Raw genomic sequence first — 57,671 nt, forward strand, 5'->3', positions numbered from 1 at the left:
TGTGTTTCAGTACCGAAAAACCCCAACTTTTCTAATGTACGGATGTCGGGACGTTCCAGCGGTGGTATATACCCCTGTTTCAAACCTAAATCTAACATGGTTTGCATTTTGTCTAATCCCTGTAATGCTGCGCGTTTAGGGTTAGCTTTTGAATTAGCATTTACTTGTGATGCTAAGTTGCCATATGCAAGCCCGGCATAGTTGTGAGTGGGACCAACGAGCCCATCGAAATTTACTTCATAATACTTCATAACTTGTCCTGTCAATGGGAAAGAAAAGCTAAAAAAGCGTAGAAAAAACGAAAATGTTAACTAAATTATATGTTTAATTTGTGGTATCGCGAATTGCATTAAAAATTAATTTGCCAATAATTTGCTTGCTAGCGACTAGTTTTGCAGATATACCTAATAAATAAGAACGGCCACTACGGCTAGATTGAATAAGCGAAATAAGATTACAGATGGGAAAATCTCTTGTTATTGTCGAGTCGCCAGCCAAAGCGAAAACGATAAACAAATACTTGGGAAGCGACTTTATTGTTAAGTCGAGTGTTGGTCACGTGCGTGATTTACCAACGTCGAGTAAAGGAAAATCCGGCTCTACTGCTAGTGAAACTAAAGGTATGACGCCCGAACAAAAAGCTGCTTATAAAAAAGAAAAAGACAAAAAAGCCTTGTTTGCCCGCATGGGAATTAATCCTGAAAAAGATTGGCAAGCAGAATATGACGTCTTACCCGGTAAAGAAAAGGTAGTATCTGAGCTGCAAAAGCTTGCTAAAGACGCTGACACTGTCTATCTCGCAACGGATTTGGATAGGGAAGGGGAAGCTATAGCTTGGCATTTAAAAGAGCTTATAGGTGGTGAAGACGAGCAATTTAAGCGTGTCGTATTTAATGAAATTACAAAAAATGCGATCCAAAATGCCTTTGCCGAGCCAACTGACTTGAATATGCACCGAGTTAACGCTCAGCAAGCCCGTCGCTTTTTAGACCGCGTAGTTGGTTTTATGGTATCGCCGTTATTGTGGAAAAAAGTCGCGCGCGGATTATCTGCGGGTCGAGTTCAATCGGTAGCGGTGCGTTTAGTTGTTGAAAAAGAACGTTCAATTAAAGCCTTTGTTCCCGAAGAGTTTTGGGAAGTCGCGGCAGATACATCGACAGCCAATGGCACAGAATTAGCGTTAAATGTCGTTAAACAATCGGGTAATAACTTTCGTCCGAGTAATCAAGCGCAAACCGATGCGGCATTAAGTGTTTTGCGTCAAGCAGAATATAAGGTTGAAAACCGAGAAGATAGACCGACGCAAAGTCGTCCTTCAGCGCCATTTATTACGTCAACATTACAGCAAGCTGCCAGTACCCGTTTAGGTTTTGGGGTGAAAAAGACCATGATGTTGGCTCAGCGCTTATACGAAGCTGGCCATATTACCTACATGCGTACAGACTCGACTAACCTAAGTGCTGAAGCTGTCGCTTCTGTTCGCGGTTACATTGACGAGCAGTTTGGTGATGGTTACTTACCTGAAAAACCGAATTTTTATGGCAGTAAAGAAGGGGCTCAAGAAGCGCATGAAGCTATTCGCCCTTCAAATGTCAATATTGCGCCAGGTCATTTAGGTGATATGGAGCAAGATGCCAAACGTTTGTACGACTTAATTTGGCGTCAGTTTGTGGCTTGTCAAATGACACCGGCTAAATATACCAGTTCAACTATTGTTGTTAATGCTGCAGAGTTTGAATTACGTGCTAAAGGCCGTGTGTTAGTATTTGATGGCTGGACTAAAGCACAACCGCCAGTTACCAAAAAAGGCGCTGAAGATCAGTTATTACCTGATGTTGCGGCTGGGGAAATACTTAAACTTAACCAGTTAAACCCTAAACAGAACTTTACTAAACCGCCTGCGCGTTTTAGTGAAGCTGCTTTGGTAAAAGAATTAGAAAAACAAGGTATTGGTCGTCCTTCTACTTACGCTTCTATCATATCGACGATCCAGGATCGCGGATATGTCCGTTTAGAAAATAAACGTTTCTATGCTGAAAAAATGGGTGAAATCGTCACAGACAGATTAATGGAAAACTTCATTGATTTAATGAACTATGATTTTACCGCCAACATGGAAAAGCAACTCGATGACGTCGCCGATGGTGATTTAGTCTGGAAACAATTGCTCAATAATTTCTACTCTGACTTTACTGGCAAATTAGCCAAAGCTGAACAGCCTCCAGAAGAAGGGGGTATGCGTACTAATCAGGCTATTCCTACTGATATTAGTTGTGATAAGTGTGAGCGTCCAATGACGGTGCGTACTGCATCTACTGGCGTATTTTTAGGTTGTAGCGGCTATCAGTTACCGCCAAAAGAGCGTTGTACTAATACAATGAACTTAACTCCAGGCGAAGAAGCCGTTGCTGCTGGAGATGATGATGAAGTCGCTGAAACCAATGCATTAATGGCGAAAAAACGTTGCCAGATCTGTGGTACAGCGATGGACAGTTACTTAATAGACGAAACACGTAAGTTACATGTTTGTGGTAACTCACCGATTTGTGAAGGCATTCAAGTCGAAAAAGGCACGTTTAAAATAAAAGGTTATGATGGACCTGTTTTAGAATGTGACAAATGCGGCGCGGATATGCAGTTAAAAAATGGTCGATTTGGTAAATATTTTGATTGTACCAGTGAAACCTGTAAAAACACGCGTAAGTTGTTAAAGAGTGGTCAGCCGGCTCCACCTAAAGAAGATCCTGTTCATATACCAGAGTTAGAGTGCGAAAAGTCTGAAGCTTATTTTGTACTTCGCGATGGCGCTGCAGGTATATTCTTAGCTGCGCATACATTCCCTAAATCGCGCGAAACCCGTGCGCCTTTAGTCAGTGAGTTGAAACGATTTAGAGATCGTATCTCTAGTAAGTTTTATTACTTAGCTGATGGCCCAGAAACGGATCCAGAAGGTAACCCTGCCGTTGTTAAATTTAGCCGTAAGACTAAATCACAGTACCTTGCGAGTGAAGTCGATGGTAAAGCGTCTGGATGGTCAGCTTTCTACCGAGAAGGCCAATGGCAAGAAGAAGGCAAAGTGAAGAAACCAAGAGCTAAGAAAAAATAAGCTTTTTCACTTAACATATAAAAATAAAAACACCGCGTTAACGCGGTGTTTTTATTTGTTCATTTTTATGAATTCTTTGAATTTAATAGTGAGCTTAAAATAATTCTATTTCATTATTATCCGCTTTATTGCTAATTCGATCGTCAGTATTGTTAGCGCTATTTTTTACTTTTACCGCTTTTAGCGCAGTGGTGATATCGAGTTTAAGCGCTTGTAGATCACTCTCGCTTATCATTTGAACTTGCTCGTCATTCATGGCATTGTCATTCAGCTTTTTCATTTCTGACGCCGCATTATTGGCTTCATCTGCGGTATGCTCTTGCTCTTGCATTGACGCAATAACTTGGCTAGCCAATTCTAATACGTCTTCCATCGCTTGGTTACACTCATTCATTTTATCTAGGTTTTGCGTGGTAGATGAAGCTGCATCTTGCATCGGTTCGCAGATTTCACGCATAAGATCGGTTACATCTTGTACTTCAGCTATGGTATTGGCAGCGACTTTTTGAATATTAATGGCAGATTCATTCGCGTGTTTAGCTAGGTTTCGCACTTCTTCTGCGACTACAGCAAAGCCTCGGCCATATTCGCCAGCCCTTGCGGCTTCAATAGCGGCATTAAGTGCCAATAGGTCAGTTTGCGAGGCTATTTGGGTTATTGCTGATACAGACGAGTCTATTTGTTGAATTTCATGACTAAGTGATTCAATACGCTCAGCCGTTGATAAAATGGATTCACTGACTTCGTTAATGGTTTTGCACGAAGTCGCGGACTGATCTCGCGTTTCAGAAACCACCCCTGTCGACGCCACAACTTTATCAAAAATCTCGACGATATTGGCTGTGGTTGTGTGAGTTGCCGAAGCCATACCATTTAATGATTCATGTAAAAAGTCACCGTGCATTTTAAGCATAGAGGCTTTTTGCTCTAAATTTGAAAAGGATTCTCGTAATTGTTGCGACATGACATCGCACTGGTATAGCTCAGCATGGACATTGGAAACCGTATTTCGAGTTTGCTCTGTTAACCTAAAGATACTGGTGCCAATAAAAGGCAGTGAATTTAAACTGTTGATCGCTTGTTGATCGGTAAGATCTAAGCTATCTGGTTTTACAATCGGATTTAAGGTCTGTTGGGCATCCGCTAAGGGAAGCGCTATTTGCTGATAATATAAGTAGAAAGTGATGGCAATAATAATTGCAGTTATCACACAAAGTGAAGTACCCAAAATGCCCGTTGCGAAAAAACTACTAGCTAATGCTAATATCACAGCGAGACTAAACAAAACAGGGATGTGTTTAGCCATATTTTACCTTAAATGTATTTATTTTTATTAACGGGTCATTTTTTTCACAAACACCACGACAAACAAGGCTATTGTAAAGCTACCCACAAAGGCTTCAAAAGCGGCAACTAACCTCGCTAAACCTAGTGGTGTTATATCACCATAGCCGAGAGTTGTAAAAGTTACCACACTAAAATACAGGGTACTAAAAAACGCGTTAATGTTTTCTGATGTACTATTGGCTGAACTAAATTGAATCACTTCACCTGCAAAATTAACACCTAGGGAAAAATATAGGAATGCACAAGCCAGTATAAGCCCAAGAGAAAATAAAATCACATTAAGCGGTCGCTCGCCATACCCACAAAATAAATCGACTATTTTGGAGAATATTCGACGGCCGGAAAATAAAGGCATTCGTTTGCGGCGCATTGTTAATTCTTTATGAATACAATGGCCTGCTAGTTCAAATAAGCCTTGGTTTTCTGCCGCTTTGCGAACGTCGCGATAAATTTCTTCAGCTTGTTCAAAGTTATCTAGTGCGGCGGTTCTATCTTTCTTCGACTCAGCTTTGTGGGCGAGCACTTCTTGTTGAAGTTCTTTACCCAATTCAATATTGTCTATTTTAGCGTTGTGTAATTTCACGCCCAGTAAATTGGTACCTAATAACTTAGCGCAATGCAAATTGGCATCTGATAAGTTGGCCTTCATTAAAGAGCCATTGTTAAGTTTGATATTAAATAGATGAGAACCACTTAAATTAGCGCGATAAAAGTCACTACCAGAAAAGTCGAAACCAGCCGTACTACCACGGTTAACTAAATTTATGCCAGATAAGTTAGCTTTTTTAAGTTGTAAACCTTGAGTGATTCCGCCGGATTTAGCATAACGCTCGAGTTTATCAGCGAGCTCCATACCGGTTTTATCAAAGTTAGGGTCGTGCCAAAAACAGTAACCGTTACCCATATCAACTTCATTGCAGTAAGTACCATCAGAAGCGTGGAACTGACAGCGGCCAAATTTATCAGTTTGATTCATGTAATTTTGTTTTGTATGTCGGCTTATTAATACTAACTTTAATGTAAAAAAAGCAAATTGCGAGTATTAAGAGACTGATTTTGGAGAATATTTTTTTATTTGAGGTAACAAAACCTGATATCTGTCCTGGTGTTCAGTTGGCAACGATAGTCCATGCACAATTCGTGTGGTTTTGTGTAGTAATTGACATAACTCATAGTCGTACTCTTTCGCTTTTTCATCTTCTAGGCTATCTAACTGTTTTATAATAGATTGAATTAAATTTATAGAAGCGCCTGTATGCATGGGAGCTTGTTGAATGGCCTCTGAGAACGCTTCAATAGATTGGCTGTATTCCCCAGCTTTATAGGCTTTAACACCAAGGCTATGATAGTGGCTAAATAGATCTCTGTTGTCACGAGTCATTTCAAGCCGTTGGCTAATACAGCCTGCTATATATGGGTCTTTTTCGGTGATTTCTTTTAATGGTTCCACTAATTGGCTAGCTTGTTCATAATCGCCAATTTGCGTTAATAATATATAAGCATCCGGTACTAGCTGAAGTGTAAGGTCTTCAATTTTTCCCGCTTTTTCAATTTGTTCATATAGCTGCTTTTTAGCCAAATAATATTGACCAGCTATTGCATCTATTCGCGCATTACATAAGCTTGCGAAGTTTTCATAGTTAAACTTACTATCTAATGCATCGTCGCTGCGCCCTCTTTGAATGGCGAGCGAAGCTTCTTGTTGGAATTTATGCGAGCTTTTTTTATCTTTCGCAAATTCTGCAGCTTCTACAGATGCGCGTATGTAATTGAGTAAATATTCAGGTTTTTGTTTATACGAGCGACGACTTAAGTCGAGGATCATTTTAGTACAATTTTTAACAGTCTCATATTCGGCACAGCTTCTGGCAATATCCGCTAAAAAGAATTGTCGGTCTATTGAGTATGGTGACAGCTCAGAACCTTTTACCGCTGTATCATATGCGAGTTTGGGTTGCCCCATCTTAAAATAAGCTTTTGCTAATGTATCATAAGCGTCAATGAGCAAGGGAGATGCGATCAGCACTTCATTAATACTGAAGACCGTTTTTTTGTACTTTTCTTGAAAATAATAGACTTGAGCGAGTTGTAATACCGCCCAAGTTTGTCGTTTAACCTCTAGGACTTGATTTAAAAGTTGTTCCGCTTCGTCATAGTTTTGGTTTTTACATAACAATTCGATTAGTAGGTGCGTGCAATAGTTTTTATACCTAAATCTAGGGTGGATCAGTTTTCGGCAAATTTTAATCGCTTCAGGAATTTGATCATTGAGAATGGCTGTGAATACTGCAGTAAATGCGATTTTTTTCGCGTAGGTTTTTTCTAAACGTTTTTTTAAAACCACCTGAGAAAACGGTTTCATTAGATAATCGTCAGGCTGATTTTCCAATGCGCCTAGCACCATAGGCCGATGGCTTTCTCCTGTAACGATTAAAAATAGGCTTTCAGGCTTCATTAACCTACGGCCTTGGATTTCTTCTAATAGTTGCCGGCCATTTTTGCCAACGGTACCTAAGTTGTAATCAATAAAAAATATATCGAATTTAACTTCTTTACAGGCACTCACTGCCGCTTCGCCAGAAGATACTAAAACAACCGAACGTGCACCTAAACTGAGTAATATGCCTTTTAGCATGAGTTGAAAAGGGCGTTGGTCATCTACAACTAGGATCTTTTTATCTGCGAGATCTAGAGCCAAATCATATCCTTAATGCTAGTTCGTAGCGTTAGCTTAATATTAAGATAAAATGCTTGGTTGGCAAGGTTATTTAAATGATTTAGGTGTAAAAGAGATAACAAGAAAGGAGTGGTGGAGGGGGCTGGATTCGAACCAGCGAAGGCGGAGCCGTCAGATTTACAGTCTGATCCCTTTGGCCACTCGGGAACCCCTCCACAAGTGCGGCGGCATATTACCAAATTAATCGCGCCTGTAAACACTTTGATGCAAAAAAAATAAAGTTTTTGGTTTGATGGGCGATAAATTGTTCAGAAACCATAAAAAATGAACACATAGTATAAAAATGCAGCAACAACCTCTGGTCCATGAATTACAACTGGGCAATAAACTAAATCATGCTATCGGTCAGCCGAGCCGAGCCGACTTTGGTTTGTTGGTGGCTATGCTGTCTGAGCAAGCGCAAGAGTTTGCGCAGTTTCAATTAGAAAAGCAGCAAATTCCTCAAGACAATCATCAAGAAGAAAAATTAAAAGCTGAATTGGGTATTGTTGAACCATTGCGTTTATCAGCAGACGAAAACTATTTTAAACATGCTCACAATATCAATAAAGGTTTACATCAAGCGGGTATGGCGTCTATGTGTTTAAACCGTTATTTAATTAGGGATGCGTTATCACAATATAATGATCCAAATAAATTGGATGATAACGTGTTAGCCAATTGCTCGTTGCATGCTGCTCGTCGTATAAAAGCCCAAGAAGAAGGTAAAGATCCCGCGTTAGAAATAGAACAAGACCTCACTCAACTTAAAGAAGTGATTGAACAAGCCAATCAATATGCTGCTTAGCGGGCTGTATGTTTAGCCGCAGCAGCGTTTAAACTTTTTAGTCGACCCACATAAACAACTTTCGTTTCTGCCAAGGAAGATGGGTTTATTATTGCTAGTGACTAGCCCATCTACATAAAACCATTGTTCATTCGTATATTGGAAGCGCGACTTTTCTTGCATCCAATGAAAAGCCTTGTCAGGCGTTTGATAAACCACTTTAAAGGTAACAAATCCAAACTGCTGAGTTAATTCAGATTGATGAGTATCGAGTATGGTTAAATTTTTAAATGAAACACTTTGTGCAAACTCTTCGATTTGGCTAAGTTCATTGTTTTGTCTTTGCTCGGCTACGAGTGTATCGACTATATATTGGCATTTGTTTAACGCATAGGCACAGTAACGAGAACGCATTAATTTTTCAGGCGTAGGTGCATGACAATCATTATCATGAAAAGGTTGGCAACAAGCTTGATAGCTTTCACCTGAGTGGCAAGGGCATTTCATATTTTTTGATAAAGACACTAACATCTTGTCTTTATACACGAGTTTAAAGTTAGGAAAAAGGGGCCGAAGCCCCAGGCTCACAGAGAAAAGTTACTGGCTAGAGTCATTAAGCGACTAGCTTTTGCGGAAAACTCGATTTAATTAATAAGCTCGTACTGTTACCTAAATTGGCCGCAACTTGCATTTGCTGTTTTTGAGCTTCAGATAAGCAGCCTAACCAAGTTACAACTGCTGCGCACTTTCCTAGCTTCAAAGCTTGGCACGCAGACTGAAAAGCTTGTTTATCGGTTTGAGTATGAACCACTAACATACGTTCAACATTGATACCCGCAGAGATTAATTCTGATTTACTTGGCATATCACTAGGCGCAATTAAGCACAACCAACGGTTGTGTTCTTGAGTTTTCGCAATGGATTGCCAAAAACGTAGACTAAAATCGCTTGATTTATTATTGGTCGCAAAATAACGAGTTTGTTGTGCTGGACGCATCGCAATATAAGTATTCATATTCTCTTCTCGATAACTGAGTGTTTAACCAGTGTTGTTATATACAGTATACTGGATCCTTATACAGTTCAAGTATTCAGAGCAAAAAAAATCCTCATTTAAGAGGATTTTTATACAGTCACTTAAATTTTATACTTTCAGTTAAATCGAGTTAACCTAATCAATCTCATTAAAAATTAATTCTTGTTTATCTGCAGCTATTCGGTTTGCTGTTTTGATTTCTTGCACAGTTAGATATTTTTCAAGTTCTTGTAAAGGTTGAAGGGCTTCATTGCATTGCCAGAGTGTGGATAGTTTTAGCCAAGTGTAAGCATGTAATGGACTTTGAGGTAATCCTTGGCCTTTACTGTACATTAAACCTAAATAGAGCATGGCTTTGCTATGGCCAACTAAACTGGCTTTACGAAATGCTTTTGCTGATTTTAAATAGTTTTTATTTTTAGCGCTCAAGACACCCTCTTTAAAATAGTCTTCAGCGCTTGGAGTGTTAGCGGTGTCTTGCTCAGTATCTTTTTTTTCAGCTTCAGGAGGGTCAGTGAGTGCTTGGGTTAATTCGGTTATTGATTGACGTAACTGACTTAAACAACTCGCCAATTCAGTTTGATTATCTAGGTTAGCTTGATGGTGATTAACATCAGTATTAGCCTCTGCTGAAAGTACAGCTTCAGACGCTGGATCATCACTCAGAGCGTTGTCTGGCTCAACGTCTAGAATTTCGTCCAGTTGAAATTCAAAATCATCGGGAACGGCAACTAACTCTTCATCTTCTTCTGTATTGAGAATAAGCTCTTCGTCTTCTAACTCTAATTCAAAGTCATCGAACTCTTCTAGATCAAGATTGCTTTCCGTATCAGATAATTCGACTTCGAAAGAGGGAAGATCTTCCCAATCCGTTTGATTGTTTGCCAGTTGTTGATCAATATCTGTCATCTAACCTAGTTGGCCTTACAATTTGAGGTTTCATTAAAATAAAGTATGAAGGTATTTATCTGTTATTTAAATAAAAACTTTAATTATAGTCTTCTCGCTCAGGCCTTATGGTTCATTGTCTGCACTTATTCGCCCCAATCACATAGTAGAGCATATGCTCATGGGGGCTCAAAGCTTGACGGCTTCCCCTAAAACCTGATCGCTTTGACTATATTATAGCTTGCCGGTAATTTTACTGGTTCTATATTAAAAAATGGTCTAATAAACTTGATCTTTATTGCTGGTTAGTATTTAATTCGCGCGCTTTTAAAAGCTGAATTAACTTTGGCTTTTAAATTACCGGAAGAGGTGCAGCATCTAGGTACTGTATAAGAGAAGGCAAAGCTTTTTTGACGATACAGAAGGGAGATGACTGCCGAGAAGTGACTGTACTTTGCAGTCAGTCACTTCGGTTGTTATGGCTGAATCCTGACAACTGTCACCGCGTTGGGTGGAGCGCTTTCGGGATTTGGTATGAAGCTTGTTATTTTTCTCTTCACTGCTAAACCCTGCGTTCTCTTGAAAATTTTCCCTGAGCTCTTTAAAGGGCGTAAAAAAGGTATTCAAGTGAATAATCTTACTGTTGCTAAATTTGGTGGTACAAGTGTTGCGGATCACGCAGCCATGTCTCGTTGTGCCGATATTATCTGTGAAAATCAAGATATCCGTGTTGTTGCTGTGTCGGCTCAATCGGGTGTGACTAATATATTGGTGCGCCTGACTCAATCGGATGTTACCGCTGACGAAAGACAAACCTTAATTGATCAGATCCGTGATAAAGAATATGCGATCTTAAATGATCTTAATCAGCCTGAAAGTATCAAAGTTGCGTTAGAAAATTTATTAGCTGAGTTGACCTCTTTAGCTGAAAACCCTGAATTACCCACTTCTTTAAAATTAAAAGATGCTTTGTTGTCGTTTGGTGAGCAAATGTCTTCTTTAATGTTTGCTGAGCTATTACGTCAACGCGGTGTACATGCTGTTAATTTTGATATCCGTCAGGTAATGAAAACGGATGACAATTTTGCGCAAGCTGAACCTCAATTAGCGTTAATTAAACAGCAAGCCGAGACTTTATTGAAGCCAGAACTTAGTGGTTCAGTTGTTGTAACACAAGGCTTTATTGGCTCTAATGCTCAAGGGGAAACGACGACTTTAGGCCGCGGTGGTAGTGACTATAGTGCAGCATTAATCGCTGAAGCGCTAGAAGCTAGCGTATTACAAATTTGGACTGATGTAACAGGTATCTTCACTACGGATCCTCGTTTAACCAAAGCTGCTCGTCCAATCCCTGAAGTTACGTTTGATGAAGCCGCTGAAATGGCGACTTTTGGTGCTAAAATATTACATCCAGCCACGCTTATTCCAGCTATGCGTCGCGATATTCGTGTTTTTGTCGGTTCGAGTCGTGCACCTAAAGAAGGTGGTACTTGGGTTGTTAATAAAGCCGAAACCAAACCACCTTATCGTGCGATTGCCTTACGTAAAGACCAAATATTATTAACGGTTAAAAGCCCGCAAATGTTACATGCGACAGGCTTTTTAGCTAAGGTTTTCGGTATCCTTGCTGAACATAAAATCAGTGTGGACTTAGTCACTACATCAGAGATTTCAATTGCCTTAACCCTAGATAACCCGACAAACACCACAACGAGCGTATTAAGCGATACAGTATTAAGTGCATTAAAATCGTTTTGTGATGTTAAAGTTGAAGAAAATTTGTCGCTTGTTGCGGTTATTGGTAACCACCTTGAGTCTAGTCACAAATATGACAAAAAACCGACTGAAAACAAACTATGGAAAGCGTTAGACTCAGTTGACGTTCGTATGATTTGCCAAGGCGCCAGCCCACACAACTTATGCTTTTTGACGCCGACTGATAGTGCGCCAGCGGTAGTTGAAAGCTTACATGATGTGTTGTTTGATTAATTCAAACCATACCGTAAATAAGAACGCCGCTAAATAGCGGCGTTTTTGATCATCTTCTAGTATTTTCAAAACAAACTTAAATCAGTGTTAGCTTTGTTTTAAATAATCTAATACCACTTCATGGTGGTCTTTGGTTTTGAACTTATTAAAAACATGTTCAATTTTTCCATCTAGGCCAATTAAAAAGCTAATGCGATGGATACCGTCGTATTCCCTGCCCATAAACTTTTTAAGACCCCAAACGCCATAAGCGTCAGCAGTCGCGTGGTCTTCATCCGCTAATAAATCGAAGTTGAGTTCTTGTTTAGTGACAAAGTTACTAATTCGTTTAACTGGATCTGGGCTTAAGCCAAATACTTTAACATTAAGAGCATCTAGCTCGGTTTTACTGTCGCGCAAACCACAAGCTTGAACGGTGCACCCTGGCGTTGACGCTTTAGGATAGAAATAGACAACAACTTTATTCTTGCCAATATAATCAGCAAGATTGATGGTTTCATCGTTTTGATTTTTTAACGAGAACAAAGGCGCAACAGTGCCTGGTTGAATAGGATTCATGGTAACCTCTAAATAACTATAGTTCTATTTGACCTTCAATTTTCAGTTCATCTAACAAGGCCTGTAAGTCACTAGTGAATGCGTTGACGTCCCAATCTGATTTTGGTTTTCTGAATGTAATTTCAGTAACCGCTTGGCCGTCTTCGCCAGCATCTTCTGGTACGCCCTCACAGCGTAGATTGGCTAAGCTTAACCCTTGCGCTGCAAAAAATTGGGTGAATTTAGATAGAAGGCCTGTTTGGTCTTTGGTTTGATAAATTAACTTTCCACACTCTTGCTCTATTTGTTGTTTGCGGTGCCCACTGGTACGTTTAACAACACTCATAAGATCAATTCGAGCACATAAATTAATAAATGCACTTTCAAAGCGATTAATTTTTAAGTTAGAGCCTTCAACTAACATGACATAGGTAAATTCATTGCCCATGATTGCCATGCGACTGTATAAAATATTGAGGTCATTAGCAGCAGCTAATGAAGTAATTTCATTGACCATACCGCGACGGTTAGTGCCAATAGAGGTGACGACAAGTTGTTCAGACATGGGTGTTAAAGGTATCAAATTGCGTTTTTATATTAAGAGGGCGGCATTGTAACATAAAAATTATTAATTATGGCTTTGAATTCTTTGTTGATTCTTGTCTTTAATCATAATGGCAAGTACCATAGCGCGCTTGATTTAAAGAGGGTTTTTTACATGATTCGTGGAAGTATAGTTGCTTTAGTTACACCAATGACGTCAACAGGAGAAGTTGACTACTCGGCGTTAGAAGCCTTGGTGGAACATCATATTGCGGCTGGTACGCATGGCATAGTTGCTGTGGGTACAACAGGTGAGTCGGCTACGCTGCCTACTAATGAACATGTTGAAGTGGTTAAAGCGGTTGTTAAAACAGTCGCAGGGCGTGTAAAAGTCATTGCGGGTAATGGTGCTAATTCAACTGCAGAAGCCATTGAACTAACTAAAGCAATTGCCCCTTTGGGTGTTGACGCGTTTTTAAATGTGACACCTTATTATAATAAACCGTCACAAAAAGGTTTAATTGCCCATTTCGAAGCAATAGCAGATGCTAGCGACATACCACAAATTTTATATAATGTACCGGGTCGTACAGCAGTGGATATGTTGCCTGAAACCGTTGCGCATTTAGCAAAACACGACAAAATTATTGGTATAAAGGAAGCAACTGGTAGTATCCAGCGCTTAAAAGATATTCAAGCACTGGTTGACGGTGAATTTATTTTGTTGAGCGGTGACGATGAAACTGGCCTAGCGTTTTTAAAACAAGGCGGACATGGTGTGATTTCTGTAACCAATAATGTTGCTGCCAAACGCATGGCTGATATGTGTAATGCAGTGGCTGAAGGTGATGTTGAGACAGCAGAGCAAATTGATAGTGGATTGCGCGATGTGCACTCTGCGATGTTTGTTGAGTCTAACCCTGTACCGGTTAAATGGGCATTAAGCCGCATGGGATTAATTCCTGAATGTGTTTATCGTCTTCCTTTAGTTCAACCGGAACTAAATACGCAAAAAATAATCGAACAAGCATTATCAAAAGCAGAGCTTATATAATCTGGAGTTACTTTGAATAAAGTTATCGGCCTTTTTGCCGTTGCCACTATTATCGGTCTTTCCGCTTGTTCCACGGCTCCTCGTGTAGCAGAAGGCGATTTTGAATACACGAAAGTTAAGACTAATAAAGCACTACAAATTCCACAAGGTTTAGATAAACCTGAATTAGTCAACGATTACCCTTTACCTAAAACCGACGGCCTTGCCGGTACGGTGGGTAGCAAAGTTTCGGTATTTCCGCCTAGGCTACTAATGGCGTTAGCTGAGGGCAGCCGAGTTGACGAGGCTGATCCACACACCACAGTGTGGTTTGAACAAACTGAAGAAATCTCCCAGCTTGAAAAAAGCATTTGGTCGGCTCTGACTGGCTATTTTGACAAAATAGATGTTTCGCTACGCAAAGTAGATAAAGCCACAGGTTACGTTGAAACGGATTGGGTACCACATCAAATCGAAACAGGTTGGTGGTTATGGTCTGGTAAAATAACAGATGAAAGTCGTCGCTACTCTTTTACCGTGAATATGAAGCCACACGGTCGAACCGGTTCGGTCACTGTTAATTTATTAGAACGTCGTGCTGAAGGCTTTACGAGTAAAAAGTCATTACGCCAAGAGGACAATCGTGGCTTGGCAACCGATATGCTTAACAGCGTGATTGGTCATTATGATTATCAGTTCCGTTTAGCGGCTGAACAGCGTCGCACTCAATACGCACAAGGGGTTGAAGTCACTCAACGTACGTTACGTAATGGTGACGAGGTAATGGTTGTTAAAGCTAATTTCCCTCACACTTGGTTACGCGTGTTAGACGCAATGAACCAATTAGGCTTTGTTATTACAGACATCAATAAAATAGAGGGCCGTATTTATGGCCGTATTAATGAGCGTAGTGAAGGGTTTTGGAGCTCATTATTTGGTGATGAAAAGCAATCAGGCTTAGCGTTTGAATCAGGTGATTATGTTGTTGAATTATTACGCCGTGAAGATGAAACCGAGGTTTCGTTTAGCAATAATAATTTAGAGCCTGTTAGTAAAGATATTATTGACAAAGTTATCCCTGAGTTTGCCGCTATACTTGCAGAACCATTGGAATAATTTAATTAATGCGAGGCGTTAACACGCCTCGTTTGTGTTTATTTATTTGCTTGAAAATTTATCAAGTAAATGCTGATTTTTTTAAGGTAGATTGCAGTAGGCAGCCGTAGTGAAAACTTATACAATACGCGCCCAAACAAGTTACCCCAAGTTCAAATCTACTTTGCTATTCTATAGGAGAGCACATGTTAACTCGCAGCATGAATATCGCTGATTTCGATCCGGAATTATATCAATCAATTCAAGATGAAACTCGCCGTCAGGAAGAGCATATCGAATTGATTGCTTCTGAAAACTATTGTAGCCCACGCGTTTTAGAAGCACAGGGTTCACAATTAACAAACAAGTACGCAGAAGGTTATCCGGGTAAGCGTTACTATGGTGGCTGTGAGCATGTTGATGTAGCTGAAAGCTTAGCAATCGAGCGTGCCAAACAATTATTTGGTGCAACTTATGCAAACGTTCAGCCGCATTCTGGTTCGCAAGCTAACGCTGCTGTATTCCAAGCGTTACTTCAGCCGCACGATACTGTATTAGGTATGAGCTTGGCTCATGGTGGTCACTTAACTCACGGTGCGCATGTTAACTTTTCAGGTAAAACTTATAATGCAGTTCAGTATGGTTTAAACGAAGAAACTGGCGAGATTGATTACGAGCAAGTGGCTGCGTTAGCTAAAGAGCATAAGCCTGCTATGATTATCGCTGGTTTTTCAGCGTATTCAGGCATTGTTGACTGGGCTAAGTTCCGTGAAATTGCGGATGAAGTGGGTGCTTATTTAATGGTTGATATGGCGCACGTTGCTGGTCTTATCGCCGCTGGTGTTTACCCATCACCTATGCAATATGCTGATGTTGTAACTACAACTACTCATAAAACATTAGCCGGACCACGTGGTGGCTTAATTTTATCAGCTAAGTCTGATGAAACGATCGAGAAGAAATTAAACAGTGCGGTTTTCCCAGGTGGTCAAGGTGGTCCTTTATGTCATGTAATTGCCGCTAAAGCAGTTGCTTTTAAAGAAGCTTTGCAACCTGAGTTTAAAGCTTACCAAGAGCAAGTGGTGAAAAACTCAAAAGCTATGGTTGCTGTATTACAAGAGCGTGGCTATAAAGTTGTTTCTGGTAAAACAGATAATCACTTATTCTTAGTTGATTTAATCGACAAAGATATTACGGGTAAAGATGCTGACGCAGCACTTGGCAACGCTAACATTACTGTTAACAAAAACTCTGTACCTAATGATCCGCGTTCACCTTTCGTTACTTCTGGTTTACGTATCGGTACTCCTTCTATTACACGTCGTGGCTTTAAAGAAGCTGAAGCTAAAGAATTAGCTGGCTGGATCTGTGATGTTTTAGATGACATTGAAAACCAAGATGTTATTGAAACAGTAAAAGCTAAAGTATTAGACGTGTGTAGTCGTTTACCAGTTTATGCTTAATATTGCTTAGCTAGCTTTTTGAGTTAGTGATAAAGGTCGCATTTGCGGCCTTTTTTGATTTAAAAAACGATTGAGTAAGTCATGCATTGTCCGTTTTGTAACCAACAAGAAACCAAGGTCATAGATTCTCGCTTAGTGGCTGAAGGCCATCAAATTCGCCGTCGCCGTGCTTGTTTACAATGTAATGAGCGTTTTACAACGTTTGAAATGGCTGAATTAGTCATGCCGCGAGTGGTAAAAACGGATGACACGCATGAACCATTTAATGAAGACAAATTGCGCAGTGGTTTAATCAGGGCATTGGAAAAACGCCCAGTTAGCGTCGAGGAAACTGAGCAACTGATTAATCGGGTTAAATCTGAATTGCGAGCGACAGGCGAGCGACAGATTTCAAGCCAATTAATTGGTAATTTAGTCATGGAGCATTTACGTAAGCTGGATCAAGTGGCCTATGTTCGCTTTGCTTCTGTTTATCGCTCATTTGAAGATGTGGCTGAATTTGGCAAAACAATTGCGGGATTAAAAAGCTAACTATGTTGACTAAGGATGATTTTTATTGGATGGCTAAAGCCATTCAATTAGCCAAAAAAGGCTTGTATACCACGTCTCCCAATCCAAGAGTGGGTTGTGTCTTAGTCAAATCTGGGCAAGTGATAGGTGAGGGCTTTCATCTTAAAGCGGGTGAATTACATGCCGAGCGCAATGCAATAGCCGATGCAAATAATAAAGGCCATATCACTAAAGGTGCAACCGCTTATGTTACGTTGGAACCTTGCTCTCATCATGGTCGTACACCACCTTGTGCTGATGGTTTAATAGAAGCGGGAATACAAAGAGTGGTTGTCGGTATGGTTGATCCTAATCCGCAAGTCGATTCTAAAGGGGTCGCTAAATTACAAGCTGCTGGTATAGAAATCGACACTCTTTGTTTGGCACAAGACTGTGAGCAACTGAACCTTGGTTTTACTAAACGTATGCGAACCGGACTACCTTATGTCCGTCTTAAACTGGCTGCGAGTATTGATGGCCGAACGGCAATGGCAGATGGCGAAAGCAAATGGATCACAGGGCCGCAAGCGCGTGCTGATGTTCAGCATTATCGCGCACAAAGTTGTGCCATTATTTCAGGTTCGGGTACGGTCGAAGTGGATCAACCGGCATTAAATGTTCGAAAAAGTGAACTAACAAGTTACCCAACTGACGATGTCAGACAGCCTCTGCGGGTCATTATCGATAGTAAGAAAAAAGTAAGCGCGAGTAATCGATTCTTTTCACACAATAGCCCAACTTTGTTTGTGGGAATATCAGCTGAACGCCCCGAATTGCCAGACAATGTTACTTATCGTCAAGTCGCTAGCAAGCGCGTAAGAGGCGAAGATAAAGTGGATTTAACGGATGTACTGGCTTATTTAGCGACACAGGGAATTAATGACGTTTGGGTTGAAGCGGGAGCCCACATGGCAGGGGCATTTATTGAAGCCGATTTAGTCGATGAACTAATAATTTATCAAGCGCCGCTGCTGATGGGTGAACAGACGTTTGGCTTGGTTAATTTACCTGAGACCGATAGCTTAGCGCTCGCTCATCGGTGGTCGTATCAAAGCGTGACGCAAATTGGTGAAGATTTAAAACTTATTTTACATAAAAAAGGATAAAGCCTCTTATTATGTTTACTGGAATTATAGAAGCGGTTGGCCACATAATGGCGTTAAGTCCTGTGCAAAATGGCTATCAGGTTAAAGTGGCCGTCAATGGGTTAGATATGCAAGATGTGCGACTCGGTGATTCTATAGCTGTTAATGGCACCTGTTTAACCGTAACTCAGTTTGATGCGCAATCTTTTCAGGCTGATGTGTCCTCTGAAACGGTAAAGAGAACAAAATTTTCCTCTCTTTCGATAGGCTCAAAAGTCAATTTAGAGAAAGCGTGCACACCTAATACGCGTTTAGGTGGTCATATTGTGAGTGGCCATGTTGATGGTGTTGCCAACTTAAAGCAAATTCAAGACAATGGCAATGCGACAGAATATTGGCTAGAAGCGCCGGCAGATTTAGCTAAATATATTGCTGTAAAAGGTTCAATTACCGTTGATGGTATTAGTTTAACGGTTAATGAAGTATCTGGTAATCGGTTTAGGTTAACCATTATTCCTCATACGGCTGAGCAAACGACGATTGTTAAATGGCAGGTCGGCGATAAAGTGAATATTGAAGTTGACGTGATTGCGCGCTATTTAGAACGTTTAATGAATTATCAAACACCACAACAACAAGATCAAAATATGATGAACTTGTTAGCTAAATCAGGTTTTATCAAATAAGATCATATAAGCCTCGACTCTAAAATAATGCGAAAAAAAGCATCGACGCCAAAAGCGAGAAAAAAATGAAATTGAATACTGCTGCAGAATTAATCGAAGAGATCCGCCAAGGCCGAATGGTGGTGTTAATGGATGATGAAGATCGTGAAAATGAAGGCGATTTAATCATGGCGGCTGAGCATGTTACACCTGAAGCCATTAACTTTATGGCAACCTATGGCCGAGGCCTAATTTGTATGCCGTTAACCGCAGAGCGCTGCGAACAATTAAATTTACCTTTAATGGCTGATCGAAATAAAGCGGCATTCGCCACTAATTTTACGGTTTCAATAGAAGCTGCGGAAGGTGTTACCACTGGTATTTCAGCGGCTGACAGAGCCACCACGATATTAGCGGCGGTAGCGAAAGATGCACAACCAGAAGATATAGTGCAGCCTGGTCATATTTTCCCATTAATGGCGCAAGACGGTGGTGTATTAAATCGAGCCGGTCATACCGAAGCCGGTTGCGATTTAGCTAGATTAGCAGGGTGTGAACCCGCGGCTGTTATTGTTGAAATTTTAAAGGATGATGGCAGCATGGCACGTCGTCCAGATTTAGAAACATTCGCTCAACAACACAATTTAAAAATAGGTACAATAGCTGATTTAATTGAGCATAGAAATACCACCGAAACAACGATTGAAAAAATTGCTGAGTGTAAATTACCCACAGCATACGGTGAGTTTGATTTAGTTACATTTAAAGATACAATTGATGATCAAATTCATTTTGCCTTAAAAAATGTAGATATTGATCCTGATAAACCGACTTTAGTTCGGGTTCATTTAATTAATACGTTTAACGACTTGTTACGCTCTACAAGGGATAACAAAAGTCATTGGTCACTTAATCAAGCAATGAAGAAAATTGCCGATGAAGGTGGTGTGGTATTGTTACTTGGTAAAAATGAAACCGCTAACGAGTTGATCAACATAGTTGAACGATTCGCAGCTGAAGACGCGGGTAAAAAAGTTAAAGTTAAACCTGGCTTTGGTACATCACGTACCGTGGGTGTTGGTTCACAAATATTGGCCGAGCTCAATGTTGGTAAAATGCGCTTATTGAGCGCCCCGAAACGTTATCACGCCCTTTCTGGTTTCGGTTTAGAAGTCGTAGAATATGTAACAGAATAAAGTCAAAATTTATTCGTAACGAGGGCGCGGTTTTTGTTACACTACGCCGAAAATTTTTACTCCAATAATTGATAGGATATTTCATGCAGGTTATCGAAGGTCAAGTATCTGCTAAAGGCAAAAAGTTTGCCTTAGTTATAGCTCGTTTTAATGCGTTTGTTGTTGAAAGCTTAGTTGAAGGGGCAGTTGATGCGCTAAAACGTTATGGCGACGTAAGCGCTGATGATATTACTTTGATCCGTGTACCCGGCGCGCATGAATTACCTATTGTAGCGAAGAAAGTCGCAGCATCAGGTAAATACGACGCTATTATCGCTCTAGGTGCAGTTATTCGTGGCGGTACACCGCATTTTGATTTCGTTGCAGGCGAAGCGAGTAAAGGCTTGTCGCAAGTTGCATTGGAGTTTACTACGCCGGTAGCCTTTGGTGTTATCACCACCGAATCTATTGAGCAAGCTATTGAGCGTTCGGGTACAAAAGCAGGTAATAAAGGGGCAGAAGCCGCGTTAACTGCAATTGAAATGGTCAACGTTTTAGATCAAATTTAAGGTACGACATTGAAAGGTTCACAGCGTAGAAAAGCTCGTCAGCTTGCGGCACAAGCCATTTATTCTTGGCAAGTGACGAATAATCGCATTGCAGATGTTATTGAAGCAATGGAAGAAGAAAACGACGTTAATGAGTTTGATGTCGTTTACTTCAAAAAGCTAGTTAATGGTGTGGCAATGACTGCCGACAATCTCGATATTGCTTATAAGCCGCACTTGGCGAGAGATATTGCTGAAGTTGATTTGGTTGAAAAAGCCATTTTGCGCGTTGCAACGTATGAATTAAGCGATTGTAAAGAAGTACCTTATAAAGTCGTTATCAATGAAGCGATTGAAGTGGCTAAAGTGTTTGCAGCTGATGATAGCCATAAATTTATTAATGGTGTATTAGATAAAGCGGTTAAATTCATTCGCAAATCAGAGTTTAAAAAGTAGTTATCGTGCCCAAAGCATTGCTGGTAATGTTTAGTCAAAGCGATCGGGTTTTAGGGGAAGCTGTCAAGCTTTGAGACCCCATGAGCATATGCTCTATTATGTGATTGGGGCGAGTAAGCGCAGACAATGAACCATAAAGCCTGAGCGAGAAGACTATATGAATGAATTTGCTTTAATCAAACAATATTTCCACCAGCAATCAACGCCAGACAAAGGCGTAATTTTGGACAAAGGTGACGATTGCGCCTTGCTTTCGCCGCCTATCCATCAATCCCTAGCCGTTACGACAGATACACTGGTATCTGGCCGCCATTTCCTGCCTGAAATTGATCCTTTTGCGCTTGGTCATCGTGTATTAGCGACAAACTTAAGTGATTTAGCCGCGATGGGTGCCAACCCAAAATGGTTTAATTTAGCACTGACGTTACCCAACTTTGATGCCGATTGGTTAAAAGCCTTTAGCCAAGGCTTATTTAATTTGGCATCGCAATTTCAGTGCCATTTGATAGGTGGTGATACCACTAAAGGACCATTGTCGATTACCATCAGTGCGTTTGGTGAAGTGGAAGCAAGCAAAGCTTTAACCCGTTGTGCCGCGCAAGTTGGTGATGATATTTATGTTTCTGGCACCATAGGTGATGCAGCTGCGGGGCTGGCAGCTTACACAGATAAAAACTTTGCAGCGCAACGCATAGTGTCTGAGCAAAGTGTCATGTTTTTAAAACAGCGTTTTGACTTACCTCAACCTAGAGTTTCACTAGGGAAAAAATTGTTAGGTATTGCTAATGCCGCTTTGGATATTTCAGATGGACTCGTTGCTGATTTAAATCATATATGTCAACGCTCAGAGTTGAACGCGGTTATTCACTGTGAAAGCTTGCCGCTAGCGCAACATCATAAAGATGCAGTTGGCTTTGAGCAAGCTCTTGTCAATGCTTTGTCGGGTGGTGATGATTATGAGCTTTGTTTTACAGCCCCTAAAGCCCAGCGTCAAACAATAAAAAACATCGCCAACGATCTTCATTTACCTTTAACCCTGATAGGCGAAATGCTTGAATGCGCAGAAGGGCCGCAGCCTACTTGTTCTGTGTTAAACAAGGGAAGGGTGCAAAATCTCGCTAAACACGGTTTTCAACATTTTTAACCTGAGCCACTAATTGCTGATTCACCGGTGTCTTTATCGCTAATTCTTGGCCTTTTTTGACTATATATCCGTTGATATAGTCAATTTCAGTACGGCGTTTGTTATATACATCTCGGTTCATGGATGAGAAGTTTTCACCCGTTGCTTTGGCTACTTCTAGTACGGTACTTAATAACGTATTGAAATCAAAGTCTAAATGTATAGCGTGAGTGATCTGGCAAAATTCATTTAGAATATCGTTAATTAACTCATAATAGTGCTTATCTAACACAGAGCGGTTTTGTTGTTGATTAAGCGCGGTGATCGGATTAATACAAGCATTGATGGCCAGCTTTTGCCAAAGGCGGTATTCAATGTTTTTTACCTTTTGGCAGTTGGGTAAGTGTTTTAGCATAGTATCACAATCCGCCAACGTATCAGCCGACAAGGGATCTGACTTTTTGTTAGGAGTCACATCACCATAATAGATGGCACCTTGACCGGTATGTATCACATTTGATGCTTGCTTGAGCACACCGTGAGTGACTGAAGCGGCCAGCAACCTTTGTTTAGGACCAAGTAAAGGCGTTATTTCTTCAATACAGCCCATACCGTTATTAAATAAGATAATATTAGCATTGTTAGCTAATTTAGGTTGTAGGTGCTTAAAAGCTGAATGGATATCGTAAGCCTTCGTGGGCAGCAGCAAATTGCTTATTTCAACATCAAAATTGTAAGGCTGTGGGTGCAGGTCAACACTGACTTTTTGAGTGTCGATAAAATGAATGACTTCAGTTAGACCCTGACGAGTGACCACATTAAGTTTGCATGAGGGCTGACTTAAGTAAAAAGTAAGAAAGCTACCTACTGCTCCTTGTCCGACAATAGTGCAAGGCGTTGGTTCTTTTGCCATTTGAATAATTCCAGCGCTCCAATAAATACAATAACCCCCATCACGTCGGCGGCAAAATCAAGCCAACTTCCTGAACGATGCGGGACGAATGATTGTGCAATCTCAATCAATCCGCCATAAGCAACAATAGCGGCGCAAGCGATTAAAAAGTAATCTTTCAACGCACGATAAGCAAGGAAGGTTAATATGAAAAAAATGCCAAAGTGAGCTATTTTATCGAGGTGCGGAATGCCATTCGCAACCTGAGGTACAGTTCGCAAAAAAAGCACGGTAAAAACAATAATAGCGCAGGCTAAATAGGCAAGATAAAAGGGATTTCGCACAAACAATTCTGAACAGTCAATTTATGGCTATTATGCTGTGCGCGTTACTAAAAACCAATAGCCGGTTGCCAATTTATGCTGATTGAATGTTATTTTGTTGCAAAAACTGCAATAGATGGTCAGCAGGTAGTGGTCGGCTAAAATAATAGCCTTGTATTTCATGACAACCCATTTGTTGTAATAGAGTAAGTTGTTCTGATTTTTCAACACCTTCAGCAATTAAGGTTAAGTTTAAATTTTGTCCCAAATCAATAATAGTTCTGACTATAGCTTGGTCTTGCTCATTCTGTTCAAGTTGGCGAATAAAAGCTTGGTCAATTTTAAGTTTATCTAATGGAAATTGCTTTAAATAGCTTAAAGAAGAATATCCGGTACCAAAATCATCGATTGATAACATCACACCAAAGTCTTTTAAGGTTTGCAAAGCGTGGATTGTGTCTTGCTCGTTACCGAGAATAACGCCCTCTGTTATTTCTAGTTCTATGCTGGACGCGGGGATTTCAGCTAGGTTGATTGCCTGTTTAACTGATGTAATAAAGTCTGGGTGTTGAAACTGCCGAGGTGAAATATTGATGGCGACAACTAAGTCGCGGTAGCCTTTATCAAACAATTGGCTGCAAAAAAGGCAAGCTTCCATTAGTATCCAGCGACCCAAATCAATAATTTGCCCAGTCTGCTCGGCTAGCGGTATGAAATCTGCGGGTGATACCCAATTACCATGATTATTCCAGCGAATAAGCGTTTCCATGCCAATAATTCGTCTGGCTTGTATATCAAATTGCGGCTGAAAATTAAGCTGTAAGTTGTGGTCTTCTATTGCTTTGTCTAAATCACGCTGCAATTTTAAGCGGTATTCTAGCTGTTCACCCAGCCGGTCAGTGTAAAATACAAAGGTGCTATGTGGTTTTTGTATGGCTTCATCTAACGCGGCGCGAACGTGTTTTAATAAAGCATGCTTGTCGTGACCATGATTAGGGTATTGGCAAAAACCAAAATCTAATTCTATTTTTAGTTCACCAAAATCGGTTTCTATTGGTGCTTCCACTTGTTCTTCTATTTGTTTACATAAATGAGCAAGATAGCCAGCGTCGTGTGTTCCCATGACCAATACGCTAAATACGTTTTGACTGACATGATATAGCTGATGTTCACAATTGCATTTTGCTACCGCAGTATTTAAGCGCTGGGCGAATGACTTAACTAAGGCTAGCGATGCTTCCATGCCTTGACCAGCAATAAGCTGGTTAAAGTGGCGTACTTCAATCATGCCTAGCGCAAATTCAACTTGGCTATCGACAAGCTCCTGTAAAACTTCGAGTAATTTGTAATTATTATTTAGGCCGCTTGCTCTGTCGTGGTAGGCCTGATATTCCAAACGTTGTTTAGCTAAAACTTGCTGCGTAATATTTTGAATATAAATATCAAACTCTTGTTCATCTTTGTGCCAATGAATGTCAGCCAATAGTGTCATATTTGCGACTTGGTATTCGACTTGTCGATACGTACATTGCTCGGCCATCAAACAGGTTAATTTATTTTGATAGTTCACAGGCAACAATGATGCAGGATGCTGGGTTTGAATTTGTTCTAAAAGGTCATCTGTAGCTGGATTGTGATAGGTTATTTTAAGGTCGCGGCTTAGACTGATCACCGGATTAGGGTTGGCGATCGGGAATAAACTAAGGCGTTTTCCTTGGGCTGAGGCGACAAAATATCGGCTTAATATTCTGGCCATAACAAAGGCCACAATCAGTATAAAAAAACTGTAGCTCAGTACCGTAATTAGGCTGGTATCTAATTTAGTTTCATTTTGCGTATAAGCTTGTGCTACCGCTTGACGTATTTCATTTGATAACTTATCTAAGCTAGGTAAGGTATTTATTCTTAGCTCTGCTATTTTACTTAAACTCTCACGTGCTAAATCCCAATCAGTTTGAGTTGAAGCCATATTGTCATGTAATGCATTGGCTTCATGTGCAATTTGTGTAAGTGAGGTATATAAATGGTTGATTTCAGTATTATTGTGAACAAAATGCTGCTTTAAATCTTGTAATAATTTCTTATTTTTCTCACTTTGACTCGTAAAATTGTTTTGCCAATTATTAGCCAAATACAGGTAGGGATCATCTGTTGCATAATATTCGTACAATAATCTTTCTTGTTCTACCAAATTAGCTGAAAATTGAGCCACTAATTGGTAAACAGGAATTTGTTTATCGACTAACTCTTGTGTGGTCTTTTTTACTTGGCTGGCCGACCAAAATACAATGTAGGACAAAATTAGCCCCGCCACGACCACAATAGCAAAAACGGTTTGGGTTCGAGCTTTGATTGAGTGAGTAAGCTTTTCCATAAAACCAAATTATCTTTCGTTAACTATCCACTTTAATAGGATAGGATAAGCTAGTTATTTATTGCAGGACGTAGCTAAATTTTCGAGCTCTACTGTACATAATTTGCCGAACAAATCGAAGTTTTCAAATTTATTGCTATTTACTCATTTTTAGCTTGATAACTAGGGCGATTAAATGTTAAAAAGCATGGCAAAACTATATGTGATTTTCCTAAAGCGAAAACTGCTACACGCAATGAAATATTTACGCCACTTCGGCAACACCCACTACTATTATTTCTATTATTGATTCGATACTTTTATCGGATTAGCTTGCACCTGTTTTTTATTTTCTTACTAAATTCCTGGACCAAACATGTTAAAAGATACGCTAAATAACGTTCACGTTAATGCTGAAGAAGTCATCATTACGCCGGATGAGCTAAAGAAAGAGTTGCCAATTTCGCAACACGCATTAAATATGATTTCAGAGTCACGCCAAGTCATTTCTGATATTGTACATGGTAAAGATCAACGCTTATTAGTGATCAGTGGCCCTTGCTCGATTCACGATGTCGATGCGGCAATTGATTACGCTAAGCGCTTGAAAAAATTACACGATGAACTAAAAGATGAAATTTACTTAGTGATGCGTGTTTATTTTGAAAAGCCACGCACAACAGTGGGTTGGAAAGGTTTAATTAACGACCCACACTTAAATGATACATTTGATATTGAAGCTGGTTTACGCAAGGCGCGTAAGTTATTAATTGCCATTGCTGAAATGGAATTGCCAATGGCGACAGAAGCGTTAGACCCAATTAGCCCGCAGTATCTTGCTGAATTATTCAGCTGGTCAGCTATTGGCGCGCGTACGACTGAATCGCAAACTCACCGTGAAATGGCCAGTGGTTTATCAATGCCGGTTGGTTTTAAAAATGGTACTGACGGCAGTTTAGGTACGGCAATCAACGCATTAATGTCTGCCGCATCTGGCCATTCATTTATGGGTATTAATCAAAATGGTCAAGTGGCTGTTATTTCAACGTCAGGTAACCCAGATGGCCATGTTATTTTACGTGGTGGTAAAAAACCAAATTACCAAGCTGAATTTGTTGCAGAGTGTGAGCAGTTATTAGACAAAGCAGGTTTACCAAAAGCCATCGTTGTTGATTGTAGCCATGGTAATTCAAGTAAAAATCACGATAACCAACCTTTAGTTGCACGCGACGTACTTGAGCAGATAGTTGCTGGTAATCAATCTATTATGGGTGTCATGCTAGAAAGCCATATTAATGCGGGCAACCAATCTTCTAATAAACCGAAAGAAGAACTTGAGTATGGTGTATCTATTACAGATGCCTGTATCGATTGGCCAACGACTGAAAGCTTGTTGAAAGAGTTTGCAGACACGCTAAAAAACCGTAAATAGACTTTATTACCTTATGACAGAGCCATTAAAGCAACGTATAGATGAGATCCAACTGCAAATAGAGCGCTTGCGAGCGGAACAATTGCAGTTGCAGCAAACGCTGCAAGCGAGTCAGACTCATAACCTGAGTGCAGATCCTAAACGTATTGCCGTCATTGGCGGGGCTGGCCGCTTGGGCTCATTGTTTGTTAAATGGTTCAGAATGTCAGGGCATACTGTCACGGTAGTTGATAAAAACGATTGGGAAAATGTCGGGGCTTTGGTGCAAGGTTGTCAATTAGTTTTGGTCTCAGTACCAATTAACTTAACTGAACAAACTATTGAACAATTGGCTCCACAATTAGATAGCTCAGTTGTATTGGCTGACGTTACCAGTGTTAAAGTGAAGCCACTGGATGCCATGCTTAAAGCCCATCCAGGTCCTGTGGTTGGTTTGCACCCTATGTTTGGTCCAGACGTAGAGAATATGGATGATCAAGTTATTGTTCATTGTGCCGGCCGCGAACAAGACAAGTATCAATGGTTGTTAGATGAATTTAAGCAGCAAGGGGCGAAACTGCACTGTACGTCGGCTGAGTCACATGACAAAGCCATGGCTTTTATTCAGGTTATGCGCCACTTTACAACCTTTGTTTATGGCATGCTATTGCAAAGAGAAGCGCCTGAGTTACGCGAACTGATAGCCATCAGCTCGCCAATATATCGTTTAGAATTGGCTATGGTCGGTCGATTGTTTGCTCAAGACCCGCAGCTTTATGCTGACATCATTTTTGCCAATCAAGATAACTTTGATTTATTAAGACGTTACATGCAAGCCTACGATAAAGGATTGGAGTTGCTTGATATGGGCTGTAAAGAAGAGTTCAAGCGTGAATTTAATTTAGTCACCGATTGGTTTGGAGACTTTGCGGAACACTTTTTAGAAGAAAGCCGAGATTTATTAGAAGCCGCCCACCATACTGTTAAAAAACATAACAGTTTGATTTGGGAAGGTCAGGAATAAATCAGATAAATCCCATTTTTGCGAGCATTTATGCTTGCAGAGCCTGTGGCTAAAACTCAATAATAAAAAAGCCGAGCTGTGATAGCTCGGCTTTTTTTGTTTAACTATTTTAAACGGCCTAAATTGCGTTGTTATTTTTCTGGCTCGTAACAACCAAGTAGCACCAAATAGTTAGTGATCCGCTCATTAAATATATGCCCGAGTGCTTGCTGGAAATTGGCATCATTGGTGTTGGCTAACGCGTCAATATAAAACATTTCTTCATTAGGTTTACCATGGATAGGCCTTGATTCCAGTTTACATAAATCAATACCATATTCACTAAAGGCCAGTAAGGGCTTAACTAATGCGCCAGGCTCTTGATTAACTGACATGATTAACGATGTTTTAGCCAAAGATTGTTGTGGCACTTGCAGTTGCTCTTTGGATATGACAATAAAGCGGGTGTGATTATCTTCTTTCTGATTAGCAATGGTATTAACTAAGGTTTGCAAGCCGTAATATTTACCACCTTGCTCACTGGCAATAACGGCAACTGTCGGGTCTTGCAGTTCGGCCACTTTTTTCATGGCCGCAGATGAACTGGATAACGCCTCTATGTGCACATCTTCGCTGAGTGTACTTAAAAACTGACTACATTGGGCAATTGGCTGAAAATGGCCATAAATGGTTTTAATATTATCAAGCGTGGTCGATGTTGTTGTCAGTAAACTATGTTTTACAGCGATACTCTGTTCACCGACAATATGGATCTCTTCTGCATATTTCTGTAATAAGTCATACACTTCATTGATACTGCCAGACGAGGTGTTTTCGACCGGTAACATGCCGTAATCTGCCGTCCCCGTTTTAATGGCTTGGAAAATATCATCAAAACCTGCGCATCCGACTTCTTCAATTGCGTCAGTGCTACCCAGTTTAGTTTTAAAGTAGGTATTGGTCGCGATATGACTATAAGTGCCTTGGCTACCTAAAAATGCCACTTTAACTTTATCTTTATGATGCTCAGGGTTGGTGTTTTCAGCTATGTACTGAATTTGCCTATCAACTGAGTCTTCAATAATGGTTCTAAAAATGTCGTTGAGAAATTTTTCGTCCAGATTAAGAGGTCGGCCTTTCTCTACCAAGTTCTCCATTAACAATTGTTCACGCGCGACGTCGCGAACAGGGCGCAAGTGTTGGATCTTACTTTTGGCCACTTCAATACTGATCTCGCGACGTCTGGCTAACAAACGTAGTAAGTCTTCATCAAGTTGAGTAATTTCTACTCTCAGGGCGCTTAAATCTATCTTTTCTTGGTCTGCCATTCTTGTTCTGCTTTAATTCTTTTCATTTAGCTGGTACGGAGTTTAAAAAATGCCGCTCGACTGTCAAGTTCGGCTCGGTCTAACGACTAACTTTTAGTTATTCACCGATACGCGTTTTAACCACTTTTCAGCCGCTTCATTGTTATTTATTTTCAGTTCTAGTTTGTGTTGGCGCGTATTTGGCACCACAAAATTTAACTCAATGAGTTCGTCTCGACGAAAAACGTGCAGGGAAATATTTTGCTCAACGTAGATATTGAGTAATTCGTTTAACTGTTTTTCATCAGTCACTTTTAGACCAGCTACAGCCACTAGTTCATCTTGGGCACTTAATCCTGCTGCAACAAGTGGACTATCATCTAACACAGATTGCACAAACAACTTGTCTTGTTTAGATTGCCAGTTAATACCTAAGTCTATATATGTGCTAGTCGGATCAGCTTGCCAGATATAGTCTATACCAAAGTGCTGTAAATATTCGTTAATAGGCAAATCCTTGGTGCCCTCAACCCATTCTAGCCAAAGGGGTTCTATATCTAACCCTGCTACGCTTTTAACTTTATCAATAAAGTCTGAATATTGGGTGCCGCTTTTTCCGTTTTTATAGTCTTGCCAATAAGCTTGCATGATCGCTTGCAAGTTACATTGCTGTTGCGTTTCACGCCGAATGTGTAAATCAAGGCATAATGCAATAACAAAGCCTTTTATATAGTAGCTTACAATGGCATTGCGGGCGTTTTCATCTTGTTTATAAAACTTAGTCCAAGCGTCAAAACTGGAGTCAGCCACACTTTGCTTAAAACGCCCCGGCGCGTTAAGAAGCCGCTGTATTGCTTTGGATATGGTTGATAAATATTGATTGGCCGAAATGAGTTCAACCTGATTTAAAGACCAATCATCAACATATGAGGTAATGCCCTCATAAAACCATAATTGCTTGCTATAGGTTTCAGAACCTAGGTTGGGATCCACAAATTCTAGTGGTTTTAAACGTTTTACATTCCACGTATGAAAGTATTCGTGGCTGCATAGGCTAAGAAAAGTTTGGTAATTTTCGCTTATTTCGCCACTAGGCGTTGCATTGGTCGGCAACGTATTGCGACTGCAAAGTAAAGCAGTTGAATTTAAATGTTCTAAACCGCCAAATCCATCACCAACAACGTTAACCATAAACCAGTACTCATCAACAGGACAAGTATCTGCAAAATAGTCAATGTGATGTTGGCAAATCGGCGTGAGATCGTTAGCTATTCTATCTAAATCAGCGTTGTGCCGCCCAGATATGACAACATGGTGTGGGATCCCCGACACATGAAAAGTGACAGTCGAAAAATCAGCCATTTCTACTGGGTAATCCAGTAGCTCTAAGTAATTTAGCGCTTTAAATTGCCCAAAGTCCCATGATTTTCCTGATAAACGGCTTAAGCCTGTTGCAAGTTGCCAATTGGGCTTGCACTCAGGCTGGCTTATCGTGACATACTGCTCGTTATCGGCAAACTCTTCTACTTTTAGGAATAGGCTTGTGCCGTTGAAAAAACCGCGTTGTCCATCAAGGTAGGCGGTTCGTACTGAGGTGTCGTAGGCATAGACGCGGTAATTTACGCGATACCCTTGATGATTATTGTCGACAAGCCAAGTTTGTTTATCAAGCCGTTTAAAACCTAGTGGCTGGTCATTTAAGTCGCTAAAACTTATATCGACAATGTTTTTACAAAAGTCTCTAACCATGTAACTGCCCGGGATCCAACTGGGCAATGACAATAAACTTTTTGCTTGAGAAGATGTCTCGACAGTTAGCTCAACGAAAAAATAGTGATTATTGGGTTGAGGTAGTGTGATTTTAAAATGCGGAAATCCCATTTTAGGCTTAACCTTAAGTAACTGGTTTTAATCTAGTTATTATGACGAAAAAATGCAGAGAAAACTTGATATTTTGTTAGATGAATATGAAGAAAGTCATCTTCACCCGACTAATCGAATGATTCATAACCTAGCTGTGCCGTTAATTTACATGTCAATCATTGGGCTATTGGCTGAAATTCAATGGTCTATCCCAGAATTACATTTTGCCAGTTTGTTTAGCATAAAGGTGATAACACCGGTTTGGTTTGCTCTTGTATTGGGTTTGATTTGGTATGTTCGACACTCTTTAGCCATTTTTGCATTAATGCTTTGCGCTTCGTTGCCCCCCATTATATGCCATCTTTTATACTCTATGCAGTTTCAATTGTACTTAATTCAAATATGGGGAGCTGTTTTTGTGTTAGCGTGGATTGCGCAGTTTTATGGGCATAAACTTGAAGGGAAAAAACCGGCTTTTTTACGTGATATTTTTTTCTTGTTGGTCGGACCTGCATGGGTGTGTAAAAAGATTTTGCTGAAACTGGGGTTAACATATTGAGATGAATAACCAAGATTTTTTGACTGAAAGCCGAGTATTAAGGCTTTAGCTAAGGTAGAGTAGCGCCTTTAATCGCGAAAAATTAATTGAGAATATAGTTTGATTTGCAAAAAAAAGTGTCATGCTTTTTTTGACGACCGAGAAAACCTGTTTTGGTTTTTGCAAACAGCGGGCTGGGTTGGTTACTGTTTAGTTCATTACCTAGGCTCATTGTTACATGAGATGCGGGATATTTTCTGGGTGGTGATCGTACTGAGTGCGGGTGCCGGCTGGTTTTTAACCTTACCTTTGCGTTATGTATTTCGCCGCGTATGGAACGCCAACCCTTGGCGTATTGTGTTAACTATTTTAGCCAGCTCTTATTTTGTCGGTCTTATATGGGCCGTGGTTAAAAACTTTTGGTATTGGGAAATATATAAGTACGGTTACCGGCCGGATGTATGGATCCATTATTTTAGTAACGCAACATGGTCGTTTTACAATGTATTGTGTTGGTCAGGCTTGTACTTTGGTATTAAATATTATCAGTTGTTGCAACATGAGCGGCAAAAAGCCTTACAAGCCAATACGATGGCTCATCAGGCACAACTTAAAATGCTGCGCTATCAGTTAAATCCCCATTTTTTGTTTAATACGTTAAATGCAATATCCACCTTAGTACTTATCGAAGAAAATAAAACTGCCAATAACATGGTAACGCGCTTGAGTGACTTTTTGCGCTATTCGCTAGATAGCGACCCAATTAAAAAAGTTGAACTTTCTCAAGAAATAAAAGCCTTAAAACTGTATTTGGATATTGAAAAAGTTAGATTTGAAGATCGTCTTAAAGTTCAATGGGATATAGAAGACGAGTGCTGTGCAGCATTGGTACCTAGCCTATTGCTGCAACCTTTAATCGAAAACTCAATTAAGTATGCTATCTCTAAAATGGTTAACGGTGGGACGATCGATATAAAAGCGCGACGCTTTGGAGCCGATTTGTTACTCGAAATTAGCGATAACGGCCCAGGGGCCGATGTTAAAGACGGTAAATTGGTCCGTGAAGGTGGAGTAGGTATCCCGAATATTCGTGACCGCCTCCAATCTCTTTATGACCAAAACCATGCGTTTGAAATAGCCAACAATTTACCAACAGGGATTAAAGTTAATATTCGCATCCCGTTTGAAGTGGCCTAAGGATAAAAAATGAAAACAATAAAAACGATACTCGTAGATGATGAACCATTAGCTCGAAAAGGATTGAGTATACGCTTACAAGCATTTTCAGATATTGATTTACAAGCTGAATGCGCTAATGGGATTGAGGCCTTAGCTGCCGTAAAAGAGTTTGAACCCGACTTAATGTTTTTGGATATTCAAATGCCTGAAATTAATGGTTTTGAATTATTGCAAAAGCTAGAAGAGTTAGACCAACCTTTGCCTTTAGTCGTATTTGTCACGGCGTTTGATCACTATGCGTTAAAGGCGTTTGAAGTACACGCATTAGATTATTTGTTAAAGCCGCTAGATGACGAACGATTAAAGGAAACCATGGATAAAGTTCGTGGCTATATTGAACAACAGAATGACGCGCAGCAAAAAGCCAATTTGGTGCGGTTAGTGTCAGAAGTTACGGGTGAAAATAGTGATGAAATCTTAAAGCAACTTGCCGAAGGTGTCCCACTTAAAACTCGTAAATATTCAGACGTAATTGCCATTAAAGATGGTGGTGAGATAACGCGGGTTAAATTGCGTGATGTTGTGTGGATCGACGCTGCTGGCGATTATATGTGTGTTCACGAAGGTGAAAAAACCCATATCATGCGTAAAACGATGAAAGAGTTAGAAGCCGAATTGGATCCTAATCTTTTTATCCGTATTCATCGTTCTGCCATGATTAACATTCATCAAGTTGTCAAACTCTACACTCATGAAAATGGCGACTATTACGTAGTGTTACACAACGAAAAAGAGTTGAAAGTGAGTCGAAGTTATCGAGATCGGATCAAGCAAGCAATACGATAATTGCTATGGCAATATTGGCGCAAACGCTAAATTTTACAAGGCCTGCTAGTTTAGATAATTAGCAGGCCTTTTTAATTTATTAACGAGATTTATTTAGGTTGTGCATCTAACGCTTGTGTAGTTTTAGTATAAACATCAGACATGAGCTGTACGTATAATGGCATCAAATCGGCGGGTTGTTTTAATGTATTTGGATCTTCTGCTGGATAAGCCTTAGCTCGCATACGTGTTGCGGTAGCGCCTGGGTTGATTGAATTAAATTTAATTGGATGAAATTCAAACTCATCTGCAAAAACTTGCATCATACCTTCAGTAGCAAATTTAGATACAGAATAGGCACCCCAATAGGCTCTTCCTTTGCGACCCACACTAGAGCTAGTGAAAATAACAGAAGGCTTTTCAGCTAACTTTAAGGCAGGAATAAGCGCTTTGGTCATCATAAATTGGCTGGTTACGTTGACTTGCATGACTTCATTCCACATATCCAGCGGATACTGATCAATTGGCATAATTCCACCTAACGCGCTAGCGTTATGTAGCAAGCCATCGAGTCGACCAAATTGTGAGATGATGGTGTTGGCCATATCAATGTAGTTTTGCTCAGTGGCGCCTTTTAAATCGAGTGGAATAATGGCTGGTTGTTTATAACCAGCTTTTTCTATCTCGTCGTAAGTTTGTTCTAATTTTTTCGTTGTTTTGCCAAGCAGGATAACCTCAGCACCATGTTGGGCATAGGCAAAAGCGGCGGCTTTACCTATGCCTGCACCTGCGCCGGTTACCAATATCACTTTGCCTTCTAGGCAGTTCGTTTCATTAACGATATCTTGCATGTTTTCTCAAATTCATTGTTTTGGTTAAGCTAAAGAGATAGCTGCTTATGTATAGGAATTTTACCTGAATTTCAGTTAAATAGGCTAATCTGTTTTTGATTTAGCGCAGCTTAGTGTAACGCTAGTATTTTATTTTTTGGTAAATCAAACCTAAGTGTTCGTATATAAGCCGCTCTGATTGTTCAAGCCAAAACGCACTAGGCTTAAGCTGATACCAATAATAGTTGTCAAGATCAGTGTATAAGTGGCGGGTTGGATTGGGTATCACACGTAATCCAGCTTGCTTGAATTCGTTAACTGAGCGGGCCATGTGACTCGCCTCAGTGACTAAAATAAAGTCTGAATTGTCAAAGTGTTGCTTAATAACACGGGCTTCCTCGGCTGTGTCTTTTGGGGATTCAAATACATGTATGCGTGACGGTTTTATGCCGAGTTGTAAAGCCAGTTCACTATTCATTTTGGCATTACTTATAGGGTGATTACCGGAATAGCCGGTAAATATTAAATCTAATTCAGGATATTTTAATGCTAAACGAACGCCTTCGACTGTTCTCGCTAATGAGCAATGTGCCAGTTGACTGGTGATTGGCATAGGTTCAATATTTTTATGGCCACAACCCAATACTATAATGGCATTAGGGCGAGTGGTGATGTCACTCATGTATTCAGTATCTAGTGTATACATGTGCCGCGACTCTAAGGTTTGTAGAAGCCCGTTAGTCAAAAAGGGCATAGTCGTAACCATCAGTAAAATTAAACCTGCTAAATTTAGGCTTATCGCTAGTTTTTTACGTTTGGTTAGAATAAATAACAAAGAGGCCGCTAAAATCAGTAAAATAGCTAACGGCAGTGGCATAATAAAGCTAGCCACTAATTTTTTAATAATAAACATTTCAACCTTAATAAAAGCCTGTGCAAGATTATAGTTTCGATCATATCGTAGATAAATTTTCAAACAACATATACCAAGCAACAAAAGGCAAGTTACGGCTTGCTATCTTGCAAGATGATTTAGAATCGTTTCAGCTCGCCGCGTGCCGAGAGGATCCTGAGCAACATCAAGCACTATCTATTTTAGACGCTGGGGCGGGTACGGGCGAGATGGCTTTGTGGTTAGCTCAATTGGGTCATAATGTACATGCCATAGATGTATCAAGCGAGATGGTGAAAACGATTGAACAGCGCGCTCAGTTACATGAAATAACCAGGCTCACTAGTCAAGCTTGTGCAATACAAGAGTATGCCCAAAATGCCAACAACCCGCAATTTGACTGGATCATTTGTCACGCCGTTTTAGAATGGACTCAGCAACCACAAGACATTATTAATACCTTATATTCATTGCTAAAACCTGGCGGTAAGTTGTCATTAATGTTTTTTAATCATACCGCTAAGTTAATCGGCAATTTGATATATGGTAATTTTGATTACGTGGCTAAAGGGTTAAAAACCAAGAAAGAAGTTAAACTAAACCCCAAAACCCAGTTGGAGCCAGAGTTGGTTTATTCTTGGCTGCAGGCCTGTGGATTTAACGTTTTACATAAACGAGGGGTAAGAACTTTTCACGATTACCTGCGCAATATTGAACAACAACAAACGGATTTTGCCAGCATACTGCGTTTTGAAAAGCAGTTTTCTAAACAAGAGCCGTTTATTTCAATGGCCAAGTACATTCATGTTGTGTGTGAAAAGTAGTTTTTTGCTTATCCGTTTGGTTTGAATTGTTGTCTCAAAAAACTTAACTTTCGTATGTCAGTGGATCTTTAACTTGGTTAAGCTCAAAAGCTTCAAGTCTTTCTTGGCAAGCACCGCATTTACCGCAAGCCAGTTCACGGCCATTATAACAAGTCCATGTTTTACTGTAGTCCAAGTTCATTCTTAAGCCGTCGCTGAGAATGTCTATTTTACTATTTTGTAAATAAGGCGTCACGATATCGACAGCGTCATAATTGGCAATTTGACAAACTGCATTCATTTTTTCGACAAACTCAGGGCGGCAATCTGGGTATATGGCGTGATCACCCGAATGAGCACCATAAAATACTTTAGTTGCTTCTAATGACACGGCATAGCCAACAGCGAGTGATAGTAAAATCATGTTGCGATTCGGCACAACGGTGGATTTCATAGACGCTTCTTCGTAATGACCTTCGGGAATGTCTATATCATCGGTTAAAGATGAGCCTGCTAGTAATTGGTTGATGGCCGTTATATCAATGACTTTGTGCGCTATATTTAATTCTTGGCAGACGCGGCGTGCATAGGTAATTTCTTTATTATGTTTTTGTCCATAATCAAAGGTTAAAGCGAAGGGTTGATACCCCTGTTCAATTGCCTTGTTAAGTACAGTATATGAATCCATGCCACCTGAGTAGATAACAACAACCTTTTCTTTATTTTCGCTAACAGCCATAACAATCAGAATTACCTTTGGGTATAATGCACGGATTCTACCCAATGGCATGCTAATTAGCTAGCTTGCTACTCAGTCTTTATTAGTTTGTTGGAGTTAATTTGCAAACGTTACCCGTTAATGAAATGTTTGAAACAATACAAGGTGAGGGGGCTTACACAGGCACACCGAGTATTTTTATTCGTTTACAAGGTTGCCCAGTGGGTTGTCCTTGGTGTGATACCCAACAAACTTGGTATGTAGAAGAAAAAGATAAAATTTCGGCTAAGGACATGTTAGCCAAACAAGGCGATTCACCGACTTGGTCAACATTAACTGTCGCTGAGATTATGCTGGTCATCGAGCAACAAGGCTATCATGCTAAGCACGTGGTGATCACAGGCGGTGAGCCTTGCATGTATGACTTAACTGAGTTAACTACGGTATTGCAAACAGCTGGTTATCAATGCCAGATTGAAACCAGTGGTACATTCGAAATCAAAACTCATACCGATACTTGGGTTACTTTGTCGCCAAAAGTTAATATGAAAGGTAAATACCCCATTTTAGATACCTGTTTAGCAAGGGCAAATGAAATTAAGCACCCTGTCGCTACCGAACAACACATAATTGAACTGGAAGCCTTATTAGCTAGAGGTGATTTCACCAAGTTGATATATTTACAGCCGATAAGTCAGAAGAGTCGAGCTACAGAGTTTGCTATTAAAACCTGTATTGAAAAGAACTGGCGCTTATCTATTCAAACACACAAGTACTTAAATATTAGTTAACAGTTTGATGAATGGACTTTTCTTGCAAAGTTAGGTGTAAATAAGGACTAATGCGGTTGCTATTGTTAAACAATAGCAACACCCATGTTTTTTAATGTAGCGACTAATTTCTTCGGTTTATAGGGCTTAACCATAAAGCCTTTTGCGCCTAAGTCCATTGCCTTGCGTACATTGACGATAGTGCTGTGCGCGCTCACAATGGCAACATTAGCACCTGCGTCCATTTCTTTAAGTTGAGCAAGGATCTCTAGGCCGTTTTCCTCTTCCAGTTCAATATCAAGAAATACCACATCGGGTTTTTCTTCTTTAAACTTGCGTAATGTATCTTTGCGATTTTCAGCTTCTGAAAAATTGCCAAAGCCCAATTCGAGTAGCATATTACGCAAAAAGTCGCGCATTAAACGGGCATCATCAACGATTAATACTTTTTCGGGACGCGTTGTTAGTAACCCAGTTTGTAATGCCATAGGTGAAAGCTTCCTTATTCCATGTTTTCAACAAGACTTGCTAATTTATCAAGTCGCTTGTTAATATTATCAGTATCGTTTGCCTTGGCATATTTTTCAATATCTGCGGCGAGTAAAGTTATATCTGGGTAGCCCATGCTAGAAGCGATACCTTTTAATTTATGTGCTTCCGCTTTAACTTTATCCAAGGTATTTTGCTGTGCTGCCGCAATCATTAATTTTACCGTGTTCGGTAAATTTAATTTAAAGCTTGCGACTAATTGCCGATATTGTTCGGTATTTTGATAAGCATTGCTCTTATCGTCAAGTTTATTCAAACCATTTTGCGTTACAAGGTATTTTTTCATCAGCTTGTAAAATAAGTGGTTATCTATAGGCTTAGCTAATGTTTCAACACAGCCAATTTGGGTATATTCTTCAATTTCTGATGCCATACAGTTGGCGGTTAAGGCTATTATTGGCGTATCAATTCCGGTCTGTTTTAGCATGCCGATGGCTTCCATTCCTCCCATTAAGGGCATTTGCATATCCATGAGTATTAAATCGAAGTCGTCAGCGATAGCATGCTCAACGGCCAGTAAACCATTTTCAACAACCTGTAAATCAACGGCTAACGGCTCAAATAATAACCGCACTAAGGTTTGATTATCTGGGTTATCTTCAGCTAGCAGCACACGTTTATTGCTGGCATTAAAATCGATGTCGTTTGAATTGTCCTGCGCTTTTTCATTAAAAGGTTTTTCATCTACAAGTTGTCCAACGTTAATGAGATTATTTAGACGAATACAAAATTGGGTGCCTTGGTGTTTTACACTGGAAACTTCAAGCTTACATCCAAGCATATCTGCTAAGTGTTTGGTAATGGCTAGCCCTAACCCAGTTCCGCCATAATTACGAGTGGTTGATAAGTCGGCTTGCACAAACGGATTAAACAAGCGAGAGATTTCTTCACCGCTCATGCCAATTCCTGTGTCTCTAATTTTAATTAGCAGATCGTTGGTCGCTGAGTCATAGTGAATATCGATTGTTACTTGACCTTGTTTAGTAAACTTAATTGCATTAGAGCAAATATTTAACAAAATTTGCCTTAAGCGAGTCGGGTCGGTTGTAAATCGTTCTGGCACGGGGAAGTGATAGTTAATGGCAAAACTAATATTTTTGTCGTGCGTTTTATTGAGGCAATAGGTTTCTATGTCTGACAATAAATCAAACAGTGATATTTCAATTTCTTCTAATTCTAACTTACCCGATTCAATTTTTGCCAAATCTAAAATATCGTTAATTAGCGCAAGTAAATGATGGCTGTTTTTAGCGACCCGTTGTAATAACAGTTGAATTTCGGGATCCTGAATTCCTTTACCTAACGCATGCTCAGTAAACCCTAAAATAGCCGTTAATGGGGTGCGGATTTCATGGCTCATGTTGGCGAGAAAGCGACTTTTTAACTCGTTTGCTTGCTCAGCTTCTTGGCGTGATTTTTTTAATTCATCATTGGTGTTTTGCAAGGCAATTGTACGGCTGGATACCATTTCTTCCAAATGAGATTGATATTCGTCTAATGTTTTTCGTGACTGATTTAGCGAATTGGACATTTCATTAAACGAGTTGAAAACCAAGCCTATTTCATCCGCTCTTTTGTGGCGAATGCGTACACCAAGTTTGCCTTGTGATATTTTTTGTGATGCGCGGATAAGCTTTTCAATTGGCGCTAGTAGTGAGTTGGATAGTGTACGATAAGTGACCAACGCGACTAACAATATCATAAAAAGTGTGATACCCGCGGAAACCAAGGCTAATTGCAGCGTGTTTTCATATAATTTGGCGAGCGACACACCAACCACTAAATAATGGCCTGTTGATAGTTGTGTTGCACCAAAGGCCATATCTTGGTTGTTGTAATTAAGTGTAAATAAACTTTGTTGCTGCGCGGCTTCTATTAGACGTGTTGATAAATAATGAGGCAGGGTTTTAGTACTAAGCATTGCATTATCGCTATAAAAAGCTCGTTGGCTCGATTCAATAATAAAACTTACCCCAGCATTTTCTTCACTTTCAGCCATGACTTGGCTCAACAAATTGGGCGAGATAGTAATGACTAAATACCCCCAAACTTTGTTTTTTAAGGTGATACCTGAGGGTAAAGTCCGGTATATTTTTTGGATTGCATAAAGCGCTAAAGTGTTATTGTCTTGATTAGTATCGAATATTAACGCTTGGTCACCTTCAATACTTTGCATGTGCTTAAACCAATATCTGTTATTTTCTTTATCGGTTAAATTGGGCAAAAATATGGGGCTAAATCGCGCATCTTCTTCGCCTGACTGTTTGACTAACCGGATCTCATAAAAGTCATTGTAAGCTTTAGATACATTAGCAAAGGCGCGTAATAGTGGGTTTAAGGCCAGAGAATAGCGCTCTTCCGGTCGACTAATTTTGACATATTGATCAACAATTTCTGACTCTGCCAGTAACGATAGGGCCGATAAATGATTGTTAAAGGCATTTTGTATCGCCATGCCTCTTTGTGACAATTCATGTAATTGATATTGCTTTGCTTGTTTTTGAGCGTAAGTTTTAGATTGCATATACGCATAAAAACCCAGTACAGATAATGGGATAATGACAGCGCTTAAGACAAACAGAAATACCTTATTTCGCAACTTCATGTGTTATTGTTCTTTGTCCAAAATAAAACTTAATTGACTGAATATAGTTTGATACTCACGCTGCATTTGTGCTGGCAATTGTTGATAAAACTCCGATTTTTCCAACACAGATTCACTTAAATAAACTTGCTTATTATTGAGTATATCAGCAGACAAAAACTGCTTGGCCGACTTATTTGGCGTGGCATAAAATAACGCTTCAGAAATACTTGCTGCAACTTTAGGTTCATGCAAATAATTGACAAACTGATAAGCGCTTAGTTTGTTGTTTGATTTTTGCATTATAGTTAAACAGTCTAACCACAACGGAGTGCCTTCATTGGGTACGACATATTTGAGTCTAGGGTCAAGTTCCGATAAATACAGTCCGTCGCCGTTATAAGCCATTGCCATACTGATTTTATTTTGAATTAGTTCAGAGTTTTTATTCAGCTCTAACGCACCAAAACTAGCGACATTATTCATTCTGTTGTACAAAAGCCGGCCTGCTTGTCTAACCTGTTTAATATCTTGAATATTGACACTGTAACCCAGCGCAATTAACGCGGTTGCTAGTACGTCTCGTGAATCACTTAGTAACTTAATTTTTTGCTTGGTTTGCAAGTGAGGGGAATAAAACTGCTGCCAAGAGGTGATGTCAGTATTAACGCTTTGCGTATTGTATAAAATGCCTAGTGTCCCCCATAAATAAGGAACACAGGTTTGATCGGTTGTGTGATAATGCGCTAACCATCGCTCTTCTATATGCTGTAAATTTGGGATCTTGGATTGGTCAATCTTTTGCAGCCACGCTCGGTTACGATAATTTTGGGTACGAAATAGACTGGATATCACTACATCGTAATTTTGGCCGTCATTCGCACTAAGTAAATAATCTTTAATTTCGTCAGATTCGTAATAAACCATAGAAACATCGACGTTGTACTCCTTTTGGAAATCATCAATGACCTGTTTTGGTAAATAGTCAGGCCAATTTAATACAACTAGGCTATTCGCAGCATAACTGGAAGGTAAGAGCAATAAGCAAAGGAGCGCAATCCCTGAGCGGATCATTTTTGCTATCCTTACAACTAAATATTTAGACTTCGTTTTACAAAAATTAGTTAATAAATGGAGAAAAGTAAACAAGCAGGTATCGGGAAAAACAAAATTAAAACAATATGATAACGTTTAGCGGCTTGAAAAGTCCATCCACAAAAAATAAATGTTAATTCATTGGCAATATCTCATTTATTTAATAGGAGGCAAATTTACCCTATTTATTAAAAGTTGCGTTATGCTTAAGCAGGCAGTTATAGCTAGCAGCAAGTACGCTAACTCGCAGGAACTGTGTCATGCTTGAAAGGAGAGGCGCGGCTGGATACGCTGAAAAGGATAAGCAAGAGCGAACCAACAAATCGGTAAATGGTCGCTCTTTTTGCTCAAATGCCCTAGACTAATTCAGCCCATAAATCATATTCATCTGAATGCGTAATACGTACGTCGACGAAATCACCCACTTTTACATCGGTGACGCCGTTGAGGTAAACAACACCATCTATCTCTGGCGCATCAGCATAAGTACGAGCAATGGCACCTTCTTCGTCGACTTCATCTACAAGTACTTGCATTTCCCAGCCGATTTTTTCGGCTAGTTTGGCTTGGCTAATCTGCTGTTGTAACAGCATAAAGCGTTGAAAGCGTTCCTCTTTGACTTCTTCTGATATTTGATCGTCCAACTCGTTGGCTGTTGCCCCTTCTACAGGTGAGTATTTAAAGCAACCGACACGATCTAATTGGGCTTCTTGTAACCAATCTAATAACAGTTGAAAGTCTTGTTCTGTTTCGCCTGGAAAGCCGACAATGAAAGTTGAACGGATCACCAATTCAGGGCAGATTTCGCGCCACTTTTTAATTCTATCAAGCACGCGTTCTGCTGCGGCTGGGCGTTTCATACGTTTAAGTACGGCTGGGCTAGCATGTTGGAACGGAATATCCAAATAAGGCAGAATTTTACCTTGAGCCATTAGAGGAATGATTTTATCAACATGCGGATAAGGATATACATAGTGTAAACGTACCCAAATCCCCAGCGCGGATAACGCTTCGCATAGCCCTTGCATACTCGTTTTTACCGGCTGACCATCCCAAAATCCGGTGCGGTATTTTACGTCGACACCATAGGCGCTGGTATCTTGCGAAATAATTAACAGTTCATTTACGCCCGCGGCCTTTAAACGTTTGGCCTCATCTAAAATTTCGCCGATAGGGCGGCTGACTAAATCGCCTCTAAACGAGGGTATGATGCAAAAAGTACATCTGTGGTTACAGCCTTCAGATATTTTTAAATAAGCAAAATGACGTGGAGTGAGTTTAACACCAGTATCTGGGATTAAGCTGGTAAACTCGTTTTTAGGTGGCTTAGGTACGTGATGGTGTACTTGCTCCATGACATTTTCATAGGCGTGAGGCCCAGTGATCCCGAGCACACTTGGGTGGATTTCGCGAATTTGATCTTCTTTAGCGCCCAAACAACCTGTCACTAACACTTTACCATTTTCCGCTAATGCTTCGCCTATTGTGTCTAGCGACTCTTGCACGGCACTGTCGATAAAACCACAAGTGTTAACGATCACCATATCCGCATCGTTGTAGCTTGGCGTGACTTCATAACCGTCTGCACGCAACTGAGTTAAAATACGCTCTGAATCTACCGTATTTTTAGGGCAGCCAAGGCTAACAAAGCCAATTCGACCTGAGGTATTTTCTATTGCGTCGCTGCTAGATTGCGCTTTTTCAGCTTGATCGGCTAACACCTTTTTCGGTGTATCCATGGTTGTTGTTTGTTTAGGGTCGAATTGTTCAACAGTCATTTATCAAGCCTCCGCAAGCTTCAAATCAAATAGCGTGATTTTGGAGCGCGGATTGTACAGTAAAAGGTGGTGCGCTTCACCTTAAAAGGCACTTTGTTAATCAATGAATTGCGTCTTAGGTAACTCGTTGTATACGTACATTTACCAGAGTCTGTAAGAGGTAGGAGCAAGTGACTGTGCTGTCACTTGCTTTGCTAGGCGTTTTACAAAAGCGTAAACGGCCAATTTTAAGTATAGTCAAAACGATCAGGTTTTAGGGGCAGGTTTCTAGTTCCAGACGAAACCTAAGTACTTACATCCATGTAAGCAAAGCCGTCAAAGCTACCGCGTCCTGCTCTCGCCCCTCGCTTAAAGCGCCTACTTTTGGTACCTGCATCCATACAGGCAAGCTTCGAGTCCCCATGAGCATATGCTCTACTATGTGATTGGGGCTGCCTAAAGGGATTTAGGTATTAGGACGACGCAGGAGCCAAAGTCGAGAGTAAGCGCTGACAATGAACCATAAGACCTGAGCGAGAAGACTATAGAAGTTTAAAGTGGCGAAAGGTACATGTAATAAGCGCTTAGTTTTTGTCCATTCGTTTCCTGCAATACGCCTTCTATTGTGTGAAGTCCTTTTGTAAGGTAAATCGTAAATTCTGTTGTTTGCTGTTTATCATGCCAAACACTGGCTTTCGCTTTAATTTTATCGTCAAGTTTTAAGCTGACTGATTTAACCTTGAGTTGACGAGGCGGTAAATTATAAAGCTTGAAATTTGGATCTAACCCTGGGTTATCTAACGCTCGTTGATAGCCTTGATTAAAACCCAAGCCAGATTCTTTAGGCCAACGACTAAACTCGACTTTATATTCACCAGCCTGTTCAACGTCGATATACCAAAAACCTCGATTTGCAACTCCCGCAATGACATGAGATTGATCATAGGTTGCTTTATCGCCTTTCCATGCTTGAGCGGTTAATAGTAGCTCAGGTTGTTTTGCAGGATTAACAACCGTTGGCGCTAACCTTTGATTAGCCGTTGCTTGTTGCCACCAATTTTCATAGTAGTCAGCCAGTGTTTTGGCTAATTTTGGATTGTCATTCGCAACGTTGTTTTGTTGGGCTGGATCGGCATCTAAGTTAAATAGCTGCTTACCAACTAAACGCCAACGATTGTGCATTACTACGTAATCACGGTATTTAACCGGTGCGCCGTCACCAATCGGCAGACCAAATCGAGCTTGATTATGTACGACCAAAGTTCTGTTTTGTTGTGCTAATGGCTTTTGGCCATTGAGCACGGATTGCAAACTCATACCATCGAAATCAGTTTTTGTCGGTAGCGCCAAATTAAACATATCGATAAAGGTGGGTAACACATCAAAATGGGCTGATAGGTTTTGATATTGCTTACCGCCAGTTAAACCGCCATTTGGCCAATACCAAAAGCTAGCAGCACGGTGGCCACCTTCAAATGGCGATGTTTTTTTACCGCGCATACCGGCGTTAAAGCCAGCTTTGGGTACTTTGTGGTTGTTGCCATCTGCTCCCGCAGTGGTGCCATTGTCAGTTAGGTATAAAATTAAGGTATTGTCGGCTAGCTGTTCTTTTTCAAGAAACGCTCGCAACTGCCCTACATTGTTATCGACCGTTTCAATCATGCCGTAAAATCGCGCGCGGGTTTCCGGCACACCTTGTTTTTTATAGGGTTCGCTGAACTTTGGGTCTACGTTAAATGGGCCGTGTGGAGTATTGGTCGCTAAGTATATAAAGAAAGGTTCATCTTGGTTTTGTTTAATAAACTTTTTGGTTTGCTCAAACCAAATGTCGGTCGAATACCCTTGAGTTTTTACCGGTTTACCATTGTCGAAATAAGTGTCGTCAAAATAATCATTTTGCCAAAAGTCAGGGATTTCACCAGCTACGCCGCCTGCGTGAATAAAGGATTTGTCAAAGCCGCGATCTTGTGGTCGAAACGGGTAGTTATCGCCTAAATGCCATTTACCAAAAATGCCTGTGTTATAGCCGTTATACTTAAACACATCCGCCATGGTTATTTCGTCTTTGTATACATGGTTGCGACCGGCAAAGGTTAACCAAACCCCGACTTTGGTTGCGTATTTACCTGTCATTAACGCCGCGCGGGTCGGTGAGCAGGTTGGGTCGACATGAAAGTCAGTTAAACGCACGCCATCATTAGCTAATTTATCTAGGTTAGGCGTTTTTAAGATGGGATTACCGTGTAATGAAAAGTCACCATAGCCTTGATCATCTGAAATAATAACAATGACATTGGGTTTATTTGCTTTTGCTAAAGCAGCAAAACAGGTAAGTGAGCCAAGCAATGTAAAGCAGGTGGCAATTAAACACAGTAGTTGTTTTTTCATTATTGTAAATTGTTTTCAATTTCGTGTTAATTCAAATATAAGTTTTTAAGTTTATTCTTACAATTAAATTTTTGTAAATGAAAGTAAACGAGGTAGAAGTATAGGTCGTTTGTGCACTATCTATACTTCTTTTGGTTAGCTGATTGTTGTCGATTGCTAATGGACGTTAGTTAGTGAAAAATGCGCTCCCCGCTTGTTGCTCAACGGTTGTTTACTGCCAGTCTCCGACAAGTAAGTCATCCATGCATAATCGCCAGCAGGAAAATTAGTCACCATTTTATCGATTGGTAACGAGATATTACCCGGCTCTTTAACAGGAAAACTGAGAACGCCCGCTTCTTTCCAGCCATTTTTATTGAGTAGTTTAATGATTAGGTCTCGTGGTTCAGTGATATCGAATTGAATGTCTAGTTTGTATTCGGCGTCATCAGCAATCGTTTTGGGATAACTGATCCCTTTGATTTTATCTTCTGTTGCCATTTGTATTTTTTCAACAAACTGCGCTTGGTCAACAACAATAAAATCTACCCCTTTTTGTTCGCCAATTCGAGAATTCCAATCTTTGCCTCTTGGTGTGATATAGGCGTTTAAACGGTAGTTGCCAGGTTTTAAGTTATCTATATTAAAATCAAAGTGATAATTGCCAGATTTTTTAATCCGCTTTCGAGTGGTTTTTATGTTGCGCCATGTCTGTTTATCTTGCAATGCAACATATAGTTCACGTGTTTTTTTAACTTTAATGTCAACTTTGACTTTGGGAAGCTGCTCGAAACCAATTTTAGCTGCTGTGTTAATCGTGATGATGTTATCGACCTCTTCTGCTTTGGCTACAAAAGCAAACGCGCTAAACATTAGGGTTAGGTATATAGAAAATCGTTGGAAATTTTTCATTGTTGGCTGCCTTGTTCTTTGTGATTTTATCAACACAAGACGACAGAGAATTAACGTGGCAGCATCCATTTACTACGTTTAGTCTATTCATGTGTTAACAAATTAAACATGATACGTTTAAATAAATATTACATAAATAATAAACTAAGTACAGAGTTAGACCATGCGAAAAAGCGGCTAGACAATAAATTGGACGAAAAGGAAATCCAAAAAAGCCCCAACTGAGATATGGCCACAGCGCTCAGCGGGGCTGGAAATACCACTTTCACAAGTGGATAAGGTAAGGGCAAATGCCCTTAAAAATGGTTATATCGCCGTTCCAGTGGCGTCAAACTCACGTATACCAACTTGCTGACCGTTTGGCGCTTCAGCCAAAACACGAATGCGATTAGTTGATATAGCAGCGCTTGGGGTGAAGTGTGTCCAGCCGTTAACATTGGCGTTTTGCCAATCCATAACATCTATCCAATCGCTAGATGTTTGATCCCAGCGTTGTACTTTCCAGCGAGACGTTTGGTAGCTAGGCGCGTTATCTTCACGTAATGAGAAGGTTAAGTTGTTGACTGCTACAAAGGTAAACTCAACCCAAACTAAATCAGACTCATTTTCTGAATACACACCTTGTGAGTTGGCTCGCGCTTCAACCACTAAATCATCATCAAAAACATTGGCTAAGCGATCGGATTGCCAGTTTGCACTAGCTGATGAAAACGTAACTGCGGTCGCTAGTTCAATGGTTTCCCCTGCTGGCGTTTGTGGCTCAGATGGCTCAGGTTCAGGTTCAGCCGGTGCAGGTTGTTCTGGTTCGCTTGGTGCTGGGTCTGAAGGTTCTTGTTCTGTGGGTTCGCTACCCGGATTGCTAGTTGAACCTACGGTGATCCCTGTCGCATCGAACTCTCGCATACCGACATTTTGGCCATTTGGTGCCTCAAATAAAACACGAATGCGCTCAACTTCAATATTTGCGTTAGGCGTAAAATCAGTCCACCCATTCACTGTAGCCGTTTGCCAATCCATAACATCAACCCAGATCGAGTTATTGGCATGCCAGCTTTGTACCTTCCAACGAGAAATTTGGAAGCTTGGCGCATTATCTTCACGTACCGCAAAACTTAAGTTGTTCACGCGTGGAAATTGATATTCAACCCAAACTAAGTCAGTTGTGCCTTGTGATGTTGCTCGGGCTTCGACGACCCAATCATCATCATGGATGTTGATTAAACGGTTAGCATCCCAATTATCGCTAGCGGCGGTATAAGTATCAGCAGTGGCTAAATTTAATGTTTGTCCTGCTGGAACTTGTGGTTCATCGCTCGGTGTAGATGGATCCTCTGGTGTTGTATCCGGATCGCTTGGTTCTTGTGGATCTTCAACTGGTGGCTCTACTGGTGTTTGTGGATCTTCTGGCTCTTGTGGTTCGTCTACAGGAGGCTCTACTGGTGTTTGCGGATCTTCAATCGGAGGCTCTGATCCGTCAGATAAGCCTAACACTAAGTTATCAATTTGGTAGCCATGTGCATCTGCAATAAAGGCATTAGCTGGTCTACCTTGGCCTAACCAATTAGCTGGAATATGACCATACACTAAGGGATCCGGTTGCATAGGTTGACGCCTATGATCATCTGGCGCATTAACACTGGCATTTAAAGTTAAGGCTGCGATGCTCATACCATCATTGCCGTCAGCCGTGTGACAAGATAAACAAAAAGCGTTTTGGCTTGAATCTGGGCGAGGGCGGTCACGGAATATGGGGCCTTCAGGGAAGTTAATCGCGTCGCGAATTCCAACCATACCAGAAGGGATATTAGCTAAATGCGCAGCATAATCGTCGCTGTAGTCGTGGTAACAAGCATATTGATTGTATGTTAATTCACCATTTTCGGCTAATTCATTAGTGATTCGAGTATGTGAAGCTGTTGGTAAATTATTGGCAAGATTTGTCCATTGAGATGGTGCGTTATTCGTTACACCAGCTAATGTGCCACCTGCATGGTTACAAGCAACTTCAACGTTAACCGTTTCAGCAAAGACTTTAAAATCATCTATCCAGCCTGTGTAATCACTTACGCCATTGGTTTGGCTTACGCCAACAACTAAAGCGCCAGGTGTTACCTGAAATAGTGCAGAGTTGTGATTAAATTCATCAATACGATAACCGTTAACATAAGTTTGTATAGTGCGGTTGCGATTAGACATCTGCACACCTAAATGCGCCCATGCTCCTTCGCTGAATGTTTGTGAAGAAGTAATCGTGCGGACTAAAGTGCCAACTGCATTGTAGTATCGGATCTGGTTAGTCCCGTTAATGCGAATTTCACTGCCATCAGGGAAGCTAATTAAACTACGTTCACCGGTGACATTGCGCGTATCGACAAAAATACCGTAATACCAAGGACTGTCTAAAATATCGCTAGGCTGAGCTGGTATATCAAAAGACAACCCTGAACCAGCGCCGTCTAACCAATAACCTTTACCATGAATACCACCTTTCGCAATCGGTTCGACTCGGCCATCGCCTAAAATAGCGCCATGGGTAGGAATAACCCAGCTATCGTTTGTTGCGGTTGCCGCATTTTGCACTCTGCCATTTTGGGTAATACGACGTTCATCCTGCCAATTCCAACTGCCATTGTTGTTTTTACGGAAAGTCACAACTTGAACCATATTGGCATTGATGAAGCTATTGGGGTTCATGTAGTCATCTAATGGGATTTCATCGGTACTGCGGCCTGAGCTTGCTAACCAAGTGACATCTGCCGGAGTAATAGGGCGCATGTTTTCAAGGTAGTTAAACCTATGCTCGTTTGAATCAAAGAAAGTACTGTTACCTGAACTGCTTAGTGGCATATTGTCGTGCACGTTTTCACGGCCATTACCGACACGGGTGTATCCGTCGTAACTGCCATTAGCTTCGTATAAACGCACTTCACGGTGGGTTCGGTCTAAGCTGGCCAAACCGAAATCTATGTTGTTGACCATATTATCGAGCAACACCATTTTTCCGCGTGTCCACAGTCCCATCATGACTCGACCTTGCAGCAAGCCATTCGTTTCACTTGTGCTTTCATTAGCGCAGTTGCCAACATCTTGTGGGCAGCGACTTTGATAATCTCGATTACCGATTAAATCGGTGCCTATGTTGGTAAAGGTAATATTATCGCCGTCTCGGTCAATCCAAGGGTAGGTGCCCATCGACTGATATTCATGCAAAACTTCACCGTTAGGATCACGGAAAGGCTGCATGGCAAAACCGTAACGTGTGTTTATTGTATCGTCATACGGTGCATGAGCCATTGGCCGAATTTGATCCCATTGCCTTACATCACAAGCGCCTAGTGATTCATTGTTTAACGTTGGGTTGTCTGGATTGTCATTGACAAAGTAAACCATGTCTGATGTCGAGGTACGGCGGGCACCACTATTATCGTTCCAAGAGAACTGGCCATTAGCACCGACACGTGCTGTCATCAATCGCCCATCACTGGTTATAACAGGCTCAAAAAATTGTAAAAAGCCGAACGTTGAACCACGTACAACGTCACCCGCTGTTACATCTACGATTCGGGCTTCTGGTGTTTTGGGGTTAGCAACACGAACTTCAACTGGCGTACCTGTTAATTGCCAACTTGGGTTACCAACATCTTCGGCGCGCACTATGACTAAGTCATAACAATCATCTGCGCCACAAGCGCGTGGGTTACGAATAGTTGAATCTGGTGCTGATGACGGATCGCACAAGCCTGCATGCGAGCTATTGCTGCCGCCTACTTCCTGATTAGTACCCGTTGGGTTTAAGCCTGCTTCATCCGGTGCTAACGCATTTGGGTAGCTAAGGATAAATGTACCTGCAGGGGACTCTAAAAAGGGTTGTTCGATTTTCTCTGGAACTTGTAAACGAAACGCGATATTGCCGCCGCCATTGACCAGTTCGATACGATGAGAAATACCGACTCGGCCATCAGCGCTGGTAACTAAGGTTGGAATGGTTGGATTTAGGTATTGGCGATTTTCCGTCATATGAACATCACGATCTATCGCAGGTTGTTCCGGTAATGCGCACGCGTAACCACCTACCAGTGCCATTAATGACGCTAGTGCTCTAGTCTTCATATTGTAAGTGCCTTTGATTTTTGCTGTGTTTTTCCTGACTTAATGTCGGGTGCTAGGTGGCCGTTTCGTCGCTATTAGCGACAAAAGATGTAAAGCGTTTTTGATTATTTTTTACTTTGTTACGTGGCTATTTATTATTGTTTTGCCAAGATATGCCTGTGTTGTGTTATGTATTTAAACATATGATCTTTACATCCGGTAAACAATGTAAATCAATTGTTAATTTAGATCAAGCAGATTTATAGGTTTTTGAGATTTTCAAATGGGGAGATGGTTAGGGTATGTTGATCTTTCGTGTAATAATGAACGCGAAACGTCAACACGCCCTAGATTGTAACAATAGTCTGGCGACCTTGATTTTTAGCTTGATACAGTGCTTGATCGGCACGAGATAAAGCAAGCGACAAGCTGGTATCTTTGCTGTTGATCTCAGTAATGCCAATACTGCTAGTGATGTGTAATTGCGTGCCTTCTATTTGAAGCTGGCAGTTGATTAATGCGTTAGCTAATGTATTTACGTGTTGCTTATCTTCATTTTCTTCATAAAAACAAACCACAAATTCTTCACCACCTAAACGATAACAGTGGGCATTTTTACCTGAAAATAGCTCGGTTAATCGAGTAGCAAAGTGTCGCAAAACTTCATCACCAAAATCATGACCGAATTTATCATTGATTGATTTAAAAAAATCGATATCAATTAATAGTAAATAATAGTGAGAATGCGCTAACTTATTGTTTTTATATAATAAACTGGTGTCTTCAAATAATGCCCTTCGATTGGCGAGTTTAGTTAAAGAGTCTGTACGAGCTAAATCATATTCTTGTTGATATTTGTAGTGCATGTAAATGTAGCTGGAAACAAGCTCGGCAAATGTATGAATGATATTGGTGTCTAATTTAGTAAACTGCTCTTTTTGTTCAAAACCTAAATTGATAGTACCGTAACAAAAATGTTCTTTAGCTAAAGGAACATCGTAACAAGCGGTTAAGCCTTTTTGTGCCAGCAATTTGCAATCTTGGTAGTGTTCCTGATTAATTGTAGATGTGAATTCTGCGTGTTGTTGTTTGAATACTTTTCCAACAAAAGTTGTGTCTATGGGCAAATGACAACCCAATTGTATGGCTTGGTTTCCGGCTAAGGTAAATACATTAAGGGCGTGTAATGACTGCTCGTATAAAGTGATACTGACTCTAGGGACATTAAGTATGCGGTAGCACCAGCTTGCTACACAGGTAAGCGTTTGCTGTAAATCAGCCGCTTCATTGAGTTGCTTAATAAAAGCAATGGGAAGAGTGATATGATCTTGAGACGATCTCGTCAAGACTTCCACCTAGGTTGTTTATCTTTATTAAATTATATGTGGTTTTTGCTTGATTACCAGCTCTACATTGCTGATACATTACAGCTTAAAAGGCAATAGTCATGCTATTGCCTTGATTGATGACTAGGTGATGTTTGATTTATTCCACCTTGTGATAAACGCGTACCCAATCAACTTCCATATCATTTGGGTAGCCTTCGCCGGTTTTTTCAGCGCGGACTGGGCACCTTGGTAGGCCAGCATATTCACCTGTGCAGTCGTAGGTTACATGTGGTGAGCGTAAACCCAAAGACAAAGTGACGCGCATAGGTAAATGCCAATACTTATTGGTTTTTTGAAAAACCTGTTTGCCGTCTAAAAACCATGTGATGGTTTCTGGGGTGACTTCGGCAGCATAGATATGAAAATCTTCACGGGGGTCAAAGTCGACTAGCAACTTATTTTGTGCTAAATCCGAGAAGCTATTATGAGGGCGAACTTGTATCTGCTCTCCGTTTGGGCCACGCACCACGGCATGTAGATTCATATCCATGACTTTTTCATCATCCCATTTGGCGGTGCCTGTAATATCACTCCACTCGCGTTGCTGTAATTCAACAATATCAATTTCTGAGTAGTATGGTTGTTCGGCTTCTGTCGGAAACATGCCTGCAGCATTTCTGTCATTGGCGTTGCTGTACAGCCAAAATGCTGGGCTCGCACCAGGAAAGGTCGGATTGCCTTTTATTCTTGCTTCAAAGTAGCCATAAGTTATTGTTTGTTTTGAGCGAATAATGCCTGATTTATAGAACATATCGTTACTTAAGGTTTGTCGATTACCATCTAGGGTGATGGTGCGATCAGCGGTATGCTCTTCATAACTAATAGTGAGGTGTAAATGCCCTTCAGCGTCGATGGATGTATTATCGGGCTCCCATGACCAAGGCCCCCAATCATTTAAATCGTTATCCCATTTGGTCAAAGCGATTGTGGCATCGTTAAATTCGTCAGATAACTCTTCAACAAACAACCACTCGCTTTTGTTTAGATTTTCGCGAGTCGGGAAACGATCTTCATTGGCTTGCGGTGTTTCTATGCTGGGACCATTATTTGGCGTTTCCGGCGTTTCCGGCGTTTCTGAGTCTTTGGGTTGCTCGTTGCCTGATGTTGGTTGATTGCTATTTTGGCTAGGTTCAGATGAGCCGCCACCGCAACCAATGAGTAGGGCAGTAAGCGCTAAGTTTAGTAAGCTTTTGCTGTATTTCATTATGTAGTTGGCTTGTCAGTTTTAAAATATATTGTTTTGAAAGTGATGCTTAGATTTAAAGCCCAGTGGTTAATTAGCGTTCACTGGGCTTGTTGAATATGTTTGTTTGAGAATGGCCTATTTATAGAGCGCTACTGGGGTCATAAATATATTGCTTGTAGCTAGGGTCTAGGCCAGCAAGGTATTTATTTTCTAGCTTGAATATTTTGCGGTTGCTTAAATTGACTTCTTTTAGCTTCTGTAAATAATGCTGGTTCCATAGGACTTGTAAGCTGCCATCTTCAAAGGCTAATTTTAAACCTTGTTCGACTCTAGCGAGCTCTGCCGTGTTTTGTTTATTGCTGAAAAAGAAGCGCGGTAATGGATAGTAAACCGCAATATTGTCATCAACCGCTAAATGATCAACAGCGTCTAAATTCTTTTTGATACTGGGAACTTGATGTGCACCGACTGGGAAAAAATCACCACGTTCATTGGCGACCATATGATACAGTCCCAGTACATTTTTACCGGTATGCACGGTAAAACCATTGTCTTTTAAAATATCGCCATCTAGCCAACCGCGTCCCATAATCATGGAATACTGTTTTAGATCGTCTAATGTATTAATTTGGTAGTTAGTGTTTTTTAAATCTTGTGAGACAAAAGGTACGCGATAACCAACAACGCCCAAACTAACAGGGAAATTGACATAACCAAATTTATTTAATTTTTCGCTTTTAACCGAATCTTCAAAAAAGAAATTCTCATATTTATCACTATTGGTTTCGGCTTCAACCCGTGTAATAGGGATAGCGTCATTGGTTAAACTCAGTTTATAACTGCCATGTGTAGCCTGGGTTTTTCGTAGTGCAAGTTCTAGTGCTTGATAGGGGTATTCGCTTTTAACGTCATAATTTAGGGTGTGAGCGCGAAAAGTGATGACGGTTTGTGCAAACACGGTAGTAGAAAGTGTCATTAAGCCAGTGGCGAGAAGTAAGTTGTTAAATAAGCGTTTCATTAGTTTGTCTCCGAAATTGTTCAGCACTGTTTTTTCAGTACTCTTTTTCTGTACTTTTTTCAGTACTTTTTTCAGTACAGTAAGAGTGATTTCGAGCCGTTAAGATTGGTTAGCTTTTATCGAAATCGCCTTGCTATTCATTCGTTCAGAATTACCAGCATTGCCAGTGATTCCATGTATACCTTTTCCACTTTATTGTTTACCTAATTGTCCGCTTATCTGCCTTGACGCGCACTTAAGCCTACCAATGGCCAAAACCATTAGTCTTTATAGAAAGTATTTATTGGATTTGTGTGTTTGAAAAAGCCACCCTAGGGCAGGGTGGCTGCTATTGATGGATTACATCACTTCAATAATGGCTAATTCATCTAAAACGATTGAATCAGCTTCAGGCAGTCCTTCTAACTTAAAGCCAAAGAAAGTGTCTCCTTGACCGACGTTACCCCATGCATCGGGTACACTCCAAACAGGCGTATTACTCTGCTCATCAATAAATTCTACATATTGCCATTCGTTAGTATTTTTTAATGTTGCTGTTTGAATACCACCAGTTGGTAAGCGTTTGTGGAAGCCTGGGCCTCCAGCTGCATATGTGTTCCATTTAAGCTGCACAGTAGATAATTTAATCTCTGTTGTATCAGTGAACGTTGTATTTAATTTAGCCCAAACACCGAAAGTAAACTTACGACCTGTGGCATTTCCTGGCGTACCAGTATTTTGGGTAAACCAGTTACGAGGTTTATTCCACGGTGACTGAACAACTAATTTACCAACATGCCCGCCGGCTTCAGAAGAAACGATATTGGCACCACCCTTAATTTCAATTGCACTGCCAGATAGGGCTTTATCACCTGTCACTACTGATGCACCTGACCAAGCGGGTCCTACATTGCCGTCTAGTTTAAAGTCGGTCAACCAACCGTCATCATTGGAGCCGGGTTCACAAGCTGAATTTTTTACAATTTCTAGTGTTACGCTGTCCGACTCAATATCACTAAGAGCAGTGGATGTCGTTCCAGATGCAAGGTTAACTGAGGCTTCTATTGTTGTGCCAACGTGGGTTGCATCCCCCGTGACAAACATACCTAGCCCCATTTGACCATAGTTAATGGCAGTTACTGGAAATGTAGTCGCGTCGCCAGAAGTCCAATTATAGGTGTAATCATTCGCTAATGTTTCACCTGCTGCTGCGGTAGGTGTAACTTCGACTGCTGCATGGATACAAGCAGGCGTTTGACGCATGCCAGTTTCAAATCCGGTATTGTCAACGTCGCCGTTTGTTATTTTAACGGTAAAACCAGCAAAGACTTCTAGGTCAACTGTAATTGTGGCTAACGAGTTAGAAGCGCTCGTTACTGTTACTGTCGTTTTGCCTTCTTTAAGGCCTGAAATCATGCCATTATCATCTACAGTCGCTATGCTAGTATCGGCTATTGTGTATGTTAAACTCTTGTCACATGCCTTTTGAGGTAAAACAGTGGCAAGTAGTTGCTTTTTACCATTTAGTAATACTTTAACAGGTTCTGCTGTTACGGTTTCAACTTGGTCTACAATGGCATTCATTGTAAAGTTTACTGTGCGGCTGGGTTTACTTGCGCCTGGAGTGTCTTCAAAACCATTATCCACAGTATAGGTCATTGAATAAGTAACACTAGGTGGGTTGTCTAAAATGCCGTCAGCAACGTTATTGCCATCGGCGTCGGTATTTCCCCATACGTCAGTATTATCACAAGTACTTAAAAACTCTGAAAACAAATCAGTATCAATAACTAGGCTATTATCTTTAACCGTAAAAGGGGATATTGCGTGAGCAGCGGTTGAATTAGTGTTAGGTTGACGTGTTCTATATCTTGGTGTTGTTTCACCGAAGGTGGTGTCAACTACGTAAATTAAGTCACCAGAGGTTCTAGCATCTTCCCCGTTAATTGTAGCGCCTTGTAAAAGGTCAATTGTTTGTGGACCTGTTTCTTCAGTAAATGAAGTTACTATTGGCTCTGATGGTAATTCAACTTTATGAGCGCTACTGAAATTTGAGTTGTAACCTTCATCTTTACTACCACAACCGGCAATTGCAGCTGCAATGGCAATATATAATGTATTTTTTAGTAAGTGTTTGTTCATCTTACTTCTCCAAAACTTTTTCTAGCTGTGATTGGTGGTATATACACCAATCACTTAATCATTGATTTTAAACGTTGACTTAAAATGTACCGCGTAAGCCCAAGCGGAATTGTCGACCGGTTTTATACAAAGCCGCTGTACGAGTTGTTGAAACCCCACCTTCCAAGGCATTACCTTCATCTAGATATACTGTGTCGCGGTCTAAATCGTTGGTGTCTGCGCTTTTCGTATTTGCACTGGTTAAGAAAATCCGACGCGTTTCGTCAGTCAAGTTTGTTGCTTGGAATGTAATACTTAAATTGTCAGTTAGCTTATAACTTGAGCTAAAGTCGATACGGTTACTTGCTTCTTGCCAAGTTGCCGCTCCAGTTAAGCCGCGGTTAACTAATTGCACGTCGGTGTAACGGCTTGCTAAGCGAAGCTGAATACCATCTTTTTCCCAGAAAATTGTCGTGTTTGCCGAGTTTTCTGGTGTGAATGGTTGTGGAAGCGGCTTAAGGAATACTCCTGATGTACCAATTTCTTCAGCATCTGACTCTGATTGTTGATAGGTGTAATTAAAGCTAACACCTAGCGCAGAAAGCGCTCCTGGCAACATGTCGTATGTTTGGTTGTAGTTTAGCTCTAAGCCCTTAGTTGTAGCGCCTCGACCATTTTTAACAACATCAATTAAAGCAATGTCACAAGTAATGTTCCACTCATCAAAGAAACCACCTGTTAAACGCAAAGGCATACAGTTGTCAGCATCACCCACTTC

The 57,671-nt window shown here is 40.6% G+C and carries 49 protein-coding genes, 1 tRNA gene and 1 riboswitch (2 of these 51 cut by a window edge); of the genes, 20 read left to right on the top strand and 30 right to left on the bottom strand.

The window, feature by feature from the left end; genetic code table 11:
* Positions 1–251 carry the 5' end (the start) of an N-succinylarginine dihydrolase gene (locus tag C2869_RS00215; protein ID WP_108601037.1) on the bottom strand. Its footprint begins 964 nt before the window's first position, so 251 of the gene's 1,215 nt are visible here — the first part of the coding sequence; its start codon is at positions 249–251; its stop codon lies off the left edge, out of view.
* A 209-nt stretch (positions 252–460) separates the two neighbouring features.
* Between C2869_RS00215 and topA the strand changes: the two genes are divergently transcribed.
* Positions 461–3,106, top strand: coding sequence for a type I DNA topoisomerase (gene topA / locus C2869_RS00220; RefSeq protein ID WP_108601038.1), 2,646 nt, complete (start codon positions 461–463; stop codon positions 3,104–3,106).
* Positions 3,107–3,200: 94 nt separating this feature from the next.
* Here the strand turns inward: topA and C2869_RS00225 are convergent, their stop codons facing one another.
* The 4 genes from C2869_RS00225 to C2869_RS00240 form a co-directional block, all read right to left on the bottom strand.
* Entirely contained in the window at positions 3,201–4,412 is a 1,212-nt protein-coding gene (locus C2869_RS00225) for a methyl-accepting chemotaxis protein (RefSeq protein ID WP_108601039.1), read from the bottom strand.
* A gap of 27 nt (positions 4,413–4,439) precedes the next feature.
* Entirely contained in the window at positions 4,440–5,429 is a 990-nt protein-coding gene (locus tag C2869_RS00230; RefSeq protein WP_108601040.1) for an ion channel, read from the bottom strand.
* 66 nt (positions 5,430–5,495) lie between these two features.
* Positions 5,496–7,151, bottom strand: a complete 1,656-nt coding sequence (locus C2869_RS00235) for a tetratricopeptide repeat-containing response regulator (RefSeq protein ID WP_108601041.1) — start codon at positions 7,149–7,151, stop codon at positions 5,496–5,498.
* A 109-nt stretch (positions 7,152–7,260) separates the two neighbouring features.
* A tRNA-Tyr gene (locus tag C2869_RS00240) sits at positions 7,261–7,345 on the bottom strand.
* 128 nt (positions 7,346–7,473) lie between these two features.
* Between C2869_RS00240 and C2869_RS00245 the strand changes: the two genes are divergently transcribed.
* The gene (locus C2869_RS00245; RefSeq protein WP_108601042.1) at positions 7,474–7,977 is read left to right on the top strand and encodes a VC2046/SO_2500 family protein; all 504 of its coding nucleotides are present in this window, start codon (positions 7,474–7,476) and stop codon (positions 7,975–7,977) included.
* Positions 7,978–7,989: 12 nt separating this feature from the next.
* Here the strand turns inward: C2869_RS00245 and C2869_RS00250 are convergent, their stop codons facing one another.
* The 3 genes from C2869_RS00250 to C2869_RS00260 all read right to left on the bottom strand — a co-directional run bounded on the left by C2869_RS00250 (position 7,990) and on the right by C2869_RS00260 (position 9,901).
* Positions 7,990–8,481 (bottom strand): YchJ family protein, encoded by a 492-nt coding sequence (locus tag C2869_RS00250; RefSeq protein ID WP_159083953.1) that lies wholly within the window; start codon positions 8,479–8,481, stop codon positions 7,990–7,992.
* A gap of 88 nt (positions 8,482–8,569) precedes the next feature.
* Positions 8,570–8,971 carry a SulA-like leucine-rich domain-containing protein gene (locus C2869_RS00255; protein WP_108601044.1) on the bottom strand — a complete coding sequence of 134 codons (402 nt, stop codon included), beginning with the start codon at positions 8,969–8,971 and terminating at the stop codon, positions 8,570–8,572.
* 156 nt (positions 8,972–9,127) lie between these two features.
* Entirely contained in the window at positions 9,128–9,901 is a 774-nt protein-coding gene (locus C2869_RS00260) for an SEL1-like repeat protein (RefSeq protein ID WP_108601045.1), read from the bottom strand.
* Between the two features lie 335 nt (positions 9,902–10,236).
* Positions 10,237–10,410, top strand: a riboswitch (Lysine riboswitch).
* A 97-nt stretch (positions 10,411–10,507) separates the two neighbouring features.
* Here C2869_RS00260 and lysC point away from each other — a divergent pair.
* On the top strand, positions 10,508–11,869 hold the full coding sequence (gene lysC, locus C2869_RS00265) for a lysine-sensitive aspartokinase 3 (RefSeq protein ID WP_108604900.1): 1,362 nt from the start codon (positions 10,508–10,510) through the stop codon (positions 11,867–11,869).
* An 87-nt stretch (positions 11,870–11,956) separates the two neighbouring features.
* On the opposite strand, the gene bcp is transcribed toward lysC, so the two are convergent.
* Positions 11,957–12,427, bottom strand: coding sequence for a thioredoxin-dependent thiol peroxidase (gene bcp, locus C2869_RS00270; protein ID WP_108601046.1), 471 nt, complete (start codon positions 12,425–12,427; stop codon positions 11,957–11,959).
* A 16-nt stretch (positions 12,428–12,443) separates the two neighbouring features.
* The gene (locus tag C2869_RS00275; RefSeq protein ID WP_108601047.1) at positions 12,444–12,971 is read right to left on the bottom strand and encodes a glycine cleavage system protein R; all 528 of its coding nucleotides are present in this window, start codon (positions 12,969–12,971) and stop codon (positions 12,444–12,446) included.
* Positions 12,972–13,124: 153 nt separating this feature from the next.
* On the opposite strand from C2869_RS00275, the gene dapA reads away from it, so the two are divergent.
* The 10 genes from dapA to thiL all read left to right on the top strand — a co-directional run bounded on the left by dapA (position 13,125) and on the right by thiL (position 22,162).
* The gene (gene dapA / locus C2869_RS00280) at positions 13,125–14,003 is read left to right on the top strand and encodes a 4-hydroxy-tetrahydrodipicolinate synthase (protein WP_108601048.1); all 879 of its coding nucleotides are present in this window, start codon (positions 13,125–13,127) and stop codon (positions 14,001–14,003) included.
* A 12-nt stretch (positions 14,004–14,015) separates the two neighbouring features.
* Positions 14,016–15,098, top strand: coding sequence for an outer membrane protein assembly factor BamC (bamC, locus tag C2869_RS00285; RefSeq protein ID WP_108601049.1), 1,083 nt, complete (start codon positions 14,016–14,018; stop codon positions 15,096–15,098).
* Positions 15,099–15,283: 185 nt separating this feature from the next.
* On the top strand, positions 15,284–16,540 hold the full coding sequence (gene glyA / locus C2869_RS00290) for a serine hydroxymethyltransferase (protein WP_108601050.1): 1,257 nt from the start codon (positions 15,284–15,286) through the stop codon (positions 16,538–16,540).
* An 81-nt stretch (positions 16,541–16,621) separates the two neighbouring features.
* Positions 16,622–17,071: a transcriptional regulator NrdR gene (gene nrdR, locus C2869_RS00295; RefSeq protein WP_108601051.1), complete on the top strand. Its 450-nt coding sequence runs from the start codon at positions 16,622–16,624 to the stop codon at positions 17,069–17,071.
* Positions 17,072–17,073: 2 nt separating this feature from the next.
* Complete coding sequence (gene ribD, locus C2869_RS00300; protein WP_108601052.1) at positions 17,074–18,195, top strand: bifunctional diaminohydroxyphosphoribosylaminopyrimidine deaminase/5-amino-6-(5-phosphoribosylamino)uracil reductase RibD; 1,122 nt, start codon at positions 17,074–17,076, stop codon at positions 18,193–18,195.
* A gap of 11 nt (positions 18,196–18,206) precedes the next feature.
* Positions 18,207–18,860 (top strand): riboflavin synthase, encoded by a 654-nt coding sequence (locus tag C2869_RS00305; protein WP_108601053.1) that lies wholly within the window; start codon positions 18,207–18,209, stop codon positions 18,858–18,860.
* A 65-nt stretch (positions 18,861–18,925) separates the two neighbouring features.
* Positions 18,926–20,035 carry a bifunctional 3,4-dihydroxy-2-butanone-4-phosphate synthase/GTP cyclohydrolase II gene (ribBA, locus tag C2869_RS00310; protein ID WP_108601054.1) on the top strand — a complete coding sequence of 370 codons (1,110 nt, stop codon included), beginning with the start codon at positions 18,926–18,928 and terminating at the stop codon, positions 20,033–20,035.
* Positions 20,036–20,118: 83 nt separating this feature from the next.
* Positions 20,119–20,583 (top strand): 6,7-dimethyl-8-ribityllumazine synthase, encoded by a 465-nt coding sequence (ribH, locus tag C2869_RS00315; RefSeq protein WP_108601055.1) that lies wholly within the window; start codon positions 20,119–20,121, stop codon positions 20,581–20,583.
* A 9-nt stretch (positions 20,584–20,592) separates the two neighbouring features.
* On the top strand, positions 20,593–21,018 hold the full coding sequence (nusB, locus tag C2869_RS00320; protein ID WP_108601056.1) for a transcription antitermination factor NusB: 426 nt from the start codon (positions 20,593–20,595) through the stop codon (positions 21,016–21,018).
* Between the two features lie 157 nt (positions 21,019–21,175).
* Positions 21,176–22,162, top strand: coding sequence for a thiamine-phosphate kinase (gene thiL / locus C2869_RS00325; protein ID WP_108601057.1), 987 nt, complete (start codon positions 21,176–21,178; stop codon positions 22,160–22,162).
* On the opposite strand, the gene C2869_RS00330 is transcribed toward thiL, so the two are convergent.
* From C2869_RS00330 to C2869_RS00340, 3 genes are all read right to left on the bottom strand, one after another.
* Positions 22,137–23,054, bottom strand: coding sequence for a ketopantoate reductase family protein (locus C2869_RS00330; RefSeq protein WP_108601058.1), 918 nt, complete (start codon positions 23,052–23,054; stop codon positions 22,137–22,139). The two genes, thiL and C2869_RS00330, sit on opposite strands and share 26 nt — an antisense overlap.
* On the bottom strand, positions 23,006–23,377 hold the full coding sequence (locus C2869_RS00335; RefSeq protein ID WP_159083954.1) for a VanZ family protein: 372 nt from the start codon (positions 23,375–23,377) through the stop codon (positions 23,006–23,008). Before C2869_RS00335 ends, C2869_RS00330 begins: the two co-directional genes overlap by 49 nt.
* A gap of 73 nt (positions 23,378–23,450) precedes the next feature.
* Entirely contained in the window at positions 23,451–25,730 is a 2,280-nt protein-coding gene (locus tag C2869_RS00340; protein ID WP_108601060.1) for a GGDEF domain-containing phosphodiesterase, read from the bottom strand.
* Positions 25,731–26,085: 355 nt separating this feature from the next.
* Here C2869_RS00340 and C2869_RS00345 point away from each other — a divergent pair, with 355 nt between their 5' ends.
* Together C2869_RS00345 and tyrA are read left to right on the top strand one after the other, a co-directional pair.
* Positions 26,086–27,141: a 3-deoxy-7-phosphoheptulonate synthase gene (locus C2869_RS00345; protein ID WP_108601061.1), complete on the top strand. Its 1,056-nt coding sequence runs from the start codon at positions 26,086–26,088 to the stop codon at positions 27,139–27,141.
* A 13-nt stretch (positions 27,142–27,154) separates the two neighbouring features.
* Positions 27,155–28,144, top strand: coding sequence for a bifunctional chorismate mutase/prephenate dehydrogenase (gene tyrA, locus C2869_RS00350; protein ID WP_108601062.1), 990 nt, complete (start codon positions 27,155–27,157; stop codon positions 28,142–28,144).
* 131 nt (positions 28,145–28,275) lie between these two features.
* On the opposite strand, the gene C2869_RS00355 is transcribed toward tyrA, so the two are convergent.
* Positions 28,276–29,451: a chorismate mutase gene (locus tag C2869_RS00355; RefSeq protein WP_108601063.1), complete on the bottom strand. Its 1,176-nt coding sequence runs from the start codon at positions 29,449–29,451 to the stop codon at positions 28,276–28,278.
* A 93-nt stretch (positions 29,452–29,544) separates the two neighbouring features.
* Complete coding sequence (locus tag C2869_RS00360; RefSeq protein ID WP_108601064.1) at positions 29,545–31,311, bottom strand: M61 family metallopeptidase; 1,767 nt, start codon at positions 31,309–31,311, stop codon at positions 29,545–29,547.
* A gap of 52 nt (positions 31,312–31,363) precedes the next feature.
* Here C2869_RS00360 and C2869_RS00365 point away from each other — a divergent pair, with 52 nt between their 5' ends.
* From C2869_RS00365 to C2869_RS00375, 3 genes are all read left to right on the top strand, one after another.
* Positions 31,364–31,852: an Mpo1 family 2-hydroxy fatty acid dioxygenase gene (locus C2869_RS00365; protein WP_108601065.1), complete on the top strand. Its 489-nt coding sequence runs from the start codon at positions 31,364–31,366 to the stop codon at positions 31,850–31,852.
* Between the two features lie 99 nt (positions 31,853–31,951).
* A complete protein-coding gene (locus C2869_RS00370) occupies positions 31,952–33,028 on the top strand; it encodes a sensor histidine kinase (protein ID WP_228710726.1) in 1,077 nt (358 codons plus the stop codon).
* A 9-nt stretch (positions 33,029–33,037) separates the two neighbouring features.
* Entirely contained in the window at positions 33,038–33,856 is an 819-nt protein-coding gene (locus tag C2869_RS00375; protein ID WP_108601066.1) for a LytR/AlgR family response regulator transcription factor, read from the top strand.
* An 89-nt stretch (positions 33,857–33,945) separates the two neighbouring features.
* Here C2869_RS00375 and C2869_RS00380 read toward each other — a convergent pair whose 3' ends face one another.
* Positions 33,946–34,686, bottom strand: a complete 741-nt coding sequence (locus C2869_RS00380) for a YciK family oxidoreductase (protein ID WP_108601067.1) — start codon at positions 34,684–34,686, stop codon at positions 33,946–33,948.
* A 121-nt stretch (positions 34,687–34,807) separates the two neighbouring features.
* Entirely contained in the window at positions 34,808–35,578 is a 771-nt protein-coding gene (locus C2869_RS00385) for an ElyC/SanA/YdcF family protein (RefSeq protein ID WP_108601068.1), read from the bottom strand.
* Between the two features lie 20 nt (positions 35,579–35,598).
* Between C2869_RS00385 and C2869_RS00390 the strand changes: the two genes are divergently transcribed.
* Positions 35,599–36,381: a methyltransferase domain-containing protein gene (locus C2869_RS00390; protein WP_108601069.1), complete on the top strand. Its 783-nt coding sequence runs from the start codon at positions 35,599–35,601 to the stop codon at positions 36,379–36,381.
* Between the two features lie 43 nt (positions 36,382–36,424).
* On the opposite strand, the gene queC is transcribed toward C2869_RS00390, so the two are convergent.
* Positions 36,425–37,099, bottom strand: a complete 675-nt coding sequence (gene queC, locus C2869_RS00395) for a 7-cyano-7-deazaguanine synthase QueC (RefSeq protein ID WP_108601070.1) — start codon at positions 37,097–37,099, stop codon at positions 36,425–36,427.
* 125 nt (positions 37,100–37,224) lie between these two features.
* Here queC and queE point away from each other — a divergent pair, with 125 nt between their 5' ends.
* A complete protein-coding gene (queE, locus tag C2869_RS00400) occupies positions 37,225–37,869 on the top strand; it encodes a 7-carboxy-7-deazaguanine synthase QueE (RefSeq protein ID WP_108604902.1) in 645 nt (214 codons plus the stop codon).
* A 65-nt stretch (positions 37,870–37,934) separates the two neighbouring features.
* On the opposite strand, the gene C2869_RS00405 is transcribed toward queE, so the two are convergent.
* From C2869_RS00405 to C2869_RS00460, 12 genes are all read right to left on the bottom strand, one after another.
* Positions 37,935–38,336 (bottom strand): response regulator transcription factor, encoded by a 402-nt coding sequence (locus tag C2869_RS00405; RefSeq protein ID WP_108601071.1) that lies wholly within the window; start codon positions 38,334–38,336, stop codon positions 37,935–37,937.
* A gap of 14 nt (positions 38,337–38,350) precedes the next feature.
* Positions 38,351–41,002 (bottom strand): hybrid sensor histidine kinase/response regulator, encoded by a 2,652-nt coding sequence (locus tag C2869_RS00410; protein ID WP_108601072.1) that lies wholly within the window; start codon positions 41,000–41,002, stop codon positions 38,351–38,353.
* 3 nt (positions 41,003–41,005) lie between these two features.
* On the bottom strand, positions 41,006–42,055 hold the full coding sequence (locus tag C2869_RS00415; protein WP_108601073.1) for a polyamine ABC transporter substrate-binding protein: 1,050 nt from the start codon (positions 42,053–42,055) through the stop codon (positions 41,006–41,008).
* 377 nt (positions 42,056–42,432) lie between these two features.
* The gene (gene rimO / locus C2869_RS00420; protein ID WP_108601074.1) at positions 42,433–43,854 is read right to left on the bottom strand and encodes a 30S ribosomal protein S12 methylthiotransferase RimO; all 1,422 of its coding nucleotides are present in this window, start codon (positions 43,852–43,854) and stop codon (positions 42,433–42,435) included.
* 531 nt (positions 43,855–44,385) lie between these two features.
* Complete coding sequence (locus C2869_RS00425) at positions 44,386–46,221, bottom strand: arylsulfatase (protein WP_108601075.1); 1,836 nt, start codon at positions 46,219–46,221, stop codon at positions 44,386–44,388.
* Between the two features lie 156 nt (positions 46,222–46,377).
* The gene (locus C2869_RS00430) at positions 46,378–47,112 is read right to left on the bottom strand and encodes a hypothetical protein (RefSeq protein ID WP_108601076.1); all 735 of its coding nucleotides are present in this window, start codon (positions 47,110–47,112) and stop codon (positions 46,378–46,380) included.
* Positions 47,113–47,418: 306 nt separating this feature from the next.
* The gene (locus tag C2869_RS00435; protein WP_108601077.1) at positions 47,419–51,222 is read right to left on the bottom strand and encodes a hypothetical protein; all 3,804 of its coding nucleotides are present in this window, start codon (positions 51,220–51,222) and stop codon (positions 47,419–47,421) included.
* Positions 51,223–51,548: 326 nt separating this feature from the next.
* A complete protein-coding gene (locus tag C2869_RS00440; RefSeq protein WP_159083955.1) occupies positions 51,549–52,547 on the bottom strand; it encodes a sensor domain-containing diguanylate cyclase in 999 nt (332 codons plus the stop codon).
* Positions 52,548–52,686: 139 nt separating this feature from the next.
* Positions 52,687–53,793 (bottom strand): family 16 glycosylhydrolase, encoded by a 1,107-nt coding sequence (locus C2869_RS00445; protein ID WP_108601079.1) that lies wholly within the window; start codon positions 53,791–53,793, stop codon positions 52,687–52,689.
* Positions 53,794–53,914: 121 nt separating this feature from the next.
* Positions 53,915–54,793 (bottom strand): hypothetical protein, encoded by an 879-nt coding sequence (locus C2869_RS00450; RefSeq protein ID WP_108601080.1) that lies wholly within the window; start codon positions 54,791–54,793, stop codon positions 53,915–53,917.
* Positions 54,794–55,132: 339 nt separating this feature from the next.
* Positions 55,133–56,914: an Ig-like domain-containing protein gene (locus C2869_RS00455; protein ID WP_108601081.1), complete on the bottom strand. Its 1,782-nt coding sequence runs from the start codon at positions 56,912–56,914 to the stop codon at positions 55,133–55,135.
* Between the two features lie 79 nt (positions 56,915–56,993).
* Positions 56,994–57,671, bottom strand: partial view of a TonB-dependent receptor gene (locus C2869_RS00460; protein ID WP_108601082.1) — the 3' end only. It continues 3,054 nt past the right edge of the window; the window shows 678 of its 3,732 coding nt (coding positions 3,055–3,732); its start codon lies off the right edge, out of view; the stop codon is at positions 56,994–56,996.

Origin of the sequence: Saccharobesus litoralis (assembly GCF_003063625.1) — a bacterium.
Taxonomy (GTDB): Bacteria; Pseudomonadota; Gammaproteobacteria; order Enterobacterales; family Alteromonadaceae; genus Saccharobesus; species Saccharobesus litoralis.

Excerpts from the sequence above, each read along its gene's own strand:
- C2869_RS00375 (WP_108601066.1), top strand. The coding sequence starts at position 33,038 with ATGAAAACAATAAAAACGATACTCGTAGATGATGAACCATTAGCTCGA.
- C2869_RS00255 (WP_108601044.1), bottom strand. The coding sequence starts at position 8,971 with ATGAATACTTATATTGCGATGCGTCCAGCACAACAAACTCGTTATTTT.
- C2869_RS00425 (WP_108601075.1), bottom strand. The coding sequence starts at position 46,221 with ATGAAAAAACAACTACTGTGTTTAATTGCCACCTGCTTTACATTGCTT.
- C2869_RS00340 (WP_108601060.1), bottom strand. The coding sequence starts at position 25,730 with ATGGAAAAGCTTACTCACTCAATCAAAGCTCGAACCCAAACCGTTTTT.
- topA (WP_108601038.1), top strand. The coding sequence starts at position 461 with ATGGGAAAATCTCTTGTTATTGTCGAGTCGCCAGCCAAAGCGAAAACG.
- tyrA (WP_108601062.1), top strand. The coding sequence starts at position 27,155 with ATGACAGAGCCATTAAAGCAACGTATAGATGAGATCCAACTGCAAATA.
- C2869_RS00455 (WP_108601081.1), bottom strand. The coding sequence starts at position 56,914 with ATGAACAAACACTTACTAAAAAATACATTATATATTGCCATTGCAGCT.
- C2869_RS00305 (WP_108601053.1), top strand. The coding sequence starts at position 18,207 with ATGTTTACTGGAATTATAGAAGCGGTTGGCCACATAATGGCGTTAAGT.
- ribBA (WP_108601054.1), top strand. The coding sequence starts at position 18,926 with ATGAAATTGAATACTGCTGCAGAATTAATCGAAGAGATCCGCCAAGGC.
- C2869_RS00345 (WP_108601061.1), top strand. The coding sequence starts at position 26,086 with ATGTTAAAAGATACGCTAAATAACGTTCACGTTAATGCTGAAGAAGTC.
- bcp (WP_108601046.1), bottom strand. The coding sequence starts at position 12,427 with ATGAATCCTATTCAACCAGGCACTGTTGCGCCTTTGTTCTCGTTAAAA.
- C2869_RS00380 (WP_108601067.1), bottom strand. The coding sequence starts at position 34,686 with ATGCAAGATATCGTTAATGAAACGAACTGCCTAGAAGGCAAAGTGATA.
- dapA (WP_108601048.1), top strand. The coding sequence starts at position 13,125 with ATGATTCGTGGAAGTATAGTTGCTTTAGTTACACCAATGACGTCAACA.
- C2869_RS00330 (WP_108601058.1), bottom strand. The coding sequence starts at position 23,054 with ATGGCAAAAGAACCAACGCCTTGCACTATTGTCGGACAAGGAGCAGTA.
- queC (WP_108601070.1), bottom strand. The coding sequence starts at position 37,099 with ATGGCTGTTAGCGAAAATAAAGAAAAGGTTGTTGTTATCTACTCAGGT.
- queE (WP_108604902.1), top strand. The coding sequence starts at position 37,225 with ATGTTTGAAACAATACAAGGTGAGGGGGCTTACACAGGCACACCGAGT.
- C2869_RS00450 (WP_108601080.1), bottom strand. The coding sequence starts at position 54,793 with ATGAAACGCTTATTTAACAACTTACTTCTCGCCACTGGCTTAATGACA.
- C2869_RS00410 (WP_108601072.1), bottom strand. The coding sequence starts at position 41,002 with ATGAAGTTGCGAAATAAGGTATTTCTGTTTGTCTTAAGCGCTGTCATT.
- ribD (WP_108601052.1), top strand. The coding sequence starts at position 17,074 with ATGTTGACTAAGGATGATTTTTATTGGATGGCTAAAGCCATTCAATTA.
- C2869_RS00385 (WP_108601068.1), bottom strand. The coding sequence starts at position 35,578 with ATGTTTATTATTAAAAAATTAGTGGCTAGCTTTATTATGCCACTGCCG.
- glyA (WP_108601050.1), top strand. The coding sequence starts at position 15,284 with ATGTTAACTCGCAGCATGAATATCGCTGATTTCGATCCGGAATTATAT.
- C2869_RS00435 (WP_108601077.1), bottom strand. The coding sequence starts at position 51,222 with ATGAAGACTAGAGCACTAGCGTCATTAATGGCACTGGTAGGTGGTTAC.
- C2869_RS00230 (WP_108601040.1), bottom strand. The coding sequence starts at position 5,429 with ATGAATCAAACTGATAAATTTGGCCGCTGTCAGTTCCACGCTTCTGAT.
- C2869_RS00275 (WP_108601047.1), bottom strand. The coding sequence starts at position 12,971 with ATGTCTGAACAACTTGTCGTCACCTCTATTGGCACTAACCGTCGCGGT.
- C2869_RS00360 (WP_108601064.1), bottom strand. The coding sequence starts at position 31,311 with ATGGGATTTCCGCATTTTAAAATCACACTACCTCAACCCAATAATCAC.
- C2869_RS00430 (WP_108601076.1), bottom strand. The coding sequence starts at position 47,112 with ATGAAAAATTTCCAACGATTTTCTATATACCTAACCCTAATGTTTAGC.
- C2869_RS00225 (WP_108601039.1), bottom strand. The coding sequence starts at position 4,412 with ATGGCTAAACACATCCCTGTTTTGTTTAGTCTCGCTGTGATATTAGCA.
- C2869_RS00245 (WP_108601042.1), top strand. The coding sequence starts at position 7,474 with ATGCAGCAACAACCTCTGGTCCATGAATTACAACTGGGCAATAAACTA.
- ribH (WP_108601055.1), top strand. The coding sequence starts at position 20,119 with ATGCAGGTTATCGAAGGTCAAGTATCTGCTAAAGGCAAAAAGTTTGCC.
- C2869_RS00445 (WP_108601079.1), bottom strand. The coding sequence starts at position 53,793 with ATGAAATACAGCAAAAGCTTACTAAACTTAGCGCTTACTGCCCTACTC.
- C2869_RS00415 (WP_108601073.1), bottom strand. The coding sequence starts at position 42,055 with ATGATCCGCTCAGGGATTGCGCTCCTTTGCTTATTGCTCTTACCTTCC.
- C2869_RS00365 (WP_108601065.1), top strand. The coding sequence starts at position 31,364 with ATGCAGAGAAAACTTGATATTTTGTTAGATGAATATGAAGAAAGTCAT.
- C2869_RS00405 (WP_108601071.1), bottom strand. The coding sequence starts at position 38,336 with ATGGCATTACAAACTGGGTTACTAACAACGCGTCCCGAAAAAGTATTA.
- nrdR (WP_108601051.1), top strand. The coding sequence starts at position 16,622 with ATGCATTGTCCGTTTTGTAACCAACAAGAAACCAAGGTCATAGATTCT.
- thiL (WP_108601057.1), top strand. The coding sequence starts at position 21,176 with ATGAATGAATTTGCTTTAATCAAACAATATTTCCACCAGCAATCAACG.
- C2869_RS00355 (WP_108601063.1), bottom strand. The coding sequence starts at position 29,451 with ATGGCAGACCAAGAAAAGATAGATTTAAGCGCCCTGAGAGTAGAAATT.
- rimO (WP_108601074.1), bottom strand. The coding sequence starts at position 43,854 with ATGACTGTTGAACAATTCGACCCTAAACAAACAACAACCATGGATACA.
- C2869_RS00260 (WP_108601045.1), bottom strand. The coding sequence starts at position 9,901 with ATGACAGATATTGATCAACAACTGGCAAACAATCAAACGGATTGGGAA.